Source organism: Brevefilum fermentans, assembly GCF_900184705.1.
GTDB lineage: Bacteria > Chloroflexota > Anaerolineae > Anaerolineales > Anaerolineaceae > Brevifilum > Brevifilum fermentans.
Genome location: NZ_LT859958.1, coordinates 1614311 through 1671981 on the forward strand (window position 1 = coordinate 1614311; position 57671 = coordinate 1671981).

Here is a 57671-nt window from a genome sequence, read left to right on the forward strand (position 1 = left end):
TTTCAAAACCAGGCTTCACCAGGATTATCAACGCGTGACCTGGTATGGCCGCGGTCCTCACGAAAGCTATAGCGATCGGAAAGATTCTGCCTTTGTCGACCTTCACACTGCAAAAACGGTCGATTTGTTTCATCCGTACATCATGCCGCAGGAAAACGGCAATCGCACGGACACTCGCTGGTTGAAATTGTATGGAAATGATGTGCCCCCGGTCAGAGTCCTGGGTGGACCCAGTTTTGATTTCAGCATCCACCATTGCTCGTTAACGAACCTGACAAATGCAAGGCATATCGATGAGGTCACCTTCCAGGCAGACCCCTGGCTGTACATCGATTTAGCCCAAACCGGGCTGGGCAGTAACTCCTGCGGGCCGGACACGCTGCTTCAATATCGACTGGAACCCCGACCTTATCAGTTCAAAATTCGATTGTGCCCCTGCTCCTGAGGCACATGACGTTGGTTGTGGAAGGACTGCTCGTAAAATTAAATCAAGAATTGGAGGCATGAAATGAAAAAACTGGCTGCTCCTTTGATTCTCCTGCTGGCTATTCTTGCCTGTTCGATTCCAAGTCAAAATCCGATGGAAAACCAATCGGGTTTGGATGTATCCTCGCCAACCTAGGAGGCGTCACCACCCGAGTCGCAGCTGCTTCCGATAGCACAAATCAGTGGCGATGTAATCAATCCCGACGACTTTGAGTACCTTGGCGCGTTCCGCCTTCCAGGCGGCGATGACCGACCGCAGACCTTCGCCTACGGCGGCAACGCCATGACCTACAACCCTGACGGCAACTCGCTCTTCATCATGGGTCATAATCGTATGCCCTACGGCGACCTGCCAGACGGGAATCAAGTCGCGGAGATCAGCATCCCAGAACCGGTCATTTCCAAGAATATCGAAGACCTCAACACAGCAGAATTTATTCAAGACTTTAAAAACGTGTTGAAGAAGCAATTCAGCGAGTACGACGAAATTCCCAAAGCCGGAATGCAATACCTCAACCGCCCCGAAACGGGGGCGAAGATTCACGTTGCGTTTGGCGAGCACCTCCAGTCGGAGCAAATCCCGACGCATGGCTGGTTCAGCCCAACGCTGTCGAAGCCTGATTTTCAGGGAACATGGTTCATCGGGAACCAGGACCTGTACAGTGTGAACGACTACATGTTCGAAATCCCTGCCACGTGGGCAGATGCTTACGCCGATGGAAGGCCTCTCGGCACGGGTCGAATGCGTGACGGTGGTCAAGGCGGCATGGGACCCACACTCTTTGCTTATTGCCCGTGGAATGAGGATGGATCGCCGCATCCAGCTGGAACCCGTCTCGAAGAAATCACCTTGCTATTGTACGAGAATGCCTACAACACTGAGGAGTTTATCCGCAGTTTGGACGGCTACCAGCATCCCGACGAATGGGGTGGCGGTGCCTGGCTGACAACTTCCGGCGACAAAGCGGCAGTTTTGTTTGCCGGGACAAAAAGCAACGGCGAGAAATACTGGTATGGGTACATCCATCCGGATGGCCCAAACCTCGTTTGTGTGGATGCTGAAGCCACGGATTTTCCTACCTGTCGCATGGCGAATGGTTCGCTCTGCCCGCAGGATGATTTCTCCGGTTGTTGTGATGCCGCTGCGGGGGAATGTGTCTCAAGCCGTGGTTGGTGGACAACCCAGTTCGACGCTGAGTTCATCCTCTACGATCCTGCTGACCTGGCGATGGTCGCCACCGGTCAACTGGAAGCGTGGCAGCCACAGCCCTATGCCGTTGTCGACATCGACGAGCGCCTGTATCTGAACCCGCCCGAATGGGATTTGGTTGATGTCGGCTGGGGTGTTCAACGCCGAAACCGCATTGGAGATGTGGCATTTGATCGCCAAAACGGATTGCTCTACGTGCTTGAGTTATACGCAGATGGCGCAAAACCCGTTGTGCATGTTTGGAGAATTCGTTAAACCAGATGGCTTATTTTGCCCCACATTTCGCATAATGAAATAAATAATTGGCAACTGGTTTGAGCTTCGGGCATTAAGTTTTTTAATGTCCATTACATTCGCTTTCCAGATTACCTTTTTATCCATTTGCTTGGATTGGCTCGCGATTCTTCTTCAGGAGGTTGTGATCTTCCCCCCAAAATTCCGGAAGTGTAAAACCTTTCCACTGTCGCCGCTCGCCAAAAAGGTTTTTTAAAATTTCATATGGCCAAACCCGCCACCCATCGAGCCGTGACGTGTTTCACCAACAACCAGAAGCGCATGGATTATCAACGCTTGACCTGGTATGGGCGCGGTCCTCATGAAAGCTATAGCGCCCGGGAAGATACTGCTTTTTTTGACCTCCACACTGCCAAAAGGGTCGATTTGTTTCATCCGTACATCATGCCCCAGGAAAATGGCAATCGCACGGACACTCGCTGGTTGAAATTGTATGGGAATGGTGTGCCCCAGGTCAGAGTCCTGGGTCGACCCAGTTTTGATTTCAGCATCCACCATTGCTCGTTGATGAACCTGACAAATGCAAGGCATATCGATAAGGTCACCGTCCAGGCAGGTCCCTGGCTGTTCATCGATTTAGGCCAGACCGGGCTGGGCAGTAACTCCTGCGGATCCGACACGCTGCTTCAATATCGACTGGAATCCCAATCTTATCAGTTTAAAATTCGATTGCGCCCCTAAACCTGAGACGCATGACGGTCCCATCCTGTAGGCGTGGAAGTTAGTGCTGGGGTATCCCATCAGAGCACCCACATCATCGCTATAATTCCCTCGGTTTTTGAAAAATTTACCTTAAACATGACCTGCGTACCGTTTTCATCAGTACGCTTTTCCAATTTCAATAACACATATTCGCCAAATCGCTTAACAATCTGTTATGAATATCAAAGATAAACCTCATCAAAGCGGTTACGAGCAGTAATAGCTCTTCGCGCTCATAACTCGGAGGACCTTGCTATGAACGCGATGTGGAGCCTCGTAACAAAAAATTCCCATGTGCTTTTTTGATTCAAGTATTTAGTAAAACTCCTCTACAAAAAAGTCTTCTAACAACTGTAGATAATTATCTATGTTATAATTCACAAGGTTTTTTTATAATTTTCAAAGTATTTGACGACTTTGCCCATGAACCCATCACACTCAAGGAGAAAATAATGACCAAAACCATTCACACGGACGTGCTTATTGTTGGCGCAGGACCAATTGGAGCCTATTTAGGATGGAAACTGGCTGATGCCGGCTGCGATGTCCACCTTCTGGAAGCCCTGACTCTCGATAAAGTCGGTGCCCACATCGAAGTTATCCACATCGATGAAATCCGCTTTGATGAATTTGAGATTCCTCATCCAACCCCGCCTGAGTTGATCCACCTTCCACCCTTCTTTAAGGTTTGGTCTGTTGATTCAAGCCGGTATTTCGAAGTTCACTATCCCTTTTATGTCATTAACATGCCTTTATACGTGCAACGCCTGCATGGATATATTCGAAATTCGGGAGGGAAGCTTACTGAAAAAGCCCGCGTTGAAGATGTCATTGTCGAAGATGGATATATCAAAGGTGTAACCGGTAATATTGGCGGTGAGCCTTTTGAGGCTTATGCCCGCATAACTGTCGACGCATCTGGCATCGTAGGCGCTCTCCGAACTCGTCTACCTGATGATTTTGGTATCGAAAACACACCGCTCCCACCTGAGCAGACTTTCTACAGCGGTTTAGAGCTTCGTGAAGACATTCCTGAAGGCTACCCCACCGGCAGCAACAGCTTCTTGGGCACACCTGGATTTTGGAATATGTCCTACGGAGATGGGGCAATTCTGGGCATGGTTATACCTGGAAGTGCTGAGCTTGCCTGGGAAAAACACAAGCAATGGCGAGAAGAGCGCTATGGAGATCCAGGAAAACTGGTTGCCAGGAGGATCGGCTGTGGCCCTTATCGCCGTGCACCATTGTCTTACGTGGGTGATGGATTTGTCGCTGTAGGCGATTCAGTCTATCAAAACAAAGCCTTTTCCGGCGAAGGTATTGTCAGCGGCTATACTGCCTGCAAAATCGCAAAAGATGTGATTTTTGATGCCCTTGAAAAAGATGATTGCAGCAAAAAAGGTTTGTGGGCTTATAACACGCGCTATTTCCGCGGTCAGGGTGCGAAATTTGCGAGTGTGATGGGTTTCCTCCCCATCGTCAATGATTTTCCTCCAGAAGAACTGGACTTTCTCAACACAAACGAGATCATCTTTTGCAAAGATGATTACGAATACCTCAATTTGAATTACGAGCTCAATCTTCCCCCCGAGCGATGGGCGCGTATATGCCAAACTATAGAAGCAGGCGTTAAAGAAGGTCAGTTTAGCGAAAAAAGCTTCCAAACCATGAAAACCCTATACGATTTTTCAAACCAGCTTAAATCTCACTATCTAAAATACCCTGAAACCCCAGAAGGGATTGCTGCCTGGGGTGCCGTTCAAAAAGCAATGTGGGGTTATTAAAACAGCCATGAAAGCCTCATATTCAATCATCGTGCTAGATGTCAGCCACTTCCCTTTTGCTGACCAAATAACTGCTGCAACTTTACAAGGTCTGGTCAATCGCGAACAACCTGCACTGTTTTTGGATTATGGCATTTATGACGATCCAAACGCCAGGCGAACCAATGAAGACACTATGCCAGAAGACATCTGGCAGGCAAAATATCGCCAGTATCTTGGTAATCAGGACCGACACAACCTTGAAGGTTATAAACAGTTTTATACAATTGACACACAGGAATCCGATAGCCTGAATGAGGTGGTCAAGCATTTTCTGTCAATCGTCAAGGGTGTGGTTGTCTGGGATCCAACCATCGAAGACAGTATCAATATTGCAATCATGTACGCCAGCCTGGAGGACCTGCTGCCAATCTCTCCCGATCGGATCGATTGGGCAGCACAGTTAGATCTGTCTGTTGTCCATGATTTACGCGATCGATGGCAAGATCGGGTTTCCCTTTATCAATGGGCATTGGAGCACCTTCAACCACGCTGCTCATCAAAAAAGCTAGCCAGTATCGAACCAGGTTGGTGCCGACCCGAATTCCTGGATTATGCAGTCAAGGAAAAGATGTTCATTTACAGCCTTACTGCAAAAGGCAGTGGAAAAACCTTTGAACGCGGGTGGAATTTGCTGATGCTGATTTTGGGTGGCCCAGCCTGGTTGCGTAACTTTATTTACAATGCAGGTCTTTTCCACCGATTAAAGCGCATGGCTCAAAAATGGATGTCTTCCGACCCAGAAGTCAGCCTGGGCAATGCGATCCAAAAAAAATATGCATATCATCAAGACAGTACGATATTTGGGTGGCACACCTGCCGTGATGACGAATTTGCCTTTTTACAGCAGCTTAGCGCAAATGGTTTGCGGTTGGTACCTTCGTTCCTATCTTCAAATTTCTCTTTCCACAGTGGATTACCGGCGGTTGTGCCGCTTAAGCAAGAACATGTTCATGAAGCGGACGTCACATTGGAGAAGGACAAGGTTTACCTGACCTTTACTTACTCCGATGGCGATCAATTGATGCTGATGAACACCGCTCAGATTGGCGGCTGGCGCAGACCCGAGCGAGGAAAAGTGGCTTTCAATTGGGAAATGCAACCTTTACTCGTGACCTATGCCCCTGCATTGCTCGGTCTTTATTACAGTACTGTGACACCTGCAGATTGTTTAATCGCAGGGCCTTCTGGCGCAGGATATATTATTCCACCTCTACACGACAATTTGCCGAATTACCTGGAACAATCTGCAGAAATATGCCGTCAGGCTGACATCACAGTAATCACCTCCTACTATCCAGATCCTCCAAAAAAGGTCATTAAACAACATTTGCATGCCCCTGATAACATTCTGGGCTTCATTTCTGGATATTTTTATAATGTGGCCAAACCGATTGTTGCAGATAATAGAAGCATATTTATTTGCAATAAATGGCCACAATTATCCCAAATATTCCATTCTAGCGATGAAGTCATGGCTGGCGTGCAAGAAATAATCGATGCACCAGGACCCAAACCTCGCTTTGTTGGAGTTCACCTTTTTGCATATCGAACCACTGTGACCGATGTCTACAATTTTGTTCAAACTCTGGATGCGAACAAGGTCAAAGTCGTACGCGCAGACGAGTTTGTTATCGCTGCGAAGAAATACTTTGGTAAAAGCCAAAGTAACAATGCCACTCCGAAATAAATACCACATGTTAACATATTGAAGGAAAAAAATGACAAACAAAGTCCCCACACATATCAAAGTGCTTTATGGTGTTGCTGATGCCGGTATTGCAATGCTCACCGCGATCGTTCAGTTTTTCTTGCTTTTTTACTATACAGACATTGCCCTGCTCGACCCGGCTTTGGTGGGGTCAGCATTGATGTTGGGCAAACTGACCTGGGATGCTGTTAATGACCTCTTATTTGGTTACATTTCAGACCGGACCCGCTCACGTTGGGGACGCAGGAGACCTTACCTGCTTTTCTTGGCTATTCCGCTTGCCCTCACGACCTGGCTCATGTTCTCACTTCCGCCCGGGTTGACAGGCGTTGCAGCATTTCTAATCGTATTAACCACTTATTTGCTTTTCGATACTCTGCATTCCTTTATTGGCGTTGCCTACTCAGCACTTACGCCAGAACTGACCCAGGATTATGACGAGCGTACAGCCCTCACGACAGTTCGACAAATCTTTACAGTGGCTGGATATATCATCGGGGCAGCTCTGGCCACCGTTGTCGCAGATGTATATAAAAACAACTTTGGATTCAGCAATTCGGCCAGTTACAGTGCCATGGGGCTCACATTTGGAATTTTTGCTGCCATCGTAATTCTGATCACTGGTTTTTCTGTTAAAGAAAAACCGGCAGAGGAGATCGAAACATCAAAAATGCCGCCGATTAAATCGTTTGTTGAAACGCTGAAAAACAAACCATTCGTTCGCTTGATGCTCTCATTTTTGGTCTCAAACATCAGTTTCACCCTGCTCACAACACTTCTTCCCTACTACCTTAAATATGTGGTGAAGATGGAGGAGCAAATGCCCATTGTTATGATGACACTGCTGCTGACGATTGGACTCTGCCTCTACCCAATGAAGATGATTGCTGATCGCTTGGGCAAAGGCAAAGCCTACGCACTGGGACTCGGCATAACCTCCGTTGCGATATTGGCAGGGTTTTTCTACCCGGCGCACCCGACTCCCCTTGTTTACGTTACTGCGATTGTGGCCGGTATGGGCCTGTCTTCACAATGGGTGTGTCCCTGGAGCATGATGCCGGATGTCATTGAAATCGACCAGGCAGTCACCGGAGAACGTCGGGAAGGCGTTTACTATGGGATGTGGCAGTTTACATCAAAATTTGCTAACGCTTTCGCGATTGCTGCCGCCGGATGGATGTTATCGGGCTTTGGTTACGTACCTGATATACCACAAACGGAACTGGCAATTTTTGGAATTCGCTTCCTCTTTACTTTAATTCCGGTATTGATGTTCATCCTTACCATGCCCTTGTTAATCAAATACCCAATTACTCGCGAATCACACACACAATTGGTCGAAGAGTTACGCCAAAATCAGGAGTTGCTACATTAGTCTAATAGGCTTGATCTGTGTTTAAAACACTCAGATTTCATAATTTATCAAAAATGCGTCGGGCTGAGACAAAGAGACCATTCGGCTTAGCTCAGCGAGCTTAGAACGCTTATTTTTACATGGAGATAATATCGAACGATTGATCATCCACTTTCTATGAGCTTAACTAAACAATTCGAGGTTTTCAAATTTAGCACTAAGGTCTATATCACCGGGATGGTGTTGTGTCTTTAGCTGTTGGTTAAGCTGTTGACAGGCATGGGCTTGAAGACAAACTCTGCTTTTGTCTCAAAACTCAGGGTTGTTTGCCGATGAAAGTGATAAACAGTTCATGAGTCAGTAGAAACACGCCAAAAAGTACACGGTATTGACCTGGTTTTGCATTGCGTAAGCCTTTTTAATGCAAATTGTGGCTGGTTTGGTTCGATATTCTATTTATATTGGAATGGTGCAGCGACCTTATGGTTTGGTCTTTCAAGGGTTCAGGTAGAACCACTGGGAGATAGATCAGCGCCAGGTACGAAAAAATACGCCCTGTAAATGACATGATGCGCTTTTGATTTTTATATTCGAAAAACAGTTTTAATAAGAATATTTAATTAATTTTGTGATTTACAGACCACATTGGCAGGTTAAAATCCAGATATGGTATGTATCCCGCAAGTGCTGTTATTCCTTTTTCAAAGCTGGCAATCCGGATGCTAATTCAACAACCTCCTTCCCGACAGGAATTTCATCAACAGCAAATTCAGGACGTAAATCCCCTGCAAAGTAATACAGTTCGCGGGTTGAACCCGACTTAGACACAATGGTCTTACAATGCAAGTAGTAGGTTTTTCCTTTTGAATTCGTAAATGAATAAGCCATTTTGATTCCTTTCATCTTGTGGATTTGCAATTAAAGTATAGCAAATGATGGCTTTGCTTACAATAAAAAGATGTCAAAAATCTTAATCCTGTCAAAGCACAGGAATTCAATCATATTTCCAAACAAAATACCGGCTAAATATTAGCCGATATTTTGATTCTCTGAACAATTCAGAGGATGTTTTGCGTTATCGTCAGTTTCTAATCATAGAATATTGCACGCGGCAAAGTTTTTGCCTGCTCAATCCACCTTGTGACCATTGACAATGATGGCGGGCGGCGGACCAACCGTTTCTCGGCGTTGGTTTCGAGCATCTTCTTGTGCAAGTTCTCAGGATTCCGCGTTGCCAGCTCTACAACGGTATCCACGCCAGATGCTTCAAGAAGCTCAGAATACTGGCGCTCGACACCTTTGATCCGTTTCAAGTCGGCATGGTTAACCCAGGTTAAAATTCTTTTACGGCTGATGCCTGATTTATCAGCAATTTCTTGACGACCTTTAGGCGTACTACCCACTTCCAATAGCATACCAATGGTTTTAATGCCTGCTTCTCGCAGTTTACCAGCATAGACTTCCCCAATTCCTTCGATGTTCTCTAATTTAGCCATGGTTCTCCTTTAATAAAATCGTTTGCTTAATTGATTAGATGCTGTTAATCAAAAATTTTACCATAATTTGATGTATTCAGATTATAACATATTTTTTTTTATTTGGTCTTCGATTAGGAATTTTCATTGAAGACTTACAGCAATCAGCAAGAACCACAACACAATCGTAAAAAAGATAGACCACTCCACTGTGGGCATCAACCAGAATTTTGGTCGATCATCTGTTATCGGTTGTAGCGGACCACGAGTCTCTAAACGACTGGATCTGCCCATTAATAACAGAAATCCACCAAAAGATAGGATTGCGGGTAAACCCGCCAGGCTGTACATGCGTGGGATCACCAGGCGATTTGTAGGTTGAAAGGCGATTGCCAGCGAAAAGGATAACACCATTATTAAACCACCGCGAAAAAAAGTTACTGCAGCTTTTCCATGCGGCTTCAGTTTGTTCATGAGATTGAAACCCACCAGAGCCAATCCTACTGCAGCGATCACCCCGGAGAACATCCCGAGCTTTGATAAGAAACCAGGGAGGATCATACCAAGCGAAATACATGCCGGAATTAAAATAATTCCACACAAGATTAATCCTGTGTTGAATACCCAGGCCAAGTGCGAGACGCCTATCTCTCCCAGTTCCGAGATGAAATGGTTCAGGGGTGAGTAGGTCTCGCCTTGCTTGCCCCGATAAGCAAAGGCACTGATCAGCGTTCCAAGGATCACAAAAATTGATCCTGCGATTCCAGAGAAAATGAATATGGAAGGGTTATTCATGGGTCGATTGGTTTCCTGACTGTGGCAAAAAATCAACGGGTTGCATGAGGTAGTAATTTGTTATAAAACCAGGGCTGTTCAGGCAATGATCAAGCCAATGATATATATCAAGAGGGCAGCCATGAATATCAGTAAATAGGCAAGGCTCTTCTTCTTATAAGCAGGGTCTTTCCATGAGTGTTTCTTATTGAGCAAAATTATTAGCAAGTTAATGATGGAAAAGAGTGGAGCTGCAAGGCTGATCAAAATCAAGATGATGGCGTCCGGTGAGCCAATTTGAGCCAGGATGAAGTAAAAAACGACGCCCATCAACCAGAAAATCGCACCGATGAATCCAGTCTTGGATTTGATTCCCTTCATGCGTCCGATTCCAGCGCTAAAAACGCCCAACAGAACCAGTAAGATCAAATACCCTATCATGACCCAAAATGCACTGAACGCCGGACTGAACACAAGGAACTCCTTAACGACTTATCGGTGTGATTATAGCATAGATGGAATTAGGATTTTTTTATCCTCACGAATATTGTGATTTAAGCCAATTTCACTAAACGGTCAAAGAAACAGAACAATGAAGTTCTGGAAACCGAATTTTTGCTTGCACCTTTCCTTGCCATTTGGTAAAATATAGCCTGTCATTAAACGATGGGGGTTCGTCTAATGGTAGGACACCAGACTCTGAATCTGTTGATGGAGGTTCGAATCCTTCACCCCCAGTGTGAGAAGCTCAGATTAACTGAGCTTTTTTGCCTAAATTGGCATCAGTATTAGAAAAAAACGCTTTATCCAGTATATTAAAGCATTTTTACAAAGGGATCACACCGATTATGGAAAATTATCTGGAACCCCGCCTTATTATTGCTCTGAGAGGCTTAAAAAGGCTTGTCGATGACTCTCTGCAACATGCGCAGTCTTTCGAAGAAAAATGATATTGTTATTTTTGGGAAAACGCGCATGTGGGTCTTTTGCCAACTCAAAGATGATTTGAACCGATGCTCACTTATAGATTATAATCTCTGAGTTGTTGACGAATCTTGGGAGATGTTTTTGAAAAAGTATTTCTTGTACATCACCGTTTTTTTCTCAGGAATGACTGCGCTAGCTGTGGAATTATCTGCTTCGCGCCTGTTAGGAAACGTGTTCGGAACCAGCAACCTGGTTTGGGCAAGTATTATTGGTTTGATCTTAATTTACCTCACGCTTGGTTATTGGCTGGGTGGAAAAGTTGCCGATAATCATCCGCACTTCAACATTTTTTACGACATTTTATTGTGGGCAAGTTTGGCTGTAGGTTTGGTGCCCATGGTTTCTCGCCCGATTTTAAAGGTGACTGCAAATGCCTTTGACCAGTTTCAAATGCCAATCCTGGCGGGTGCTTTTTCTACGGTGATGATCTTATTCGTGTTACCGGTGACCCTGTTGGGGATGATCTCTCCTTTTGCATTGAAACTATTACTGAAAGACGCTCACGATGTCGGCAAAACAGCCGGCCGGCTTTCAGCAATATCAACACTGGGCTCTTTTGTTGGCACTTTCTTGCCCGTGATTGTTTTAGTGCCCTTAATAGGCACCTATCGCACTTTTTTGTTTTTCAGCTCTTGTTTAATGCTTATTGCTACAATTGGATACTGCGTTTATGTTGATTTCAGGTCCTGGCTGAAATACGCATGGATGCCTACAATTTTAATCCTGTTATGGGTGTTTGGCACTCGGGGTGCAGATAAAGCAACACAGAATTTGATTTTTGAAGGTGAATCCGCATATAACTATATTCAAGTGATCGAAGAGCAAGAGTACCGGTATCTTCGCCTTAATGATGGACAGGGGATGCATTCAATTTATCACCCCACCCAATTAAATTATTATGGGCCCTGGTCTCAAGTCTTGGTAAGCCCATTTTTCAACAAACCCCCTTATGGAATTGATGCAGTCCATAAAATGGCGATTGTGGGCTTGGCAGCGGGCACAACAGCAAGGCAAGCCCAGGAAGTCTACGGTGATATCGCTATCGATGGTTTTGAAATCGACCCCTTGATTGTTGACATCGGTCGCAATTTTTTTGATATGAATCAACCCTCATTAAACGTATTTGTGCAGGACGGTCGTTGGGGATTAGCACACAGTCAGGGCGATTATGACATCATCAGCGTTGATGCTTATCGACCGCCATATATTCCCTGGCATATGACCACCCTGGAATTTTTCCAACTTGTTCATGATAAGCTTTCTACTGAAGGTGTGATGGTGATCAATGTTGGGCGAAGCCCTGTAGACAGGTCATTAATCAACGATCTTGGAACCACAATAAAACAAATTTTTCCGACCGTTTTTGTCATGGATGTTCCCGACTCAATGAATACCATTCTGTTTGCGACGAAACAACCAGGCAGTTGGGAAAATTTTTATGAAAACTACAATTTATTGCTCGGATCAGACATTCAAGACCTTTTGTTGGAGGCAATGGCAGTGACGATAATGTTCCAGCAGCCAGAGCCTGAAGCAACCCGGGTTTTCACTGACGATTTGGCACCAATAGAATGGGTAACCAATAAAATCGTGATTGATTTTTTCCTGGAGGGCAATTGGGAAGATTTACGTTGAAACATAAAGAGAACTTAATCAAAGTATTGATGTGTATTAATTCCGTAGCGATCTTTTTCATGATATTAACGATTTCGATCCGAGTATTAATCACCCCAGCTTACGCGCGATTTGCTTATCGTTTACCAGCCTTCCCTGATGACTCCTATGGCTTTACTTTTGAGGACAGGTTGCATTGGTCAGAACCATCGATCAAGTACCTCGTTAACAATGAGGGCATTTCATATTTGGAAGATCTTAAATTTGAGGATGGCAACCCTATCTTTAACGAACGTGAATTGAGCCATATGAAAGACGTAAAATCAGTGGTTTCAGGGATGCGTTTAGCCATGGCAGTTTTAGCGATAGGGATCCTGGTGAGTCTCCAGGCAAGTATTCATAGTGGTAAAAAGCAATATTTTCTCAAAGCCATGCATTTTGGCGGCTGGTTAACCATTGGATTGATCCTGGCGATTTTGTTATTTATAGCTCTGAGCTTTGATACCATTTTTTCCTGGTTTCATCAGTTATTTTTTGAGAGCGGCACCTGGCAGTTTTATACATCAGATACACTGATTCGATTGTTCCCTTTGCGCTTCTGGCGTGATGCGTTTATTTTTGTGGCTCTACAGAGCTTGTTGTACGCAGGTATTTTGATATTTTTCACACGAAACAAGCCACAAACCCCAGGTCTTTAAAAAAGCAAAAAAGGCGGCTATTTTTTGGCCGCCTTTGGTCTACTTAGAATTTTGGAGATCTATCGAACTGCAACAGGGTTGTCTGGATTTGCCATGGAATCGAAAATGTGCATATTTTGCATATTAAATACGACCTTCAGATTATCTCCCATCTCGACGCGTGTGCGAGGGTCAACCCTGGCAACAAAATTATGCTCACCATTGACCAGGTAGAGGAAGATTTCATTGCCCATCAATTCGGTGACATCAACCTTTGCTTCAACCGGTTCTGCAATAATTGAAGGTGGTGCAAAATCGGGGTTGTGAATGTCTTCAGGGCGAATACCGAAGACGATTTCATGATCGACAATTGACTCATAAGGGGCACGTCGTTCATCAGGAATTCTGATTTTAAAACTATCCAGGTCAACGTACAGGGCATCGTCCTCACGAACGATTTTGCCCTTAAAGAAATTCATTGATGGTGAGCCAATGAAACCGGCTACAAACATATTATCGGGATAATCATACAGCTTTTGAGGTGAATCCAATTGCTGAAGAACACCGTGGTTCATCACTGCAATGCGATTGGCCATGGTCATAGCTTCCACCTGATCGTGGGTCACATAGATAAATGTTGTCTGCAATCTTTGATGCAGCTTGCTGATTTGGGCACGTGTTTGCACACGCAGTTTAGCATCAAGGTTTGAAAGTGGTTCGTCAAAGAGGAACACTTTTGGTTGGCGAACAATCGCCCGACCAACAGCAACACGTTGCCGTTGACCACCCGAGAGCTCCCTGGGCTTTCGGTTTAGAAGTCCCTCAATACCTAAAATCTCAGCGGCTTCTTCCACCAATTTTTTAATCTCTTGCTTTGGCACTTTCCTAAGTTTGAGCCCGAAGGCCATATTGTCAAATACGGTCATGTGGGGATAGAGGGCATAGCTCTGAAAGACCATGGCAATGTCACGGTCCTTTGGCGCCACATCATTTACCTTAGTTTCTCCAATAAATACACTGCCTTCGGTGATCTCTTCAAGCCCAGCCAAACAGCGCAATGCTGTTGTCTTCCCGCACCCTGAGGGCCCAACCAGGACAAGAAACTCTTTGTCTTCGATTTCTAAGTTCAGGTCTTGAAGAGCGACCACATCACCAAACTTCTTCCACACATTTTGATACGTTACACTTGCCATAATTTATGTTCCTCCAATCTGAAAAAATATAGTGAGTGGATTATACCATAACCCAATTAGTTTTGACGAAAATGAACCCTTTTAACCTTAAAATATCACTAAGAATCATATCTTATCGAAAAACCAAGATTATTTTTCTGGAATTGCCAATGAATACGAACACATACCACTGGCTGACCAATAGCACAGCGGATTATGTTTTTCTAAGCAGATGACGTTTGGGGATTAAAAACACACCAAAACAGCAACTTACGATATGAGTCTTGCCAAAGAAAGAAGGTTTTTCGAGAATCAACTCCTTTTTTTCTCAAGTATGGTGTCTCTCAAATTTTTCAATCGTTTCATAGCATTATTGTGCCCGTAGCCAAAATAATCATGCAATAAAGTGTATTCTGAATACAACCTGTTATAGGTTTTCTTGTCATTATTATTGGGTAGGTAGCTCTTATTTCTCAAGCGCGCCATTTTCTGGCTAGCTTCTTGAATTGATTTGTAGCCTCCCCGGCTTTCACCTGCTGCTACGGCTGCATACATGGCCGAACCCAGGGCTGACGGAAAGCGGGTTTCAGCAACTCGAATTTCGATATTGGTCACATTGGCAATAATGTTTAGCAACAGGTTATTGTTCACAAGATCACCACCGGTGACAACAACTTGATTAATCGGGACTCCACTGGCGATGAAGGATTCAAATATCTTTCTTGTACCAAAAGCCGTAGCTTCCAACAGCGCCCTGTAAACTTCTTCCGGTTTTGTCTTCAATGAGTAACCCAGGATCACTCCGGTTAATGCATTATCAGCAAGAATACTACAATTGCCATTCCACCAATCCAAAGCAATCAGTCCAGATTCAGCGGGTTCAAGGGCTGCAGCTTTTTCTTCTATCAACGAAAGAAGGCTTATCTTCTGTTTACGGGCTTCTTTTTCATAATTACCAGGGATTCCATTTTCCAGAAACCAGTTGAAATGGTCCCCGCTATTTGCCTGCCCGGCTTGATAGGCAATCAAATCTGGCACAATACCACCCTCTACCATCCCGCACATACCAGGAACTCGGTGTTCCTTTTTTGAAAGGACCATATGGGAAAAATGGTTGCCGAGGATTAATGCCGTTTTTCCTGGCTCAGCAACAGTGGCAGCAGGCACTGCGGCATGGTCGCTCAGGATTCCCGTCGCTACCGGTATGCCCGGATTGAGTTTTAACCATTTTGCGGCTGTCTCCGTCAGTTCTCCGACTTGCTCACCTAAAGGCGTGATTTCGTGTTTCATTTTTTCTTCAACGATGTCTCGCATGCTGGGATGCATCGCGCTGAAAAAAGTCTCTAAGGGGAATCCCTCGCTTTTTGACCAGAGCGCCTTGAAACCTGCTGCGCATATATTTCGTGTTTCTATCCCAGTCAATTGCCAGACCATCCAATCGGAGGCTTCAATCAATCGTTCAGCTGCAGAATAAACGGATGATGATTCATTGAAAATCTGCCAGACCTTTGGGAAAAACCATTCGGGGCTGATATTTCCACCGTAACGGTCAAGAAAGGTTTCAAATCGGTCGGTTGCGATTTTTATGAGTTGGATTGCCTCATCAGAGGCGGCAGCATGCGTCCAGTGTTTCGGCCAGGCATGCGGCTCATCTTTATACTCGTCGAGTAATGCAAGAGGCGTCCCGTCACTCGTAGTGGGAATAACGGTTGATCCTGGAAAACTAACCCCGATCCCGATGACTTGATCAGGCGAGATTTGGCTGTCTGCGATTAATTTCGGGATGTTTCGCTTAAGAGCATTAATATAGTCTTTTGGATCTTGAAGAGCCCAATCTGGATCCAGTACAACATGACTGTTGGGGAGTTGATCGGTGATCACACCATGTGGATATTTGTAGACAGATGAAGCAATGATTTTTCCATTGCTGACATCAACCAGTACAGCCTGTGCAGCTTGATTACCAAAATCAACACCAATGGTGAATTTTTTCTTCCCGCTCACGACCTGCCTCCTAATAAATAATTCCGAATTAAGTATTGAATAACAATTAATATTTAAGCAAACCTGCACTAACAGCCAATTCCTGCATTTGTTGGGTAATTTTCCGCTTTCTTTCAGCATTAATTACCCATATCAAATCTTCGATAATGTCTTCAGCATTTTCACTGGCTTCTTGCAAAAGGTGATACCTTGCAGAGTGCTCAGCAACAGCCGACCTGAGCAATAATTTGTAAAAGCTGGCGGCAATAAAGTGTTGAATAACTTGATTATAGATTCCCTTTGGATCAGTTTCAATAATTACAGGAGGCCAACGACGTGAATCGCCCGGGTTAATTTCTGAATTCCGCTCGAATTCAAAGGGCAGCAAATTGTGTGTTTCAAATTGATACAAGCTACCTGAAACCAAATGATTATTTAATACAATGAAGCGATCAAAGGCGTAGGCTTCAAACTGATCCAGCCAATCCTGTGTGATCATGTAAGCTTCATGATAGGTGAATAATCCGCTGGCGGGAAGTTCCTTACGCCAAGCAATCGTTATTTCCCTGCGCTCAAATTCGAGCCGCAGCCTTGATCCCATTACCCAAATCTGATAAGAAGAAAACTGGTTCTGATCAATGAATTTCAAGGTGTTTTCTACTAAACCAGCGTTGAATTTTCCACATAAACCGCGCTCTGACCCAATAATCAAAATGATTGTATCGGAATTGGCTTTCGGAATTTCCTGGACCGTTTGTGCCCTAACGGGCTTCTGAGCAAATTTAGGAAGTATCTCAATTAAAATTTGATCAAGATCATCCTCATAGTTGGACAAACTGGCAATTTTTCTGTTCGCCATCTGCCACACCCCCATCGACATGGTTCTGAGGGCACTTAATAAAGGCTCGATGGTCTTAATATTTTCTAACCTTGATTTTGCACTCTCAAAACTTTGTGTCATGGTACTTAGGAAAAGGATTCAAATTTCTCGATATCCCAAACAAAGGCAACTGCACCGCCAATTTCAGCAGTTAGTGCTTGTTTTTCGAGTGAAGTTTGATCCTTAGAGTGTTGGGTTTTCATTTCTACTTGGATGTGGCAGTTATCCTTGATAACGCCTATGACTTCCTCCAGTTGTTCATTTTGTACCACAATGAAAAGCGAATACTGACTTTGCCTCAACATCCCACCGCGTGTTTCAGTATATGTGGCTGTGTGGCCAGCATTCACCAACGCATCAAGCAATTTCTCCGAGGCATTCGCCGGGACGACAACCATCACCATTTTCATTTGTTTTCATCTCCTATTTCAAGCCAGTACTGGTTGAAAGCAGATAAGGCATGATCTAACTCATTTGTGATTGATTCACTGAGGTGCGTTTCTTTTCTGATGTCGATAAGCAATTTGTTTTCTCGATGGAGGAAGAAATCGATTAAAGAATTTTCGTAGTTTTCAACATCATTTATGGGGACCTGATCGAAATGCCCTGCATTGAGTGCGTACAAAACGACAATCGTCATTGAATACGAGTAGGGCTTATTGGGTTGTTGTTTGAGGATATTGAGGATACGCTGCCCTTTATTTATTTGTCGGCGTGTCGTTTCATCGACCTCGGTGCCAAATCGGGTAAAGTGTTCAACCTCTTTATATTGGGAAAGTTCCAATTTGAGGTTGCCTACAAGCCGTCGCATGGCCGGCTTTTGTGCTGCACCACCCACCCGCGAGACAGAACGTCCGATGTCAATTGCAGGTTTTTGTTCCTGATTAAACAAATCGGTATCTAACACCAATTGACCATCCGTGATCGATATCAGGTTTGTGGTGATGTAGGCTGAGATGTTGCCATTTTGAGTTGTTGCGATGGGCAATGCTGTGATAGAACCACCGCCGTTGCTCTGTTTCAATCTGCAGGCACGTTCGAGCAACCTTGAATGAATATAAAAAATATCCCCGGGATAGGCTTCGCGTCCTGGTGGCCGTCGAAGCAACAAACTCAACTCTCGGTAGGCATCGGCGTGTTTACTGAGATCATCAAATACGATTAATACATCCTGTCCCTGGTCTAAAAAGTATTCAGCCATGGTCATCCCTGCATAGGGCGCAAGGTACCTGAGAGCAGGCGGGTCGTCGGAGCTGCTCATGACCACAATTGTGTTTGACATCACATCTTTTTCTCGTAATGTTTCTATTACAGAAAGTGTTGATGATTTCTTTTGACCGATGGCAACATAAACGCAGCGTACACCGGTGTGTTTCTGGTTCAAAATGGCATCCACCGCCAAAGTGGTTTTTCCTGTCTGGCGATCCCCAAGGATTAATTCGCGTTGCCCGCGACCAATCGGAAAAAGCGTGTCAATCATTTTGGTGCCTGTGAATAAGGATTCGTTGACAGGCGTGCGTTCGACAACCCCAGGGGCAATTTTCGATAAATGCCTGTGCTCACTAGCTTCGATGATTTCGTCTCGATCGATCGGCTTACCTAATGGATTAACCACGCGACCCAAGAGCTGGCTGCCAACGGGGACCTGTAACCGTTTACCTGTAGCCTGCACCAGATCGCCCCCTCGAATTCCTTGATCGCTGCCCAGCATAATCAAATCAACGTGTTTGCGGTCAAGGTTTAATGCCATTCCTTCGACGCCCGTTGGAAAAGTGACGATTTCATCAATACTGACATCGGGTAAGCCTGAGACTGTGGCCACACCGTTGCCGATGCGATGAACCGAGCCTACTGTCGTAAAGCGAACCCGGGGCTGTATTTCACCGGATTTTTCAGCCAGGTTGCTGATTATATTTTGTATAATATTTTCGAACATATTCACATTTTCAGGTTCTGCCCGTTGTCTGATAGACTCTAAAAACGCCTCCTTTGAGGTGACTAATTTAGCGCTTTCAACGAGCTCTTTTGAAAGTGAACGTTGTTGTTCTTCTGAGAGTATCAATTCTTCCTCTTCAAGATCAATGCTGCAGGCTTTCATCAATCAATTTAGCAATATCGGTCTTTAAATTATTTAACTCTACCGCAAGGTTGTTGGTAACAATCAGGTCGCCAAGATGAACGCGTATTCCTGAAATTAAATCTGGGTCAACATCAATTTCCATATTCACATTGCGGTCTGCAAGGGCAGAAACCGGCCGAATGAGCGCCCTTTGTTGGTCAGGCGTTAATGCCTTTGCGGATGCGACGCGCACTGTGGGCGTCCGCTCAGTCAAAGAATCGCGCACTGTTCTCACCTGGTGCATGTCTTGTTTTCCCATATCCCAAATTTTCTCAATCAATTCATTGACTAAATTGTCATGAACTTCAGCGGGTGTTGTTTGAGTGAGAACTTGCTTGCTGATATTTAAAATGCCATTCACAAGCTTTTCGTGAAAATCCTCAATCCCTTGCTGTTGAAGCTTAACGACCTCTTTTTCTGCGTCAATAAGAATGCTCTCTGCTTCTGTTTTCGTCGCATCTAAAAGTGCTTCGCTTTCTGCTTGCATCAGAGATTTGGCATTTTCCAGATGGACTTCAATCTCTTTGTCAAGATTATCAAGCCGCCCTACGATTAATGCTAAATTATCCTCAGCTTGTTGGTTCATTTCTTCTGCCGTTGTGAGCAATTCTGCTCTTCTTTTTGCATTCTCATCCATGCGCTTTACAATGGGTTTAAAGAGAATGAAGTACAGGGCAACCGCAAGGACGAGAAAGTTAATGATTTCGGCCACTACGGTGAACAGATCAATATCCAGCATCTAATTATTCCTTATGCTTTTTTAAAAAACAAATAGCTCGAGCAATGGGTTGGCAAAAACAAGAATCAAAACAATCAATAGAACATAAATAGACCCTGATTCTAATAAAGCCATTGCGATTAACAGGGTGGTACGAATATCTCCTGCGGCTTCAGGTTGGCGCGCCATGGCTTCCAACGCTGTTTTTGTTGCTATCCCTTCCACAATACTTGGAGCAATACTACCCAGGACAATTCCTGCGACGGAGACAATAATGGTTAGAACAGTTATTAATGTAGGTGCATCTAATTGCCACATAGGATGGGATCCTTTCTTCTTTTATGATGAATGTTTAGATTTTTTTTTCAATTGTTTAAGGCGACGGCGCTCCTGCTCAAACTCCTGGACTTCCACAGCTGAAGCGATATACAATGATGCAAGAATAGTGAAGATGTAAGCTTGCAAGAGACCAGTGATGATGGACAATGTCGCCATAGGGAGTGGGAGAAATAGTGGTACCAGCGAAAAAATGATTGCAACGATCAAATCGGTGCTCAGAATGTTGCCAAAAAGGCGAATTGACAGCGATAATGTGCGGGAAATGTGGCTGATAATTTCCAATGGAAACATGAAAATGGGGTTGGCGAAATCTTTTATATAACCCCACAAGCCCTTTTCAGCTATGCCATAAACATGGACAGCAAAAAACACAATTAATGCCAGGGCAAAGGTTGTATTAATATTTGCAGTGGGGGAAACCATGCCTGGAACGAGGCCAAATAGATTGGAAAAAATTAAAAACACCGCTAATGTTCCCAGAATTGGCAAATATTTAATGGTCCCTGTTTCTTCAGGCATCACTGAACCAATGATCCCGTTGATTGATTCAATTATCACCTCACCAATACCGGGTTTAAACCTGCGAATCACCCAGGCTAAAAGAATTAAAATGACCATGATTACCCAGGTGGAAACAACGGTGTTTGTAATTTTTATTCCATATATTTCAAAGACAACTTGTGGTGTAATACTATCCATATGGTGTCCTTATTAATGGCGGATAAAAGGATTCTTAAAACGCAGCCAGCCCTGCCACATCAGCAAGAATACCAACCGTACCAACATAAAGGATAAAAAAACGCTCAACAATGCCAGATAAGAATGCGAGACCGAAATCGAAAAAACAATGCCGACCAATAGCCAACGCAAAATGGTTCCTACCATGATTAAACTGATACTGCGGTGTCTTTTTTGGGTGTCCAATTGGTTGACCGACCACTGCTGAGATAAAAAATAAAGATAGCCAGTAATGGCTCCGATTAATGTCCAAAATATGAAGTTGAAGGCAATCATTTTTTTAGTTCTTCCTTGTCTTCACCTTTTTCCCTATCCTTGAGGTTTTTTCGCCAGATTTCGATCTGGATACGCTTATAAATATTGTAGTAGGCGATGAAAATGCCCAATCCTAAAAAAGATAGGGTTAACATATAAGTGTTTTTTGTCAACCGGTCCAGATAGTGACCAATGAGAACGCCGCCAAATATCGGCAGGGCAATTTCCCAGCCCAGTGTGGTCAGGCCTATTCCTTTGAGTGAAAATTTCTTGCTTTTTTTTTCTTCAGTCATGCTAACTTTGTAATGAGATTGATTCTTCTTCAGACTGAATTTTGCTGATCAACGTTTGCATCAATCGTTCAAAATTCATTGGTTCAGCTTCCGACACCATACTTGTTTGTTGTGAGACTTTCCCAGCACTCAAAATAATGACCGTATTATCTCTAATATCCAAAATGCCAGGGAGAACTTCAATACTGTCCTGTTCAAGTTCTGAGCGATAGCGGATTGCTCCGCGCACCGTTTCTGCGATCAAAGTCGCATGGCCAGGTTTAATCCCTATCGATCCGCCATCAGCAAGGGGAACGACAACTTCTTTAAGGCCTTTTTTTTCAAAATTGATCCCGTCTGGCGAAAGAATTTTTAAGGTTAGCAGGGGGAAAGAACTCACCGTTCCTCCTCCAGTGAAAGTTTTCTCGCCTTTTCCATGGCATCATCGATGGTTCCAACCATATAAAAAGCTTGTTCGGGGATCAGATCATAGCGACCTTCCAGGATTTCCTTGAATCCCCTGATCGTCTCGTTTAGCTCGACAAATACCCCAGCATCACCGGTAAATTCTTCTGCTGAGAAAAATGGTTGAGACAGAAACCTTTGAATGCGCCGTGCCCTGCGCACGGTTTTTTGATCTGCTTCGCTCAGTTCATCCATGCCAAGAATGGCGATGACGTCTTGCAGATCTTCATACCGAGCAAGCGTTGATTTGACCTGCATAGCCACACGGTAATGCTCCTGACCGACAATGTGCGGCGCCATCAATGTCGATGATGAACTTAATGGGTCGATCGCCGGGTATATGCCGAGGTCAACTTGACGCCTTGATAGCACGGTGGATGCATCAAGATGGGCAAAGGTAGCAACCACAGCCGGGTCGGTCATGTCATCAGCAGGCACATAAATAGCTTGAATTGAGGTCACACTGCCAGCAGACGTGGTTGTAATGCGCTCTTGAAGCGCCCCCATTTCGGATTCTAGGGTGGGCTGGTAGCCAACCTCGCTGGGGAGGCGGCCCAGCAAAGCCGAAACCTCTGACCCAGCCTGGATATAGCGGAATATATTATCAATGAACACCAAAACCGGGCGACGTTCGTAATCTCGAAAGTACTCAGCCATGGTTAACGCGGTCAGTGGCGTTCGCAGTCGGGCGCCCGGAGGTTCATTCATTTGACCAAAGACCAGAACGCTTGACTTCATGGCATCGGTATTGCTTAACTCCAGATAGAGATCATTCCCCTCCCTGCTGCGTTCTCCAACACCGGCAAACAACACAATTCCAGAGTGCTTCTGAATTGAATTGCGCATCAATTCGATAATGAGTACAGTCTTACCAACACCAGCACCACCAAATAGTCCAATTTTCCCACCGTTAGGATAGGGGGTTAACAAATCAATTGCTTTAATACCGGTGATAAAAGGGGAAGTGACCACTTCCTGTGAACTTAAGGATGGTGATTCTGAATGAATGGGGTGCCGAGAGGTTTCGTCTGAGACGGGCGGCTTATCATCGATGGGTTCACCCAGAATATTGAACATTCGCCCAAGGGTTTCTCTACCCACAGGGACCAAAATGGGATTCCCGGTGTCCTCGACAATCAGCCCCCGTTTCAAGCCTTCAGTTGAGCCCAACGCCACTGTCCGAACCGTGTGAGCATCCACATGCTCATGGACTTCTAAAATCAGAGGCGGTTTTCCAATTTGAGATACTTTGAGTGCATTATGGATGCTGGGTAGATTTCCGGTTTCAAATTCAACATCAACAACAACGCCAATTGCTCGAATAATGATTCCAATGTTGTTGTTTTCAGTAAGAGTTGTGCTCAAGTAATTTTCCTTAAATTTCTACAGGCAACAATTGCAAAAAGCGCGATAATAATATAGCCATGCCCAAAAAACCGTCCCTAATTATCCATTAAAATGACTGGTTTGTCAAATTTCGTTAGGAGGTGTGAAAAACACATTCATAAAACATGCCAGGAAAGGCGGAAATAATTTTGATGTTAAATTATTCTTCTTTCGATTATTCACCGAACCGCATGCTTGACAATCTTTAAATAATGTCATAGAATGTATTCCTCGATGCGGGGTAGAGCAGTGGTAGCTCGTCGGGCTCATAACCCGGAGGTCCTTGGTTCGAATCCAAGCCCCGCTATCAAAAAAGACCACTTTCACGGGTGGTCTTTTTTTGGTTCGAACGCTGCGCAGAGCCCCGCTATCATAAAAGACCACTTTTACAGGTGGTCTTTTTTTGGTTCGAACGCTGCGCAGAGCCCCGCTATCAAAGATGGCCACTTTCACGGGTGGTCTTTTTTTGGTTCGAACGCTACGCAGAGCCCCGCTATCAAAAAAGACCACTTTCACAGGTGGTCTTTTTTTGGTTCAAACGTTACACAGAGTCCCACTATCAATAAAGACCACTTTCACGGGTATTCTTTTTTGATTCGAACGCTACGCAGAGCCCCGCTATCTAAAAAGACCACTTTCACGGGTATTCTTCTTTGCTTGATCAGTGAATATTGAACATTCTGAAAGTAACCGCATTTATTATCAAAAAAATTTTATTTTGCTCATTGAGGGGTAAAATCGTCAATACAGGAAAGAACAATCATCAGAGGAGTTCACAAATGTCCAATATCAATGAATTGAAACCCGGTCAATTATATCGACATTGCGACCTGCAAACGCTCAAGTTTAACACCACAGACGAGGTTGAAGATGAAATCACGTTTGTTGGGCAGGAAAGGGTTTCAGATGCAATCAATTTTGGAATGAACATCTCGCACCCAGGTTACAACATTTATGTGATTGGTCCTGCGGGCATGGGAAAAAGAAAAGCCGTGCAGGAATTTTTCGAAGAAAAGGCGAAATCCGACCCCACCCCGGCAGATTATATCTATGTCCATAACTTTGACCACCCTGACCAACCCTATGCCATCGCGCTGCCTCCATCATTTGGAACTGAATACCAAGCTGATATAGACAACCTGATTGGAGAAATGCAAACAGCGCTTTCCGCTGCCTTTGAAAGCGAAGAATACCAGAACAGGCGCCAAGCTGTATTTGAATCGTTTAAAGATAAGCAAGCTGAGCTTTTCAATGAATTGCAGAACAAGGCTAACCAGCGTAAATTGGCAATGATCAAAACCCCATCTGGAATTGCCTTTGCCCCACGCGATGATGAAGGTGTGCTTTCTCCAGAGGATGTTAATAAATTAACTGATCAGGAACGAGAGGATATAAAAAACGCTATTGAAGAACTTCAATCGAGCCTGCAAAAAATCCTGCAACAGGTACCTCCCAGGCAACGCGAGGCACAGCAAGAAATTAAAGAACTAAACAAAGAAATGGCGAATTTTGCCATTGGCGGTTTAATTAATGAATTGATCAATAAATATCAGCCCTATGAGAGAGTCGTTGAGCATATTAAAGAAATTCAGGAACAAATTATCGAAAATGCAGACGATTTTCTTCCCACTGATAACCAAGAAGCTTCCAGTTTTTTTGAGGCCTTGTCGCAGCAAAAGGGTCGCTCGGCAGCACTGTTGGATCGCTTCAAAGTCAACGTCATTGTCAACAATAAAGAAAACCAGGGAGCGCCGGTTATCTTTGAAAACAACCCGACCTACAACAATTTAATCGGTCGCTTCGATCATTATGCCCAAATGGGAACCTTAATGACCGATTACCGTATGATCAAACCAGGCGCTTTGCATAAAGCAAATGGGGGTTATTTGATTATTGATGTTCGAAAATTACTTAACCAGCCCTTTGCCTGGGAAGGACTCAAACGTGCCCTGCAATCAAAACACATTGAAATCGAATCCATCGGGCAATCTCTCAGCCTGATCAGCACGGTCTCTCTAAAACCTGAGCCCATCCCTTTGTCCGTGAAAATCGCCCTAGTTGGAGACCGAGTTTTGTTTTACTTGCTGGTGCAATATGACCCCGAATTTTCTGAGTTGTTTAAGGTTGAAGCCGATTTTACAACCGAAATCGAATGGACTGAGAACAACCAGGGCTTATATGCGAGGCTGATTGCCAGCATTATCAAACGCGAAGGCGCCCTGCCTTTTAACAAAAATGCCGTAGCCAGGTTGATTGAAGAAAGCGCCAGACAAGCCAATGATTCTGAACGATTGAATACCCGTTTGCAGGACTTGAGCGAATTGATCATTGAATCCGATTACTGGGCAAAGGAATCCCGGCATGAGATTGTTACCGTTGATGATGTCCAGCGTGCCATTGATGAAAAAACCAGAAGGGGGGATCGAATAAAAGAAAAAATGCAGGAGTCCATCTTGCGAGACATCAATGTTATCAGTACGGATGGTGCGAAAGTCGGTCAAATCAACGGGCTTTCTGTGTACGAGCTTGGGTCGCTAATGTTCGGTAAACCAACACGGATCACTGCTCAAATCAGCCTGGGTAAAGGGCAGGTGATCGATATTGAACGAGAAGTCGCCATGGGTGGTCCAATACATTCAAAAGGTGTATTGATCCTTTCAGGGTTTCTAAGAGGGCGTTTTGCTCAAGATGTTCCGTTAAGCTTTTCAGCCAGCCTGGTGTTTGAACAATCCTATGGCGGGGTCGATGGTGATAGCGCTTCATCAACAGAGCTTTACGTTCTGCTGAGCGCTATTGCAGGAATGCCTCTCAGACAAGATTTGGCTGTAACCGGATCAATCAATCAACATGGTGAGGTTCAAGCAATTGGCGGCGTCAATCAAAAAATTGAAGGTTTCTTCGACATTTGCAAAGAACGTGGTTTAACCGGCAATCAAGGCGTTCTAATTCCCTCTGCCAACATAAAACACCTCATGTTACGCAAGGATGTGATTGAGGCTGTAGAGGCTGATCAATTTCATATTTATCCGGTTTCCCATATCGACCAAGGTATTGAAATCCTCACAGGAATTAAGGCAGGGGAAAAAGATGAAAATGGCGCTTTTCCCCTTGATTCAATCAATGGCATGGTCAAACAAAAACTAGAAACAATGGCAAAAACACTAGCCCATTTTGGGAAAGATGAGAAAGATCAGGGTGAGTGAAATGCTCGGACCAATAATCGTTAACCAAATACTGGTGTCGCTCGATAACTCAACACACAGTGTTGCTGCTTTAGGGGCTGCGGTTGAACTGGCACAACAATACCGCGCAGCTTTAAAAGGCATTTTTATTGAAGATATCAATCTGCTCAATCTGGCAGAGATGCCTTTTTGCCAGGAGGTCGGAGAACATACAGCCAGGGTGAGAGAAATTACTACGGATGGTTTGTCGCGCGGTATTTTTGTTCAATCTCGTTCAGTGATTAGAACTTTTCGAAAAAAAACGTCATCAATCGACATCAAGGCTGTTTTTGTGGTGTTACGGGGAAATATCCACAGGACAATAGAAAAAGAAGGCCAATCTTCTGACCTGATTGTGATCGGCAAGGCAGGCACACATCCGGTGCGTGGAAGGAGGCTTGGCTCAACCGCACAAGCGCTGATAAAAAACCACACAAAACCCCTGTTGTTGATTGAAGAAAATGCCCGGCTTGGTCAGCCAATCATCGTTGTTTACCACCAGAGCCCTTTAGGAACACGTTGCCTTGAAACCGGTAGAGACCTCGTCAATCCTGGAGAAACCCTGGTAATTCTGGTATGTCAGGATGACCCGGACACATTTGCAGAGGTGACAGCAAATTTAAACCAATGGGCGACTTCCAATAACAGCAAAATATCGATCCAGGGTTATAAAACCGAAACCATCCACCGATTATTCAGCATGCTCAATGCATTAGAAAAAGGATTGTTGATCCTGCCCCATGGAGGGAATGTTTCGGAACTGAAAGTTATACACCTGTTTATCAACGAAGTCAGCCAGCCCATGCTGTTAATACGAAATAATTCGTAATCTCCAGGTTGGACCCCTTAATTTTGCTGAAAAAATCATCATTTGCGCTTCGGTGAGCGCATTGCCACACTCTCAACCATCCCAATCCCCAAAAACAACGTCAATAAAGAGCTACCCCCATAGCTGATAAAGGGTAACGTCAACCCTGTAACAGGAATAATATTCAGATTAACCCCAATATTTACAGCGGTTTGAAAAAAGATCAACACACCAAAACCGTAAGCAATTAACGATCCAAAAGAATCTGCCGCGTTTTGAGAGATGTAAAAACAGCGAATGATCACCAGGACAAGCAAGGCAATCACAATCAGAGTGCCAATCAACCCAAACTCCGCGGCAAGCACAGAAAAGATAAAATCTGTATGTCGCACCTTCAAAAATCGCAACTGAACTTGAGAAGACTGATTATATCCCTGCCCAAACCAACCACCTGTACCGATCGTGATCAAAGCTTGATCCACATTATAGGTGTCTCCATAACGAGCATCTGGGTCCGGAAAAAGAAAATTAGATATGCGATCTCGCTGGTAGTCTTCCAAAAATGAGAACCCGGTAAAAGCGCCAATTAAAATCACAACCATGATGATGGCAACAAAAATCAAAGTAAACCTGATTTTTATACCCCCTATCCATAGATAGGCAGCCCACAGCACCAGGATTACGATGGTCATACTCAAATTTGGCTGAAGAAAAATCAAAGTCAGCAAGCCACCTACCACAAGCGCACTTCTGAGAATCGTATTGACTTTAAGATTGTTCGATTTGACGTTGGCGAATGTATTTGATAAGGCTAAGATAATCACAATTTTTGCAAATTCAGAGGGTTGAATCAGGATTTGACCCACTTCCAACCATCTAACCGCGCCAAACCTTGCTTCAGCAGTTAATACAACGCCCAAAAAAGCCATGATCACCAGATACATAGGCGCGATTAATGTGATCCAGTACTTATAGTCAATGGCAGCAACAACAAACAAAACAACCAGGCTGATAATTAGAAACGTCGTTTGCCTGTTAGGATGGTCCGCCAGCGCAATATTTCCCGCGATGGAGCTGCGGATTAATGCGATGCCCAATATAGATAGAATCAGCCCAGCTCCGAACAATAAAAAATCGAAGTTCTGCCAGATATTACGAGTGTTATTCATCAACACATGATCCTTTGCGCTTGCCTGTCACGCCTTTCTATAACTTTTCCAACAACGCACTTTTCCGGAATCGCATTAACAACAACTTTCCTTTCATTAATTTCCTGATCATCAAGGGTTTTGCCACGGTTCAGCAATGATTTGACCATTTAGAATGCGGGCAACCTCAGGTATGGGTTCTGCTTGATCTACTGGTGTTATGGCAATTATTTCAGCAATCCGCAACCGGTTGGGCGCAAGATCAAGCGCACACACCACTGCGGTTTGATCGCCATCTGCACCAGCATGCACATTTCCATACAGTCTCCCCCATACAATTACGCTACCGTTAGCGATGATTTCTGTTCCTTGACTGACATCCCCAAGAACAATCACATGGCCTTGGTATTTGGTCGTCAATCCCGGTGGTATTGTCTGTGGGATTAATACGGCTGCTTCACCCTTTAAAACAGCCTCAATTGGCCACAATTTATGGTCAGTTTTTTTTGCTGGTTTTTGAAGTTTTGTGATCAATCCCATCCTACGAGCTGCTTCTTGTGTCACCATAGATTTGCTCAACAGTCCATACAATGAGACGTTGTAACGATTTAATGTTTCGCGTAACTCCTCCAGGGCATTGGTTCCTAAAACAAGCGGACCGACATCCAGAACAAGCTGGGCACCTTGAAAAAAAGCCCCTTTTTCTGCAATTATTTGAATCAGGGATTCTTTTACAACCTGCCACTCCTGACCTTGAAAAGAGATCAGAATTCCTTCTTTAATGCCCTTAATTTCCATTTCTTACCAGCTCACGGTACAGATTTATAACCGTAAAACAAAATTTTTCTTCCGCATTATACTTTTTCGCATACATGAGACGCTTTGCCCTTAGGGATTGTTCTCTGCGTCAATTGCTTTCAGTTCGAAATAAGCATCAATCACACGACGAACGATCGGCGCTGAAAGCGTCGCTCCTTCAGAGCCGTTATAAACAAAAGCAACCACAGCAATTTCAGCATCATCCCAGGGTGCATAGCCCACATACCAGGCATGAGATGGCCACGCCCCAAAGATGCATTTTCCCTGTTCGTTGGCGATATCATCGCAATACTCAGCAGTCCCGGTTTTTCCAGCCGATTGGCTTGAATCGTTTCTGAACAACTCAACGTGCCGTTCAATTTCGTAACGATGCGCTGTTCCGTCTGTGACCACCAGACGCATCGCCTGGTTTGCTAATTCGATTACCCAGGGCTCAACGGTTTTCGTTTCACCAGTGGGATTATTGCCTTCATAAACATTGATGACCGGATCAACAGTGATGTCCCAACGATAACTGGGCGTCAATTCTTGCAGAATAGTCCCGTCTTCAGCAACAATTTTGCTAATCAATGTGATATCCATCAACTTGCCACCATTTGCAATCGTCGAAATAGAGTTGAGGACTTGCAGAGGTGTTGCCAGCACAAAACCCTGACCCACAGCTGCTGTATAAGTATCACCTGTTGCCCAGTTTTCACCCAGATTGATCCGTTTCCAGGTGGGATTGGGAATCAATCCATCTTGTTCTCCGGGCAATTCTATGCCTGTTAAGGTTCCATAGCCTAAAGCTTTAGCGTATTCGCTGATTCCCCAAATGCCTAAACCATCGCCCGGGACCTCGTCTTGATAGCCACCTCCAACTTTATACCAATAGACATTACAGGAATATGCTACCCCCCACATAAAATTGACGTAGCCGTGTCCTGCACGATTCCAGCAAACAAATTGCCTGGGAACACCCGGGTCATTTTCATAGAATTTTTGCATAACAGTGATGACCCCTGGGTCAAAAATCTCATATTCCGGGGTCACCACGCCTTCATTCAACACCCCCAGGGCAGACGCCATCTTAAATACGGATCCAGGCGGATGCTCTGCTGAAATAGCATGATTGAAAAGCGGGCGTTGAGGGTCATTGCTCAATTGCTCGTAATAATAACCCGGTATTGCTCGCTCCATCCGGTTGTTCTGATAATTTGGGTACGAAACCAACGCCAGAATTTCCCCGGTTTTGGGATTCATCGCAATGACAACGCCATTATTCGACAGGACTTTTCCGGAGTAATAATTCCAGAATTCTATTTCGTCGATTAACGCCTCCCTGGCAATAGCCTGTAACCGGGTGTCTATGGTCAAATAAACGTCGTTACCAGGGATTGGGTCAATAGGTTCATCAAGATTCCGGATGATCTCGCCAGCAACATTCACTTCAACACGCCGAAGACCGTTCGTCCCTGCCAATATATCATTCATGGATTGCTCAACCCCAGCATAACCAACCTTGTCGCGTTCAGGGAGAAAACCACGATCGACATAATAATCCTGCAAAATAGCAGGAATTGGCCCTAAAAATCCGATGATTTCTGCAGTTAATTCGCCGGTGGGATATTGCCTCACCGCTGTGATCTCAATATCAATCCCCTGCCATTTTTCTCGATTTTCCATGACGACCATGGCAATGTCCTGGGAGACATTGCATTTCAACGCTGTGGCTTGAAACGGCCAATTTGTGGAAGCAATATACACAACTTCTTTAATACCCAACTCACTGACACAGGGTGTAAAAGCCCTGACCGTTTCTTCGTCTGTATCGCCCAGGCTCACTGGCATATTGATTAGTTCAGAAACCTCCCGGAAGATTGCCTGGGTATCACCCTCATCAGGAGGAAGATAGCCTGGGATAACCACCACATTATAGGACGGCACATTTTGCGCCAGAATATAGCCGTTGCGATCGTAAATGGTCCCACGAATTGATGGATCACGAATGATCCGCGTTCGGTTATCGTCTGCCTGTGCCTGGAAAGCTGCACCCTGTAAGATTTGGATGTCAAATAAACGGAGCAGGAAATATCCAAAAATCGCAACGATTAAGATATACAAAATCGAGTAACGCCATTGATTATCAGATTTAGTCCGTTGTGGAAAGTCGTTCACACTTCCACCTCCAGTGGTGTAATTCGTCCTACAAGGTCTTTTACAACGGCAAAGATTGGCAAGGAGAAAATCAAATTCAATAAAATGCTCGGTAAAATCACGCGATCCAAACTTTCTAACCATGAAATTGGAGCCCCGGTGATTTTTAGAATGATCACATATACAGCATGTTGAAATAATGTGCCTAGTAAAACCACAATAAACAATGCCAACAGCGGTGTGCGCCAAACCCGCCGTTGTAGAGCTTGAGAAATTGCAACGACTCCCAGATAGCCCATTAATGGTGCAAAATAGGGCATCGCCGAGATTAAACTGACCAACATCCCGGTAATAACCGTCCATAACCAACTGTTTTTGACCCGCTCCTGCAAAGACCAGGCTGCCAATAAAATCAAGATGATATCTGCAGTCCCTGAAACCAATTTTGTCTGTGAAAAAATTGCGGTCTGCAGAACATAAAAAACAACCAGCAACAAGGCGTACAAAAGGTGATAAATCATTGTTCTGGCTCCGGTATAAGTGGATTGATATCCACAGATTCAAAATCAGAGACAACCAAAACAGCATTAATGCTTTCGAAATCAACGATAGGTTGTACAGATGCCGTTTGAAACAAAGCATTTTCGCGACGTTGGGTCGAAAGCACCTGACCTACGAAAATGTTGGGGGGAAAATTCCCCCCAAGTCCGGAAGTTAGCACAACATCTCCTGGATCCACAAACACATCCAGGGGGATCATATCTAAGGATACATCCCCGGTCAATGACCCGACCAATTGTGCTTCAATCCCGGCAGACTTCAGGCGGATATTCACAACAGAAGTTGAATCTGTGATCAGTTTAACGCGAGCAGCTCCGGCAATCACCGCATCAACGCGCCCAACCAGTCCTTGCTGAGTGACTACTGGCATGCCGTATAACACACCATGATTGGTGCCGCGATCAATGATGATGTATTGCAAGAAGGGGCTTATTTCTCTGCCGATCACAGTGGCAGCAATGTAATTATATTGAGGATTTGTCCGACCAAAATCAAGCAGGGCAAAACACACCTGCGCCTCACCGAGCCGCTCTTCCATGACAATCAACTGGGTTTGGAGTTGTGTGAGTTGAGATTCGAGCAGGGCATTCTGCTCCTGCAATACCGTGATATCTCGAGGTGTGGTTAGAAAGTCTCGAGCTGAGAGGTAACGCACTGAAATCCAACTTTGCAGTGAGATCAAAGGATTGACCGACAAATTAAAAACTGGTGTCAAATACCCACTCAGAGCAAGGAATAAAAGCCCGCCGACTGCAATAAAAATGATGAGTGTTTGTATGTTTTTCGAATTAAGGAATTTCATATGGCGCCGATCCCATAATCATGATTGGATCGAATTGTCGAACAATCAGTAAAGAAAAACCAGGAATCAGGGATTATGTTAATATCATCCGAGTTGTTGGCTCCCGTTCTATACCAACCAGAAAACTTAAATACTCATCTTTATTCTGTAAAACGATACCGCACCCCCGTACAACACATGTTAAGGGATCTTCCGCTACCCAAACTCGAACGCGTAAGTCGGCTGATAATCGGTCTGCCAGATTTTTTAACTGCGAGCAACCACCAGCCAGGCAGATTCCGCTATCAATCAGATCAGCAAGTATTTCAGGTGGTGCCTCATCAAGAGCGTCACGGATTGTCTTAACGATCACCCCAATCGATTGTGAAATCGCCTCGCGAATCTCAACCGATGACACCTCGATGGATTCTGGTAAGCCTGTTACTAAATTCCTGCCACGCACCTCCATGGTGAGTTCCTCACTCAGCGGGAATGCAGATCCAATGGCGATTTTCACCTTTTCTGCCATTCTTTCACCAATGAATAAATTATATTTATTTCGAATATAGTTAATAATGTCCTGGTCAAGTTCATCGCCTGCAACACGTAAGGATCTGGAGACAACCACTCCCCCCATCGCAACGGCTGCCACTTCCGTTGTCCCGCCACCGATATCGACAATCATTGTTCCCTGCACATCCATAACCGGTAAACCAGCGCCAATCGCGGCTGCAGAAGGTTCGTGAATTAACATCACCTCCCTGGCGCCGGCAGCTTTCGCTGCATCAAAAACCGCTCTTTTTTCTACCTCTGTAGCACCTGAAGGGATGCCCACAACAACTCTCGGTTTCGGAAGGGGAACAATGCTCTGTTGATGGGCTTTTCCAATGAAGTATTCCAATAGCGCCTGGGTAATGTCATATTCAGAGATCACACCATCCCTTAAAGGACGCAGAGAAACGACATTTACTGGCGTCCTGCCAACCATCGCTTTGGCTTGTGCTCCAATTGCAATCGGGTCCCGTGTGCGTTTCTCGATTGCCACCCAGGAGGGTTCATTAATCACCACACCTTTACCGCGTATATAAATCAGTGTATTTGCAGTCCCTAAGTCGATACCGATGTCGAGGGAAAACAATCCCCAAAACCAGTTAAAGGGGGAAAATGCCAATTTATTTCTCCTTAAATTCACAAGTTTGTTAATGAAACATCACCAACAAGCCGTGCCAATTATACCATAGGGATATAAGTCAAACCTTTTAACAATATTCGACTTAAGTTTACCCTTCTGCTGAAAACCTGCCAACCTCAACGCCATGCTCATCACAAAAAAGTATCATAGTAGAGTTCCGTAATAGAACATCCCCTACCGATTTTCGACCCCAACTCGAAGAAAACCATGCCTGGTCATGATCGTTTGAGGGGTTTCCAAGATTTCTTTGATATCATCGCCCTCATTGATGACAAAGGTAAACACACCCATGGCGAAAAGTTTCTGCGACAATTCTTTGGACCCCTGCGACCCTCCGAAACCAGAGGGGTCGATAAGCACAATAACGGGAACCAGGCCTCTGTGCATCAAATCCATAGCAATGGTCAAAAGACGTGCATCCGTTTCAGGTGAGATAATTACCACTGTGGTGCCTCGGGCTAAACGGTTAACGTGCGTGCTTACCAAAGCCCAAATCGGGAGTTTGCCTTCAGCTTCGACTACAGCCAGGGTTTCAAGAATTTTACCCAATTGACGTTCGCCGCGCTCGGCAGGCAGGATTGAATAATTTTGACCAGAAGAGACCAAACATACCTCTCGTTTGTGGTTAATGTAATATTTAGCGAGCGAGGCAGCAATTGATATCGAGTATTCTGCTGTGTCCGGTGGCAACCTGTAAGCTTTTTTATAGCGACCCCACCATATTTGATGCAAATCCGAAGATCCGTATTCATCACTTCGAATATGGACATTTTTACGCGCATCAAGAAATATCCACACTTCTGCTAATGGGTCTTTTTCGAATTCTTTAACGATCAACATTTGCTTGCGTTCTGAAGACGGCCAATGGATCCTCCTGAGGGGATCTCCTGGAACATATTCGCGAACGCCTGCTGCATAAGGCGTAACCTCAAGTGTTTTTTCTCTTAATGCGCGACCACCGGGCAAGATGCCAAAGGGAGCCAAGAAAAATTGTATGTCAAATATGTATGGGATGACCAGTAATCGCTGACTTGACTCAACCTGTTTACGACGCAAGAACAACCCAAAGATATCCCCCGATTCAAGCTGTGTCGGGCCAAGCTCGTACCAACCCCTTTTTTGCAGCAAAGTCATCCCAATATGAGTCCTGGTTTTTTTGCCCCCTATGCCAGTGACCACCTTCGAGCCTGTCCCACCCAAAAGTTGAGATTGATCGGTGATTTTTAACCAAATTTTGGGCAGCGAAAAACGATTGACAATTTCATATTCCTCTGTGTGGACCTCACCGACCTGTTTTCGGGTTTCTCTTGAGGTCCGATTGAGCTGAACTCCCGATAAAGAGAAAATTGTCCACAAAGCGCTTACCGCGATGATCACAAGTAGTGTCACGGTAAGGCGCAGGTAAATTGGGTTTGGAGAAAGCCAGGGCAGGCGCGTGAGCAGGAAGCTTACTCCGGTCAAAAAGAGCATCCACCAGAAGGACCGGCCTAGCCTGATCACATTACACCACCATCCAGATCTCCCGCAGGAACGGGCAAGGTCTCCAATATTTCTCTCACGATCCGTGACGCGCTGACATCGGTTAAACGAGCAGATGGGCTTACCATCACACGATGCGACAATACATAAGGGGCAAGCATTTTGATATCATCAGGCAAAACAAAATCCCTGCCATCCAGGGCTGCCAGAGCCTGGCCGGCTTTAAAAAGACCCAGGCTTCCCCGCGGGCTGGCGCCGAGAAATACATCCGGGTGTTTGCGAGTCTCTCGTACCATCTGGACAATATACTGTTTTACGTGCTCTGATACATGAATGTTTTTGATCGTATTTTGGGCATTGATGATCTCATCAACGGACACAACAGGCATGAGTTCCATGATCGGATGGACCAGTTGCTGTTCCTCCAGAATCCTGATTTCGTTTCCCAGGGAGGTGTAGCCGATATCGATGCGTATTAAGAAACGATCCAACTGTGCTTCAGGCAACGGAAAAGTGCCTTCGTATTCGATGGGATTCTGGGTAGCTAAAACCATAAAAGGTACGGGCAGCGTATGGGTGATGCCATCCACGGTCATCTGCCGTTCTTCCATTGCCTCCAGCAGCGCCGATTGCGTTTTGGGCGTGGCCCGATTGATCTCATCAGCAAGCACAATTTGTGCCATTAACGGTCCTGGTCTGAATTCGAACTCACGTGTATTCTGGTTGTAAATCGAAACCCCTGTCACATCACTTGGAAGCATGTCCGGTGTAAATTGAATCCGTTTAAACGAACATCCCAGTGAGGCTGCCAGGCTGCGCGCCAGCATCGTCTTTCCAACGCCCGGCACATCTTCAATAAGGACATGACCCTGGCATAAGAAAGCAACGATCGTCAATGCGATTGATGTGTCCTTTCCGATAATTACTTTACTCAAATTTGTTTTGAGTTTATTTGCCAGATTCTGTACCGGGATTATGTCAACAGCCATAATAAAATCTCCTGTGTCACGCTTTTGTGAAGCAATTTGGTTCCCTGATTCTAGAGCTTTATTCTATCCCATTTCGAAGACAGCTACCTCAATTTCAAGTCAAGCATAAAAATTCAAAAATCTTCAAAGTGCTAGGTTTAAAAAGGTGATAAAATAAAATAGCACTGTGTCAAACAAGGATGAACATTGAAAAACCTTAACCCCGTGAAAACGAAAGGCCAATGCTCATGAGTGAATCGTTAACCCTTTTCCGCCTGCAAAAACTTGATACCGAAATCGATCAATCCAGATCGCGCCTTGAAGAAATAGAACGATTGCTCAGCGATGATCGCCGGCTAATGATCGCCACCAAAAACCATGAAAAAGCACAACAAAATCTGAAGGACGCCCGCATCAAACTGAAGTTGATCGAAGACAAGGTAGAAGCGCTAAGGATAAAACGTAAAAACAGTCAAAATGCACTTTTTAGTGGCAATATTAAGAATCCAAAGGAATTACAAGACCTTCAAATGGAAACAGAAGCGCTCCAACGCTACATTGCCCAATTAGAAGATGAACAATTGGAAACAATGATCAATCACGAAACCGCAGAAGAGGAATACCAGCTTGCTGAAAACGAACTCAAGCAAGTCAAAGCTTTATTAATCCAAGAAAATGCTGTTTTGGTGGGCGAACAATCAAAACTGAATGACACGCTCAGCCGATTGCTCCGAGAAAAAGAGGCGGTTCTTCAAGCCACCTCTCAAAAAAATCAGAGTCTGTACAATCAACTCCGAGAGCGAAAGCGAGGGGTTGCCGTTGTATCAATTGTCGATGGCAGTTGTGGCATCTGCGGCCAGGCGATAACGCCTGCAGACCTGCAAGCAGTACGATCCTCCAGTGTCCTGGTTTTTTGCTCCTCCTGCGGGAGAATACTATACGAAGGTTGACTTTTTTTATCCAAACCTTCTCAATACAGAGACAAGCACCATCCCCAAGATTTGAAGGCCAACCATCAGAATCAGGGGGCTCAAATCCAATCCACCGATTGGTGGGACATGTTTTTTAATCGGGGCTAAAAGAGGCTCAACAATCCTCCCCAGGGTCGTGATTATCGGGTGATTGGGGTCCAAAAAATACCGCAGCAGTACATAAATAAAAACTGCAAGAATTAAAATTCTGATTGATGCGTTGACAACAATGATGATTAAACCCATTTCTCCTCAATCGATTCAATGAGTATTATTAAGGCCTGGCCCCAAAAATCGTCGTTCCAAGTCGAATGATTGTAGCACCTTCTTCAATCGCTACTTCATAATCAAAGCTTGTCCCAATCGAAAGCTCGTCCCAGGAAATTTCAGGTAATTGATCTTTTAAAAATTGCTGTAAACGTCCCAGTCGTTGATAAAAGGGGCGTGTCTTTTCAGGGTCGTCAAAGAAAGGCGGCATGCTCATCAACCCATGAATTTTTATGTGCGGAAAAAGTGAGATTTCCTTGAATTGTGCCACCAGATCGGGCCAAGAGTTTTCATCCCAAGCGTTCCAACCGTGTTTGCTTTCTTCACCGCTCACGTTCACTTCGATCAAAATGGGCATGATTCGGTTGATTTCCGCACAGTAGCGGTCCAGGTACCGGGCAATTTTCAATCGATCAACAGCATGGACCCAATCAAAATAGCTGCAAACAGTACGTGTCTTTCGGCTTTGAATGTGGCCGATCATGTGCCAGGTAAGCTTTTCATCTCCAGCCAATGCACGAATTTTCTCATAAGCTTGTTCCGGGTAGTTTTCTCCAAAGTCGCGTAAACCTGCAGCAATACCAGCTTTAATCGTCTCTAAAGGCAACAGCTTTGTCACTGCGACCAGTTTAATATCCTTAGCCTCACGCCCGCCCTTCTCGGCAGATTTCACCATCCGTGTCTTGATCGTTGCCAGGTTTTCTTCTATTAGGGCAACTTTTTCTGAGAAGCTCAATTCAATCATTGTGTACACTCCCGTTCGCTCTTAATGATCTTTGATGCCCATGATCACTGCAAATCGTCCAGTTTTCCCCTTCTCTCCACGATGGGAATACCAATCTTCAACATTGCATGCGGTACAGACTCTCGAGACTTCAACTTGCTGCACCCCAGCTTGATAGAGGATCTCCTGGTTAGCCTTCCATAGATCCAGGTGAAGCCCTCCGTCCTGCTGCTGAAAATACCGTTTTCCATCAGCACCTAAATGTGCCTGAAATAAGCGCAATACATCGGAGCCAACCTCATAGCAGCTCTGGCAAATCGAAGGTCCAATTCCTGCCAACAATGATTCGGGGCGGGAACCAAAACCGGCGGACATTTTCTCAACCGCTCTTTGGGCTACGCGTCGGTAAGTACCCTGCCATCCCGCGTGGACGATGCCGACGGCTCGTGCCTGAGGGTCAACCAGCAGGATTGGCACGCAGTCAGCAAAGCGCATAAATAGAGTGATATTGGTGTTCGCGGTCAGGATGCCATCCGCCCTTTGGTAGGGAGCATCCAGGTTTCTTGGTGAGTCTGCACAAACAACCTGGTCACCATGCACCTGCCAAACATCAAATCGGGAAGAAAGATCACGACCGAAGGCAGTAAATATCTTTTTAAGGTTACTCGAAACTGCTTGCGGATCGTCTCCCACCGTTCCGCCAGTGTTTAAACTATCAAAGGGCGGCTGACTGATGCCACCTCTTCGTGTCAAAATTGCGTGGAATACCGGAAGGCTTTTAAAACTTTCAAACTGGTAATAACGCAGACCGTCTTTCTCATAAAAACCCATTAAGAATGACGCTCCATCTGTTCTTCAATCTGCATGACCACCGCCTGTTTTAATTGCATCTCATTTCGGTTTTCCTTGATCGATTCTTCCAGGTATGGATAACCAAACCAGGCTGAAGCCAAACCAAACAAAGCACCCGTCACCACGCGGAACAGCGGCGTGCTTTCTCGAAGCGGAATCCACTCAAAGATTGCCCATCCTGTCTGGCTGAGCAACTGCGAGAACCCGTCCAGACCAATCGGTCCCAGGCCAAACAGGACCCATACATACCATGGTATTGGTTTTATCTTCTTACCGGTCAGTGAGAACACGAAACCAAACACAAGGATCACACTGTAAATTGCCATATCGCGCTGACATAATGCGGTTTTATACCCCATAAACTCATTGCCTAAAAAGCGACGAGAAGCATTAATTTCGTTCTCATTTATTCCAGAAGCTTGCTCGAAAGTGATGAAGCCCTCCATATCCGCCAGGTTGCTGGGATAGAAGAGCTGCTCGCCAAATAGGAAAAATGAGCGATAACCCAACTGGTGACATAAGGGACTGTACACAGTGTAAATACTTTTAGCTGAAGTTTCCAAACCCAATTTCATTAGCCCTGGCGCAAGTAAAGCAAGGAAGACATACAAAAACACAAAGAAATTCAGAATCAACATGAAATTTTTGGAAAACCAGTAGGAAAAGCGATCCGATTTTTCCATCTGCAAAGGTTGTGAAATCCGTTTTACTAATACCAGGTTACCCTTTGACCGTGCTTCATCCAGCCTTGCTTCAGCTTTTTCGAAGGCAAGAGTAATTTCATCGATTCCAAAGGTCTTGACCAAACGATAAACGCCAATGTCTAAAACAGGTGCTTTGCTCCCGAATTCAGATTCCAGGATGGGTTCGCGATCGATATCGATGATGGTTAAGGCATGGGGATGCTCATTTTGAATCTGTTTCAGCAGGTGGACAATCTCTTCAAGTCGTCGATCCTTTTTTGAAATAAACAATGTTACCTGTATCATTCGTTCAACCCCAATAATAATAAATACCGCTCAATCAAATCAGCATTTAATTCACCAATGTGGGTTTTTACCAATTCGCCTGACTCATTAAAAAACAACGTTGTTGGAAAACCAAAAACCTTGTTTTGATGGACAACCGCACTGGTTGGATCCAATAGGAAGGTTAATTCAAACCCATGTTGATCAACAAAATTGCGCACTACCGATTCATCTTCACCTGCGTTGATAGCCAGAACGACCAATCGATCATCATAGCGCTCTGCATAACTTTGAAATAAGGGCATTTCTGCAAGACAGGGCGGACACCAGGTTGCCCAAAAATTTACCAGCATGGGTGTGCCCTGGTAATCTTCCAATGCAACCGGTTTTCCATCCAGCGTAAATAAATCAGAGCTTTGTTCCTCGGGGCTGAGTTCTTCTGTGATGGTTTCAGGATTCGGGTTGGTACCCTCGGGCACCGTGATTTCCGATACCGTTTCATTTGAAGGCGGGTTAACCTGCTGCCGTTTCAACAGAATAGACTGGCGTAGCTCAAGCACCACCAATATGCCTAGCCCGATAATCAGGAAAATTAATCCAACGTCAATCAGCCAGTGTTTGTTTTTCAGATTCTTCACAATCCCTATCCAGATCAGATCCCAAAATCAATTAGACGATCAAACGTTGCTAATTGCTGATAGATGCCTAAGAATAGCATCACGCCAACCAGAATTAAAAGAATGCCCATCACAATTTGAATGCGATGCATCACTTTACCGTATTTTCTTAATACATCCGTCACCCATCCTACCCCCAGAGCCGCTATTAAGAAAGGCAAAGCCATTCCAAGAGAATATATACTGAGTAGACTGACACCCTGCCCGATATTGGCTCGTTCGATTGCCAGGGTCAGGATTAATCCCAATGTCGGTCCCACGCAGGGTGACCATCCAGCAGAAAAAACCACACCCATCAAAAATGACGCAAAAAAGCCACTTCCCTGGCTCAGTTTAGATTGAGGTCTGAAATCATAATTCAAAAAAGGAATATTGATCAGCCCTGTCATTTGCATGCCGAACAGGATGATAATCACACCTCCAGCCTTAGCCAGTATATCGCGGATTTGATAGAAAAACAGACTGAATACAGAAAAAGCCAATCCCAGCGAAATAAACACAAAACTGAACCCCAGCACAAAAGCCAGACCATGTAAAAAAGTCCTGAGTTTGTTAACGCCTGCTTCCTGAGCAGAGATCGACCGCCCACTTAAATAACCCACGTAAGCTGGCACAAGCGAGAAAACGCAGGGGGAAAAGAAGGAAGCCAGACCTGCCAAAAAAGCCAGCCCAATCGAAACTTTGATGGTATCCATATCGTCAGCCTTAGATCGCCTTAAGATACGACCTCAACGGTGACTGGCGTCGATTTTCCAAATCCAGTCCAGATGAGATCCCCTTCCTGATAAGGGACTTCGGGCTCAACCCAGCGCCAGATCCACTTGGCGTCTTCAAGCCGGCAATTGATGCACCCGTTCGATTTCATGATACCGAAGGCATTGTGCCAGTATGTTGAATGGATGTAAACGCCATTGGGTTCAATGCCAAAATTCCATCCCACGCCAGGTAAATCAAAACCCGGCATAAAACGACCGTCCTGGCTGTAATGCATGGCGATGTTTTTACGCCAGGGTGTATGCTTACCGAGGGGTGTAATCCATTCTCCGGTTTCAAAATTCCGCCCCCCGGTTGTCACAGTGGTAAAAAATACCTCCTGGTTACCTTCGAAACAGGTCAGGGTTTGATTTCCCACGCCACGCATTTGGATTAAGATATGTTTATCGCCGACCCCCGGATTTATGGGGGCAATATCTTCAGGCATGATCGGCTTACACACATGGGCATCTACCCAATAGGTATCGGGGTAGGCACCCACTTTTTGCATCAATAAATATTGCGGTCGACCGGTTGTAGGGTTCCGGCGAATATCAGATGCCCAATAAACCTGGGAATACCGTACTCTGGGGTAGATCACATGTGGATCTTTTACCCAGAACTGGTAAGTTTCCTTGGGTTTCGTCAGGTCAATGTCAATATAAGGGGTGGTAATCTCTACCCACATTCCGCGCGAACCATCAGGCATTTCCGGAAGTTCTGCCAGCGGTTCCTGGGGGATATGTCGTACTCTTTGCATGTCATCAGCATAAATATAACCTTCTGGCGTTTCAACCCACCTCTGATTAATCCGCAGTCGATCCAAGTGCTTGGCGATGACCTCTTGTTTCCAGACAAAAACATCATCAAACCAGGCAGAACCAACTGTTGGGGCATCAATGTAAGGCTCGCTTCTGATCGGAATACGCGTGCCTGGTTCACCGACACATATGCGACCTAATTGCTGGTTTACGGGGAAATCTGGCAGTGTGGATTCAGGTTGTAGTAATTGGCTGCCCTCACTCAAAATTTTTCCCAGCCCACTGCCTCTGATTGCCAGCCCACCCAATGCCAGAGCTGAAAGCTTTAGAAATTCACGTCGAGAAATTTGATCTTTTCGCATCATAATATGATAAAAATAGTCCAATGAGTCATCATTGTCAATAAATGCCTATATTTCTAGCTCCCTGTTCAAAACCAGGGCACGCATTTGTTCAATTTCGGGAGCCCACCAGGCGTCTCCAGGCAGATAAGGGATAATTTCTCGAATTTTCTTGAAAATCTTTCCTGTTCCTGCGCCTAATACCGCCGATGGGTGCTGTTTGAGCCGTAAAACCAACGCGCGTGCCGCGACATAACACTCAATCGCTATTACATGTGCTGTGTTGGAAACAATTTGCGCCGCGTGGCGGGCAGCCGTCATTGCATTGGCGTTGTGGTCCTCTTGCTGAGCAGATACTGGCAGTGACCCAATTGAATCCGGGCTGGAAAGCGTCCGGTTTTCTAACACCAGGGAAGCGGCTGTATAATGGGGCATCATCATCCCTGAATTCAAACCCGCGTCCTCATTTTTGTCGACCAGCATCGGTGGAAGTCCACCATTAGCAGTGGCGTCAACCAGCCGGCTCGTTCGCCGTTCTGAAATTGCTGCCAGCTCAGTCAATGCGATTCCCAGGTAATCCATCACCATGCCGATGGGCTCGCCATGGAAATTACCCCCAGAAAGGGCAACACCCGGGTCAAACAACAGGGGGTTATCCGTTGCAGCATTAATTTCAATCTCAATAATTCTCTGAACAAAATCCAGCGTATCCCTGCATGCTCCCTGGACTTGGGGCGCACAGCGTAATGAATAGGCGTCCTGCACACGCCGTGCCCGGTCAACCAGGTTGCTTCCACTGATCAACGCTCGAACATTTTCTGCCACCTTGGCTTGACCCGTAAATCCTCGGGCACGATGAAGGCGCTCATCGAATGCTGCAGAACAGCCCATCAAGGCTTCAAGGGAAAGCGCCAACGAGATCTCTCCTGCCTTTAACAATGTCGCCGCGTCAAAGACAGCCAGAGCGCCAATCGCCGCGGAAAAAGAGGCGCCATTCGAAAGAGCCAGTCCTTCCTTCGCCTGTAAAATGATGCGTTCGATCCCGGCACGAGCCATGGCCATTTTTCCACTCAAGGTATCACCCTGATAGCGTGCCGACCCCGATTCAGCATCAATATCCATCAAATCAGTGGTGATAACCAGCGCAAGGTGCGAAAGCGGCGCCAGATCGCCCGAAGATCCCAACGAACCTTGCGAAGGAACAACAGGGGTTAATTGTTTGTTAAGCAATGCTAGGAGGGTTTCAACAAGTTCCAGACGAACACCTGAATGTCCTTTTGCCAGTGTGTTTGCCCGAACCAAGATCGCCGCTCTGACGATTTCATCTGGCAAGCGATCTCCCGTGCCAACCGCGTGGCTGAGAATCAAGTTTCTGCTCAATTGAGCTGAATCTTCAGCAGATATTTGAATATCAGAAAAAACTCCAAATCCAGTGTTGATCCCGTACACTGGCTTGCCGGATTGGATAATTTCTTCAACCCAACTTCGAGATTGATTGATCGCCACCTTTGCTTCTGGAGCAAGTTCAACATATGCACCGTTTCGAGCAACTGCAATGATCTCTTCTATCGTTAAATGATTGCCATCAATCTTGACTGATTCCATAGTAACTCCATTTTCAGAAGATGAATAATCCTAATAAGCTAGAAACCAGGGGAACGGTGATGTTATCAACATCACTGTAAGGCAGAGACTCGGTTATCGTTGTCGCAACCGCAATCACAGCAATCGGAAGCAGGTATTGTGACATTGGGTGGGGAAAAAAATTTTGCCAAACAAACACCCATACCACCAACACCGAGAAAACAAAACCCCCAAGGAGCATGGTCAAAGAACCTGCCAGACTCTTTTTCAGCGACCAGGGAAGTTTTATACCACCAACCTTTTTCCCAACAATATCTGCGAGACCATCTCCCCCACACAGCATCATCATCGCAACAATCCCGATTGGAGACCGCCGCCAAAAGACAATTGTCAGCACAACAAAAGCAATCCCATAAAATAAGGGGCCTCGCAGGATCTCACGTCGATCCCCGGTGCGCGACATCGCGGTCACTGCAGATGGGTCTTTAATTACACCTGCGCCCACCAGGGCAAATTGAATTGTTATTGCTAGGGGAATCAACGCGGCTAAATATGGCGCTGAAGGTGTTTCATTAAACAGCAGCCAGCAGAGAACAAAAATTGGGCCGGTCCCGATGTGGATGATTTTACGGCTGATGACGCTCGAAACCCATCCCCGATGAGCAATAAAATCGTTCAACCTCAGCCAAACAATCGCAATCAAAACGGTCAAAACAAGCGCCAACAGGTTATTATTGAGCATAATTCCCTTTCTGAGTTCCAGCAAATACGCTAATCACCTTTGCGACCTCGCCGACTTTCAAGCGTGCGCTCAATATCTCGTTCCATATCCCGCTTCTTTAGGGTTTGCCGCTTGTCGTAAATTCGTTTTCCTCTTGCTAAGGCAATTTCTACTTTGGCAAGACCGTTGCGTAAATAGAGTACGGTCGGGACGATTGTTACACCCTTCAAGCGCACACCATCCCACAAGGCTTTGATCTCACGTTTATGCAATAGAAGGCGCCGATCACGTTCTGGTTCATGGTTAAATGCGCTGGCATGTTCATAAGGTGCAATGTGGGCTCCCACCAACCAGGCTTGCTTACCGTTGGTTCGAACATACGCTTCAGAAAGCGACACCTGTCCCGCCCGGATCGATTTGATCTCAGATCCTTTCAACTCAATGCCGGCTTCAAAGGTTTCCAGGAGCTCATATTCAAATTTCGCTTTTCTATTTCTTGAAATGATCTTTTTTCCATTCATGACCTTTAATTTTAACACAGACTTGGTGCTGAAAGAACCACAAAATAACAATTAACCATCCCTGTTTGATAAACGGACACCTTGCATTGGTGCAAACCATGAGCGTTCAGGCGAATATCAGTGGGTTATAATAGAAGCGTTGTTCAATGGAGATTACCTTCGGGAAGTGAGACCATGGATATTGCATTAGCATTAGGCGGGGGTGGCGTCAGGGGCGTTGCCCATATTGGCGTATTACGCACCTTGGAAGAACACCGATTCAAGATCAAAGCTATTGCCGGAACAAGCGCCGGTGGACTGGTGGGAGCTGTTTACGCTGCCGGGTTCAGTACCCAGAAAATCGAGGATGCCATTAACGATTTTTCTCCTTTACGGTCATTTTCCCGTCAAGCCCAGGACAGCCCATCCCTGTTGGGCCTGGGCGGAATTTCCGAAATACTCGAAGGGCTTCTTTCCGATATCACCTTCGACGAACTAAAAATTCCCTTTGCAGCCACAGCGGTCAGTCTGTATACTGGCAAAGAAATTATTCTCAACAAGGGCAAAGTGCTCGATGCCATTCTGGCGACTGCAGCCGTTCCTGGCGTTTTTCCTAGCCAAAAAATTGGCGGACGGGTGCTGGTCGACGGGGGAATTCTTGATCCAGTACCTGTGCAGGTTGTGCGCTGGTTGCGTCCAGACCTGCCTGTCATCGCAGTAACGCTGCATAAACGGCCTTCGGATTTCCCTGAAGAGGAAGTGCCGCTGCCCATCTACATCCCAGGACCGACGCCAATTGTTGAACATCTTACCAACCTCAAATCTGTTCAGGCATTTAAAATTTTTGCTCAATCAATGGAAATAGCCAGCCAGCATTTAACTGAACTTTCCATGCTGGTATATAAACCAGAAGTGATCATCTCACCACCGGTCGGGCATATTGGCTTGCTGCAAAAAATTGAGGTTAGCGAAATGATTGACGCCGGCATGATCGCTACTGAAGAAGTGCTGGACGAGATTGAAGCAGAAGCCAATTGGATGAAAAAACTGCAGCGCAAAGTTAAACATCGCGTCAATCCTGATCCCCTGCCCGATTATTGGGGGAACATCAAAAGATAAGCTGAATGATTGAAGGAAGTTCTCTTAACCGATGTGAGGTCCAGTTGTTTTCCCTGCATTTGTCGCCGGCGTTAGGATTGGCCCGGCACGATTGAAGCTCGGTGATCTCCCCCTTCTGGGAATACCTATCGGGATCAAAAAACGCTCATTAAATCAATGGTTTCTCACTCCTATACCATGAAAAGGTTCACAGACAATGACCGATCATCAGCCAGAGAAAATTGAATTCGAAGGGTGGCATTTCCGCGTCCAATATCCCCGCCAGCACGCACAAAAAACGCGTGTCATGTTGTTATTCCATGGCTACGAGGGCAATGAAAACGTCATGTGGGTTCTCACTCGCCCGCTACCTGATAACTACCTGCTCATTGCGTTACGTGCTCCCATTCAGCACAGTGAAAACCAGTATGTTTGGCACGAGATTGCTTCTCAATGGCCGAATATCGATGTTTATCGCCAGTTTTCTGATCAATTGCTTATAACCATCGACCATTGGTTGCAAAAGCAGGACATCCATTCAGATAAATATGATCTGATGGGTTTCAGCCAGGGGGCAGTCGTCGCCTATGCCCTGGCTTTTCTTAAACCGGACAGGATTAATCGTGTTGCAGCACTGGCAGGATTCATTCCTTACGTCTGGCAGGCACAAATCGATGGGAGCGTGGTCAAAAATAAACACTTTTTTATCGCTCATGGGACAAAGGATGAGATTATTCCCCTGATAAAAGCACAGCAGGCTGCAGCGTTTCTGAAGAAGAACAACGCCCAAATCACCTTCTGCGAAGCAGAAATTGGTCATAAATTAAGTTCAAATTGCTTTCCTGGATTAGGTGCTTTTTTTACTTAACGCCCGCTGATTAATGCAATTACACCCAGAAAGACGCCCAGGGCACCAAGTCCGATAATAATTAATCCCATAGGCAGACTGCCCGCCCTGAAGGAATCTCCCGGTGACTCAAATGTCGGGATCTCAAGCGGCGCCGGCTCGGTAAATGTGGGCAACCGCGTGGCATCTGGGGTAATTAAAAATTGTGCTGCCAGGGTTGGATCAATAGTCCGGGTCACATTAGGCGTTGAGGTGGGTGGTGGCTCAACCAATGGAAGGTCACCCCCATAAAGTGTAACCAAGTTAGCATAAACCCAAGCAACACCGCCTCGAGCGCCCGGGTATTCTATTTGGATCCAATCTCCATAACGGCCAATCGCGTTGGCTTCTTGATTAATCAGCAAAATGCCGACCTTTTCTGTAAGTGCGTTAGGACCTGCGCGAACATTGATTTGTGTGTCTGTCGCTGTAAGCGGATTGACAACAACGTATGACCCACGAGGTGTACTGGTCACGGTTGACAATACCCCGGTAGGCTGTTGTGCTAAGGGTTCACCCGTCACCGGGTTGTAAAAGCTGAGCAAGACCAACAATATTGCCGAAAAAACCAACAAGACAGCCCAATTGCTGCGAATTTGCTTTGGATCTCTCATGTTTCTCCTTAACATTCAGACAAACGGATTATAATCTATGGCGGTGCATTAAGAAAGTTGGTCATTATTATCTGATAACGCTAGCCAGGAAGGTCAAATCATGCCCATTACTCGCATCTATCATGGTGATATCAATCCAAGCGATATTGCCCGGGATCTGATCGCATATTATCATCGCGGGGCTTACCAGGTCCAGCAAATTGGACGCGACCCGCAAATCGCCTTGCAAATCGCCACTCGCCAATTTCAGCGTTCAGGCGGCAAAACAGCGTTAACGATCACGATACACAGGGTTGATGATGGAATATCGGTTCAGGTTGGCAAACAAGCCTGGATGGGTGTGGCAGCCAGCCTGGGTGAAACCGCTTTACGAGCAATCCGCAACCCGTTTTCACTCATCGGGCGTCTTGATGATATTGCCCAGGACATTGAATCACTCCAGTTGAGCGAAGAGGTTTGGGAGGTCATCGAACGAACCCTTCAGCAACATGGGCTTGGAAAGGACCTTTCCGATAGACTCAAACGGTATGTTTGTCCATATTGCAATACGGCCAACCCGCCAGGAGAAAGCCGTTGTATCGCGTGCGGAGCACCTTTGGGGGATATCCAACCAATCGCCTGTTTGAATTGCGGATTTATTGTCAGCTCTTTAGATCGAATCTGCCCTAACTGTCAGAATCCGTTGCCATCGGGAAGTTAGGATCTAAGATTGATTATTCAAGCGCGGTAAAGGATCAAATCTTTTAGCAGAAATTTATTTGATCTTCCGCCAGCGACGATTATGACGCATAATAAAATCGTCTGCACCATGTGGCCCCTGGGTGCCAGCTTCGTAAACGGGCAAATTTTCTAAACCCTGCGACTCCCATGCATCAATAATTCCCTGCGTTAACCGCCAGGCTTCCATCACCTCATCGCTACGATTGAAAAGCGTCGCGTCTCCCTGCAAACAGTCAAGCAACAACCGCTCATATGCATCGGGGTGTGAATCACCAAAGGTTTCTGCGTAACTGAAGCGCATTTCAACAGGCTCAATGTGCATAGCCCCACCAGGCACTTTGGCGCCTAAAAATAATGTGATCCCCTCATCGGGCTGAATGTGTAATACCAGCACATTCGGTGCGTCTCCAGCCAAATTGGGTTGATCAAACAAGGTCAGTGGGATTTGAGTGAATTGAATCGCAATCTCTGTCACTCGTTTTGGTAAGCGTTTTCCTGAACGTAAATAAAAAGGAACTCCAGCCCAACGCCAGTTGTTGACAAACAAGCGGGCCGCCATGAAAGTCTCAGTTATCGAGCCCGGATCAACATTTGCTTCATCACGATAACTGGGCACGCGTTCTCCATTAATCGTTCCGGATACATACTGAGCACGAAAGGTATTTTTTATTGCCGATTTGCCTTTAATATCACTGATGGAATTCAGTACTTTGACCTTTTCATCTCTAACCGCTTTGGCGCTGAATACTGCTGGCGCTTCCATGGCTGTGAGAGATAATAGCTGTAGTAGGTGATTCTGGAACACATCTCTGACCACACCTGCACGGTCGTAATATCCTGCCCGGGTTCCCACGCCTTCCGATTCTGCCATAGTGATTTGGATGTGATCAATATTGTTACGATTCCAGAGGGGTTCAAAAATCCCGTTGCCAAACCTGAAAGCGAGAATATTTTGAACGGTTTCTTTGCCCAGATAATGATCCATTCGGTATATTTGGTTCTCATGAAAAACAGCATGAAGTGATTCATCGAGCAATTGTGCTGACTTCAGATCGTGCCCGAAAGGTTTTTCAACCACGATGCGCCGCCATCCACCAGGACAAAACTCTAAATCTGATTGACCGATTTTTTCAACGATATCCGCGTACTCACTCGGTGGAGTTGCCAGGTAGAATAGTGTATTTTTTATACCCAAATCACTTAAAAGCTTGCTTAACTGTGTATAACCCGCTCGATCCTGAAATGCCGACTCAATATAATGAGTTCGTTCAACGAGTTGGTTGAGCACTTTTTCGTCAACGGGTTGAGTGCGGGCAAAATCCCTTATCGCCTGACTTAATACTTCCCTCATTTTTTGATCATCCCAAGGGCGTCTGGCGAAACCGATGATATAAAACGGCTGAGGCAGATGATTAGATTTTGCGTTTTCATATAGCGCAGGTATCAGTTTTCTATGCGAAAGGTCGCCCGTGATACCAAAAATCACAATTGCAACGCTTTCGGTACATGGAAGATTTTTCACTTTAATAGCATCCATTGTGAACTCCAAAGAAGTTGATCTAAAAAACAATTCCTTTTATTAGGAGACAATTCTACCTGAATCCCTAAAAGGTATTGCATTTTCCCCGGGGTCAATTTGAAAATGGATGTGGATACCAATATTCGAGAAATTTGGATTGAACTTGGAGATCAATCCCTGGCTTTTTCCCTTCCAATGATATTTTCATTGTTATACATAGCAAGTCTCGATTTTTCACATGAGCATCGATTATAATAAGAGTGCCAATAAATATTTTTAAATACGGCAGCATAAGAAAGGAAAAAATGACCAGAAACACGTTAAGGATCTTCTCGGGAAATGCCCACCCAGAACTGGCAAAGGAAATTGCTGAAATACTGAAAGTCCCCATGGGTCGGTCAACCACAACGATCTTTCCCGATAGCGAGACCTATATCACCATCGATGAGGTCGTGCGTGATCAGGATATTTTTATCGTCCAACCATGCAGTGCTCCCGTAAACGAACATCTTATGGAATTAATGCTGTATCTTGACGCCTTCCGACGCGCCAGCGCAAATTCGGTGAGTGTACTCATTCCTTATTTTCCTTATGCACGCCAGGATCGAATGGCAAAGGGCAGGGAAGCAATCAGTGCCCGGGTCGTCGCGAACATGCTCGAGACCATGGGAGCAGACCGGGTGATCTACATGGATATTCACAACACAGCCATCCAGGGATTCTTCAACATCCCGGTAGATCCACCTTCGGCTATCCCGGTATTGTCGTCTTACTTCAAAAAGGAGCGCTTTAAAAATTATGTCATCGTCAGTCCGGATGTCGGTCGGGCTGACGTTGCAGGCAAGTATGCTGAACAGACCGGCCTTCCCCTGGTGGTGATGCACAAACGTCGCGACTCGGCAACGGAAACACACACAACCCATGTTGTGGGTGACATTCGTGGAAAAAGCCCGATCATCATCGACGATCTCATGGCCAGCGGCAGCGTTATGCTTCAGTTAGATGCGCTTTACGATGCTGGTGCGGTTGGGAAAGCCTATTTCGCGGTTACCCATCCGGTCTTACTACCAACCGCCATTGAGTACCTCAACAATGACGACCGGATTGAGAAATTGGTCGTGACCAATACCATCCACATTCCTTTAGAAAAACGAGTTCCGAAACTCGAAATCCTCTCAATTGCGCCCTTATTAGCAAAAATTATTGATCGGATTTATCATGGCAAAAGCCTTTCCGATTTGTTGGTGTTGACATAAAACACAGCGCGATGAAATTGGTCTCTAAAGGTTTTGTTTCGGTTTATATCAGTTGTTTGAATGTGGTTAACGACTGATGCACATGCGCGTTTGATGCCCAGTCCATAAACGTTTTCAGAACGGCGCTGATTGCGCAGCAAATTTGTTTTACACGCCTATCACATGGAAAAAGGATGTACTAAACTGGTTTGTCCCCTGATGAATTTCGTGATGCCTATTCAAAACTTAAGACGGCCACAGCTCCGGATGCAACGATTTTATAGAAACAAAACCCTTTGTGCCAACCACCACATGGTCCAAAATCGGCAATTCTAGCATATTTCCTGCTTCGATCAACATTCGAGTCAGATGAATATCTTCAGGACTGGGCGAGGGATCACCACTCGGGTGGTTGTGGACAATAATCAGAGAGGCAGCATTGTGACGAATTCCGGATTTGAAAATTTCTGCAGGTCTTATCGTAGAAGCATTTAACGAGCCTCGGTAAAGTTGCTCTGTTCGGATATGATGATTCCGGGTGTCCAGCAGCAAGATCCACAATTCCTCTTGTTCAAAGTGCGCCATTTTATACTGAACCCGGTCCGCAACATCTTGAGGGCTGGTGATCAACCCCCGCTCTTCGGGTTGCTTTTTTGCTATGCGAATTCCCAGCTCGATTGCTGCTTTTATTTGAGCGGCTTTGGCTGGTCCGACACCATCAATTTGGCATAACTCAGAAAACGTTGCTCGCTGCAATCCTTCCAATCCTTCAAAATGATATAGCATTCGTTGCCCCATTTGCACCGCGCTCATTCCATGTGTCCCAACGCGTAATAAGATCGCCAGCAGCTCTGCATCATTGAGAACACTGGCTCCCTGTTTCTCCAAGCGCTCTCGTGGTCTTTGTGACTGTTCAATGTCTTTAATGCGGTACCCAACTTTATTGTCTGCCATGGTGTTCCTCTCTTTGAGCTGCACGGTCTGAATTCAAAATTAGCGACCAATTTCAAATTCGGATCTAAAAATTGTCCAAGCGTGCATCCCTTTTTTAAAACCCAGGATGCATCATGATATAATTCACCAATGATCAATCACATACCAAGATAAAACATGGAAATAATTGTTAGCCAACATCGCAACTGTGATCGGATTAAAATAACAGGCAGGATCGATAGTCTCACAACACCTCACTTTGAAACTGTGCTAAAATTCCGTTGAACGATGACCATTATAATATCATCGTGGACTTGCTGAATGTGAATTTCATCTCAAGTTCTGGCATGCTTAACATTGTGAAACACCAACACAAATTAATCAGGCAAAACAAAGGCGAAAGCGTCTTTTTACACGTACCAGAGCTTGTTAATCAAAGTTATGAAGTGGCTGGATTCAACACCATTTTTAAATTCTTTCAGGATTTTGATTCTGCAAAAATTGACTTCTCGAGATCTAATAAATGAAAACCAAAACATACCCCGCAAATTACAAAAGTCTGGCAACCATCAGCCAATTTATCATTGAACAAGCAGAGGATGCAGGGTTCTCACCCAAAGATGTTTATGCTATCCAAATTGCAGTGGATGAAGCTTGCTCGAATATTATAGACCATGCCTATGGTGGTGAAAATCTGGGGGAGATAACCATTAAATTCAACAATTTTAAAAACAAAATCCAAATCATCCTCATTGACAAAGGCAAACCCTTTATCCTGGAAGATGTACCCGAACCGGATTTAACTTCACCGCTTGAGACTCGGAAAGAACGCGGGTTAGGCGTTTTCTTCATGAAAAATTTCATGGATAGCGTTCTGTTCGAATTTTCCAAGTCGGAAGGCAATATCCTGACGATGGAGAAGAATAAAGGAGAATAACTTGGGTACTAAAAAACCCTCCGGGGTTCTCCATTTGCTCACTTTCGAAACGCTGATCAGTTTTTTTGAGCAATTGACGTCGTTTGGTGAGTGCGCCGGACAAATCGGGTTTTTAGAGGTTTTTTTTCAAGAGCATTTTTCAGCCTCGGTTTATGTCTGGTTGAAAACACCACATAAATCAAATACTTCAAGCATCAGGCACATCAATCTTCCCTTTGATCCAATTACATTTGCTGATAACCAGTCCTCAGAATTGGCAAAGGCTCATACCTTAGAAATAGAAGAGGCTTATTGGGCGATCTTTCCACTGTCCCAGGGAGATGAATACTTTGGGAAGCTGATCTTGTCAAGAAATATCCCCTTTACAGAACAGGAAGTAACCGTCTTGGAACAATACTCGGCTGTCGCTGGGCTAGCCATTTTCTCAACTTTGCAGGTTCAACTTCAACATTGGCAGCAGAAGCAATTGAAACTGGTTCGGTCGGTCACCATGCGAGTTTCACAGATCACAGACCTCACGCGTTTAACGCAGGAATTATCTAGACTGATTCAGGAAACCTTCAATTATTATTATGTAGCCGTCTTCCTGATCCAGGATGATACTGGAAGGCTGCATTTTAAAGCCAGTGCTGGATCTGATGAAAGTAAACGACCTGAATTTGAACTGGACGAACATCCCGGGTTTGCCCTTGGCGAACACATCATTGGCTATGTTGCCCAAACTGGTTTGGAATTGGTGGCAAATGATGTAACCAAAGAACCGCGATATCATTCCGTCGATTCTTTGGTTGCGACCCAGGCTGAAGTTGTCATTCCACTCAAAGTAGAAAATCGCATTTTTGGAGTTCTTGATATTCAATCCGATGTCAAGAACGCTTTTGATCACGAGGACTTGTTGGTTTTGCGTGCTCTGGCAGACAATATCTCTATCGCGATAGAAGGTGTGCGGCTTTACCAGTACGCCCAAAAAAGAGCTGAACAGCTTGCTATCGTTGCAGATGTGAGTCGAGCAGTGACTCATCTCCTAGATATTGACGAATTGCTTCAAAAAACCGTCACATCGATTCACGATCGATTTAAAATTCCATATGTGCATCTCTATACGATTGATCCTGTACATCAACAAATTTCTTTTAAGGCGGGTAGCGGGGGTCGAACAAAATTCTATCAAAAAGCTGAAATCTCATTCAATATCAATTCAGAAATGGGTGTCTTATCCTGGGTCGCACAGCATGGTCAAACCAGGCGTGTTGATGATGTTAATCAAGAGCCCCTCTTCCTCCCGGCGCCAATTCTCCCGTCAATTGAAGGTTCTGAGATGGTAGTTCCCCTGTCCTTTGGCGATCAATTATTAGGTCTTTTAGACCTTCAAAGCGATGAAACAAACGCTTTTTCTGATGAAGATCAACAATTGATGGAAACGCTGGGAGACAACCTTGCTGTTGCGATCCGAAATGCCCGCCTTTATCATTCTGAACAATGGCGTCGACAGGTTGCTGAAAGCTTAAAAGATGTTGCCGGGCTTTTATCAAACAATATTGCTTTAAGTGATGTTTTGATGGCAATTTTAGAAAATTTGCATAACAATCTTCCCTGTGATGTTTCTGGCATCTGGTTGTTCAAAGATAATCATGTCTCAGTAAATACCTTGGAGTCACAGGATTTATACCTTGCCGCTTACAAAACCTCCCCTACATTCTCTAATGATACCTTGGCACATTTATCCTTTAAACCAGGCGAATGGACAAAAGCAGTTTTAACCCAAAAAGAACCCGAAGTCCGCAAAATTGATGGTCCTATTGGACCAATTGCCGCACTTTTAAATTTGCCACGGGACCATTCAGCCATTACTGCGCCTCTAACCATCGGGGACGAGGTGATCGGCATGTTAACGATGATTCATCACACGGCTGGACGCTATGGTTCTGAATCTCAAAAAATCACTGCTGCGTTCGCCAGTTATGCCGCAATTGCCATTCAAAACAACCGCCTTTATGCCCGGTCGCAAGAACAAGCTAGGGTATCAATGATCTTATTGCAGGTTGCCAACGCCATTCAATCGTTAACAGATCTCGATGAATTAGCAGCGACCATTGTTCGGATCACACCCATGGTTGTGGGAGTCAAAGGTTGCGCACTCATTCTCAGATCTTCTGAAAGCAATATCTTCCAACTGTCTGCAATGTATGGTATTACGGACTCTGAGGGAGATCATCATGAAGAGCCACTGATTTTATTATCTCCTCCGATATTAGAGCGGCTCTTGGTTGATCAAGCCCCAATTCATGTCACCGACCCGCAAAAGGATCTTAACCTTCCTGAAAACATTGCCAATCAATTTGTAAGGAACACCCTGATTCTGTTTCCTCTGACAGCCAGACACGAAATTATCGGCACGTTTCTGCTTGCCACCGATCCAGTATTATCCCAACAAGAACAACCCTCTGATGTTTTTGGCGAAGAGCGCTACAAAATCATTCAGGGTATCATGCAGCAAACAGCAATTGCCATTGATAATATTCGCCTGTTTGAAGCCCGGCAGGAAGAAGCCTACATCTCAGCAGTCTTGCTTCAGACTGCCCAGGCAATTGTCAGCAGTGCCGACCTTCAGGACACACTCGACTCGATGGTCGATATCATGCCCATCCTAATCGGGATAGAATCCAGTTTGATCTATCTCTGGGAAGAAAAAGGAGGGTATTTTAGCACTGCCCACGCGACGACACCCAGCTCGGTTGACACACATGCGCTTTTAAAACTGACTTTTGAACCGGGCGATTTTCCTATGTTGGATACAGTTTTCCACAACAATCGAGCCATTGTGCATCCATTTATTGAAACAGTTCTCCCTCCAGAAGATTGGGATCTGGCGCTTCCGGATGAAGATCAAGTTGACCCCACTCCGATTCTACAAACGCACTATCCATTGTTGATGGGTTTTCCTCTTTCGATTAAGGACCAGGTTTTCGGTGTACTGCTCGCCCAGGATGACAGCTTTGCCACCAACCGGGAACGCAGGTTTGAATTATTAAGGGGAATCGCTCAACAGGCATCTCTGGCTATCCAGAATGACCGATTAAATAAAGAGATGCTGGATCGCCACCGTCTTGAGCGTGAATTTCAGCTTGCCAGAGAAATACAGCAAACGTTTCTCCCGAACCAGATCCCCGAACTGTCGGGATGGGAAATGGATGTCCGCTGGGAAACTGCCCGTCAGGTCGGTGGAGATTTTTACGACTTTTTCATCCTCCCTGATGGCCGTCTGGCATTTTTAATTGCGGATGTTTCGGACAAGGGTTTGGCAGCATCCTTATATATGGCAGTTACACGAACAATTTTACGAACTGTCGCCCTTGAATTTGATTCTCCTGCTACAATCCTGGAGCATGTTAACGACCTGCTCCTGGAAAACTCGCAAAACGGCCTTTTCGTAACCATTTTCTACGGTATCTTGGATTTGAATACAGGTTACCTTTCGTATACCAACGCTGGACACAATCCTCCGGTCGTCATCAGGCCTCAGTGCAATGATGTGATCACTTTGCGCAAAGGCGGCATTGCTCTGGGCGCTCTGCCAGATATTCACTTATCCCTATACGAAACCATCCTCAAAGATGGAGATTGCCTGGTACTGTACACAGATGGCGTCACAGAAGCTTTCAATCTTCAGGATCAGATGTATGGTGAAGAGCGTTTTGTTCAGGTTTTACAGGGATTAATGGGGACAAGCACTTCCAAGGTTCTGGAAACACTTGAGAAGGACCTGGATATTTTTCGAGACGGTGCTCCGCTGAGTGACGACACAACATTATTAGCCATTCGTAACACAAAGTTATTGAGCAACAAGAACGGGGACATGCGTTCCGCGTAGCACACCGTCCACCGTGCTGCCAAAAATGATCTCCAAAACTGGAGAGAAGCCATAGCCGCCCATGATGATCAGGTCGGCATTAATGTCTTCAGCGACCTGTAATATCACGATGTTTGTGGGCTTTGTAGGTTTGCGAAAAATTTGCCTTACGCCGTCCAAACCCAGGTATTCCACCGCATCTGATAACTTTTG

56 protein-coding genes and 2 tRNA genes (2 of these 58 running past the window's edge) are annotated in these 57671 nt (G+C 45.3%); 20 read left to right on the forward strand and 38 right to left on the reverse strand.

Translation table 11 applies throughout. The annotated features are described in order from the left end of the window. From CFX1CAM_RS07065 to CFX1CAM_RS07090, 6 genes are all read left to right on the forward strand, one after another. Positions 1 to 445 carry the final stretch of a glycoside hydrolase family 2 TIM barrel-domain containing protein gene (locus CFX1CAM_RS07065; protein WP_087862348.1) on the forward strand. 2558 nt of this gene lie to the left of the window's left edge, so the window shows 445 of its 3003 coding nt (coding positions 2559-3003); its start codon lies off the left edge, out of view; the stop codon is at positions 443 to 445. A gap of 324 nt (positions 446 to 769) precedes the next feature. Beyond that, the gene (locus tag CFX1CAM_RS07070) at positions 770 to 1951 is read left to right on the forward strand and encodes a hypothetical protein (RefSeq protein WP_087862349.1); all 1182 of its coding nucleotides are present in this window, start codon (positions 770 to 772) and stop codon (positions 1949 to 1951) included. A 243-nt stretch (positions 1952 to 2194) separates the two neighbouring features. Continuing rightward, complete coding sequence (locus tag CFX1CAM_RS07075) at positions 2195 to 2671, forward strand: beta-galactosidase small subunit-related protein (RefSeq protein WP_087862350.1); 477 nt, start codon at positions 2195 to 2197, stop codon at positions 2669 to 2671. Between the two features lie 473 nt (positions 2672 to 3144). Then, a complete protein-coding gene (locus tag CFX1CAM_RS07080) occupies positions 3145 to 4476 on the forward strand; it encodes an NAD(P)/FAD-dependent oxidoreductase (RefSeq protein ID WP_087862351.1) in 1332 nt (443 codons plus the stop codon). A 7-nt stretch (positions 4477 to 4483) separates the two neighbouring features. Then, on the forward strand, positions 4484 to 6205 hold the full coding sequence (locus tag CFX1CAM_RS07085; RefSeq protein WP_087862352.1) for a GxGYxYP domain-containing protein: 1722 nt from the start codon (positions 4484 to 4486) through the stop codon (positions 6203 to 6205). A gap of 31 nt (positions 6206 to 6236) precedes the next feature. Next, positions 6237 to 7601: an MFS transporter gene (locus CFX1CAM_RS07090; RefSeq protein WP_087862353.1), complete on the forward strand. Its 1365-nt coding sequence runs from the start codon at positions 6237 to 6239 to the stop codon at positions 7599 to 7601. 669 nt (positions 7602 to 8270) lie between these two features. Here CFX1CAM_RS07090 and CFX1CAM_RS07095 read toward each other — a convergent pair. The 4 genes from CFX1CAM_RS07095 to CFX1CAM_RS07110 form a co-directional block, all read right to left on the reverse strand. After that, positions 8271 to 8468, reverse strand: a complete 198-nt coding sequence (locus CFX1CAM_RS07095; protein ID WP_087862354.1) for a hypothetical protein — start codon at positions 8466 to 8468, stop codon at positions 8271 to 8273. Between the two features lie 200 nt (positions 8469 to 8668). After that, positions 8669 to 9076: a DUF4332 domain-containing protein gene (locus CFX1CAM_RS07100; RefSeq protein ID WP_087862355.1), complete on the reverse strand. Its 408-nt coding sequence runs from the start codon at positions 9074 to 9076 to the stop codon at positions 8669 to 8671. Between the two features lie 123 nt (positions 9077 to 9199). Next, positions 9200 to 9850, reverse strand: coding sequence for a DUF998 domain-containing protein (locus tag CFX1CAM_RS07105; protein ID WP_087862356.1), 651 nt, complete (start codon positions 9848 to 9850; stop codon positions 9200 to 9202). 78 nt (positions 9851 to 9928) lie between these two features. Next, entirely contained in the window at positions 9929 to 10303 is a 375-nt protein-coding gene (locus CFX1CAM_RS07110) for a hypothetical protein (protein WP_087862357.1), read from the reverse strand. 193 nt (positions 10304 to 10496) lie between these two features. Between CFX1CAM_RS07110 and CFX1CAM_RS07115 the strand changes: the two genes are divergently transcribed. From CFX1CAM_RS07115 to CFX1CAM_RS07130, 3 genes are all read left to right on the forward strand, one after another. Continuing rightward, positions 10497 to 10567 (forward strand) — tRNA-Gln (locus CFX1CAM_RS07115). 330 nt (positions 10568 to 10897) lie between these two features. Then, positions 10898 to 12451, forward strand: a complete 1554-nt coding sequence (locus CFX1CAM_RS07125; protein ID WP_157891776.1) for a spermidine synthase — start codon at positions 10898 to 10900, stop codon at positions 12449 to 12451. Continuing rightward, a complete protein-coding gene (locus CFX1CAM_RS07130) occupies positions 12448 to 13128 on the forward strand; it encodes a TIGR01906 family membrane protein (protein WP_087862360.1) in 681 nt (226 codons plus the stop codon). The genes CFX1CAM_RS07125 and CFX1CAM_RS07130 overlap by 4 nt, the downstream gene beginning before the upstream one ends. A gap of 59 nt (positions 13129 to 13187) precedes the next feature. On the opposite strand, the gene CFX1CAM_RS07135 is transcribed toward CFX1CAM_RS07130, so the two are convergent. From CFX1CAM_RS07135 to atpD, 12 genes are all read right to left on the reverse strand, one after another. Next, positions 13188 to 14300 carry an ABC transporter ATP-binding protein gene (locus CFX1CAM_RS07135; protein WP_087862361.1) on the reverse strand — a complete coding sequence of 371 codons (1113 nt, stop codon included), beginning with the start codon at positions 14298 to 14300 and terminating at the stop codon, positions 13188 to 13190. A gap of 291 nt (positions 14301 to 14591) precedes the next feature. After that, on the reverse strand, positions 14592 to 16283 hold the full coding sequence (locus CFX1CAM_RS07140) for a ribulokinase (protein WP_231940971.1): 1692 nt from the start codon (positions 16281 to 16283) through the stop codon (positions 14592 to 14594). Between the two features lie 46 nt (positions 16284 to 16329). Continuing rightward, a complete protein-coding gene (locus CFX1CAM_RS07145; RefSeq protein WP_087862363.1) occupies positions 16330 to 17223 on the reverse strand; it encodes a F0F1 ATP synthase subunit gamma in 894 nt (297 codons plus the stop codon). 5 nt (positions 17224 to 17228) lie between these two features. Beyond that, positions 17229 to 17552, reverse strand: a complete 324-nt coding sequence (locus tag CFX1CAM_RS07150; protein WP_087862364.1) for a cyclic-di-AMP receptor — start codon at positions 17550 to 17552, stop codon at positions 17229 to 17231. Then, positions 17549 to 19240, reverse strand: a complete 1692-nt coding sequence (locus tag CFX1CAM_RS07155; RefSeq protein WP_197687108.1) for a F0F1 ATP synthase subunit alpha — start codon at positions 19238 to 19240, stop codon at positions 17549 to 17551. The genes CFX1CAM_RS07150 and CFX1CAM_RS07155 overlap by 4 nt, the downstream gene beginning before the upstream one ends. Next, positions 19221 to 20000, reverse strand: a complete 780-nt coding sequence (locus CFX1CAM_RS07160) for a F0F1 ATP synthase subunit delta (protein ID WP_087862365.1) — start codon at positions 19998 to 20000, stop codon at positions 19221 to 19223. Before CFX1CAM_RS07160 ends, CFX1CAM_RS07155 begins: the two co-directional genes overlap by 20 nt. A gap of 21 nt (positions 20001 to 20021) precedes the next feature. Then, positions 20022 to 20297: an ATP synthase F0 subunit C gene (atpE, locus tag CFX1CAM_RS07165; RefSeq protein ID WP_087862366.1), complete on the reverse strand. Its 276-nt coding sequence runs from the start codon at positions 20295 to 20297 to the stop codon at positions 20022 to 20024. A gap of 21 nt (positions 20298 to 20318) precedes the next feature. Further along, on the reverse strand, positions 20319 to 21017 hold the full coding sequence (gene atpB / locus CFX1CAM_RS07170) for a F0F1 ATP synthase subunit A (RefSeq protein ID WP_087862367.1): 699 nt from the start codon (positions 21015 to 21017) through the stop codon (positions 20319 to 20321). 12 nt (positions 21018 to 21029) lie between these two features. Further along, positions 21030 to 21332 carry an ATP synthase subunit I gene (locus CFX1CAM_RS07175; RefSeq protein WP_087862368.1) on the reverse strand — a complete coding sequence of 101 codons (303 nt, stop codon included), beginning with the start codon at positions 21330 to 21332 and terminating at the stop codon, positions 21030 to 21032. After that, positions 21329 to 21604, reverse strand: coding sequence for an AtpZ/AtpI family protein (locus CFX1CAM_RS07180; protein ID WP_087862369.1), 276 nt, complete (start codon positions 21602 to 21604; stop codon positions 21329 to 21331). Before CFX1CAM_RS07180 ends, CFX1CAM_RS07175 begins: the two co-directional genes overlap by 4 nt. 1 nt (position 21605) lies before the next feature. Further along, a complete protein-coding gene (locus CFX1CAM_RS07185) occupies positions 21606 to 21983 on the reverse strand; it encodes a F0F1 ATP synthase subunit epsilon (protein ID WP_087862370.1) in 378 nt (125 codons plus the stop codon). Next, entirely contained in the window at positions 21980 to 23413 is a 1434-nt protein-coding gene (gene atpD, locus CFX1CAM_RS07190) for a F0F1 ATP synthase subunit beta (RefSeq protein ID WP_087862371.1), read from the reverse strand. Before atpD ends, CFX1CAM_RS07185 begins: the two co-directional genes overlap by 4 nt. Positions 23414 to 23669: 256 nt before the next feature. On the opposite strand from atpD, the gene CFX1CAM_RS07195 reads away from it, so the two are divergent. The 3 genes from CFX1CAM_RS07195 (at position 23670) to CFX1CAM_RS07205 (ending at position 27484) form a co-directional block, all read left to right on the forward strand. Further along, positions 23670 to 23741: transfer RNA gene (locus CFX1CAM_RS07195), tRNA-Met, on the forward strand. 472 nt (positions 23742 to 24213) lie between these two features. Beyond that, positions 24214 to 26637, forward strand: coding sequence for a Lon protease family protein (locus CFX1CAM_RS07200; protein WP_087862372.1), 2424 nt, complete (start codon positions 24214 to 24216; stop codon positions 26635 to 26637). Between the two features lies 1 nt (position 26638). Beyond that, positions 26639 to 27484, forward strand: a complete 846-nt coding sequence (locus tag CFX1CAM_RS07205) for a universal stress protein (protein ID WP_157891777.1) — start codon at positions 26639 to 26641, stop codon at positions 27482 to 27484. 38 nt (positions 27485 to 27522) lie between these two features. On the opposite strand, the gene CFX1CAM_RS07210 is transcribed toward CFX1CAM_RS07205, so the two are convergent. The 8 genes from CFX1CAM_RS07210 to CFX1CAM_RS07240 form a co-directional block, all read right to left on the reverse strand. Beyond that, positions 27523 to 28632 (reverse strand): FtsW/RodA/SpoVE family cell cycle protein, encoded by a 1110-nt coding sequence (locus CFX1CAM_RS07210; RefSeq protein WP_087862374.1) that lies wholly within the window; start codon positions 28630 to 28632, stop codon positions 27523 to 27525. A 111-nt stretch (positions 28633 to 28743) separates the two neighbouring features. Continuing rightward, positions 28744 to 29409, reverse strand: coding sequence for a septum site-determining protein MinC (gene minC / locus CFX1CAM_RS07215; protein WP_087862375.1), 666 nt, complete (start codon positions 29407 to 29409; stop codon positions 28744 to 28746). A 90-nt stretch (positions 29410 to 29499) separates the two neighbouring features. Then, positions 29500 to 31587: a penicillin-binding protein 2 gene (gene mrdA / locus CFX1CAM_RS07220; RefSeq protein WP_157891778.1), complete on the reverse strand. Its 2088-nt coding sequence runs from the start codon at positions 31585 to 31587 to the stop codon at positions 29500 to 29502. Further along, positions 31584 to 32087 carry a hypothetical protein gene (locus tag CFX1CAM_RS11380; RefSeq protein ID WP_157891779.1) on the reverse strand — a complete coding sequence of 168 codons (504 nt, stop codon included), beginning with the start codon at positions 32085 to 32087 and terminating at the stop codon, positions 31584 to 31586. Before CFX1CAM_RS11380 ends, mrdA begins: the two co-directional genes overlap by 4 nt. Then, entirely contained in the window at positions 32084 to 32929 is an 846-nt protein-coding gene (gene mreC, locus CFX1CAM_RS07225) for a rod shape-determining protein MreC (RefSeq protein ID WP_087862377.1), read from the reverse strand. Before mreC ends, CFX1CAM_RS11380 begins: the two co-directional genes overlap by 4 nt. A 73-nt stretch (positions 32930 to 33002) precedes the next feature. Beyond that, the gene (gene mreB / locus CFX1CAM_RS07230; protein ID WP_087862378.1) at positions 33003 to 34079 is read right to left on the reverse strand and encodes a rod shape-determining protein; all 1077 of its coding nucleotides are present in this window, start codon (positions 34077 to 34079) and stop codon (positions 33003 to 33005) included. Between the two features lie 195 nt (positions 34080 to 34274). Next, a complete protein-coding gene (locus tag CFX1CAM_RS07235) occupies positions 34275 to 35561 on the reverse strand; it encodes a DUF58 domain-containing protein (RefSeq protein ID WP_157891780.1) in 1287 nt (428 codons plus the stop codon). Positions 35562 to 35596: 35 nt separating this feature from the next. Then, positions 35597 to 36568 (reverse strand): AAA family ATPase, encoded by a 972-nt coding sequence (locus CFX1CAM_RS07240; RefSeq protein ID WP_197687109.1) that lies wholly within the window; start codon positions 36566 to 36568, stop codon positions 35597 to 35599. A 227-nt stretch (positions 36569 to 36795) separates the two neighbouring features. Here CFX1CAM_RS07240 and CFX1CAM_RS07245 point away from each other — a divergent pair, with 227 nt between their 5' ends. Further along, positions 36796 to 37497: a zinc ribbon domain-containing protein gene (locus tag CFX1CAM_RS07245; protein WP_157891781.1), complete on the forward strand. Its 702-nt coding sequence runs from the start codon at positions 36796 to 36798 to the stop codon at positions 37495 to 37497. Between the two features lie 6 nt (positions 37498 to 37503). Here the strand turns inward: CFX1CAM_RS07245 and CFX1CAM_RS11750 are convergent, their stop codons facing one another. The 10 genes from CFX1CAM_RS11750 to smpB are packed head-to-tail and all read right to left on the reverse strand — an operon-like array spanning position 37504 to position 45687. Continuing rightward, on the reverse strand, positions 37504 to 37764 hold the full coding sequence (locus CFX1CAM_RS11750; protein WP_087862381.1) for a YggT family protein: 261 nt from the start codon (positions 37762 to 37764) through the stop codon (positions 37504 to 37506). A 28-nt stretch (positions 37765 to 37792) separates the two neighbouring features. After that, positions 37793 to 38530 carry a YggS family pyridoxal phosphate-dependent enzyme gene (locus CFX1CAM_RS07255; RefSeq protein ID WP_087862382.1) on the reverse strand — a complete coding sequence of 246 codons (738 nt, stop codon included), beginning with the start codon at positions 38528 to 38530 and terminating at the stop codon, positions 37793 to 37795. Positions 38531 to 38551: 21 nt separating this feature from the next. Next, on the reverse strand, positions 38552 to 39340 hold the full coding sequence (gene pgeF, locus CFX1CAM_RS07260) for a peptidoglycan editing factor PgeF (RefSeq protein WP_087862383.1): 789 nt from the start codon (positions 39338 to 39340) through the stop codon (positions 38552 to 38554). After that, on the reverse strand, positions 39340 to 40350 hold the full coding sequence (locus CFX1CAM_RS07265; protein WP_087862384.1) for a DUF2085 domain-containing protein: 1011 nt from the start codon (positions 40348 to 40350) through the stop codon (positions 39340 to 39342). The genes pgeF and CFX1CAM_RS07265 overlap by 1 nt, the downstream gene beginning before the upstream one ends. After that, complete coding sequence (locus tag CFX1CAM_RS07270) at positions 40347 to 40967, reverse strand: TlpA family protein disulfide reductase (RefSeq protein WP_157891782.1); 621 nt, start codon at positions 40965 to 40967, stop codon at positions 40347 to 40349. The genes CFX1CAM_RS07265 and CFX1CAM_RS07270 overlap by 4 nt, the downstream gene beginning before the upstream one ends. A 14-nt stretch (positions 40968 to 40981) precedes the next feature. Continuing rightward, entirely contained in the window at positions 40982 to 41701 is a 720-nt protein-coding gene (locus CFX1CAM_RS07275; protein ID WP_087862386.1) for a cytochrome c biogenesis CcdA family protein, read from the reverse strand. 20 nt (positions 41702 to 41721) lie between these two features. Beyond that, positions 41722 to 42885: a L,D-transpeptidase gene (locus CFX1CAM_RS07280; protein ID WP_157891783.1), complete on the reverse strand. Its 1164-nt coding sequence runs from the start codon at positions 42883 to 42885 to the stop codon at positions 41722 to 41724. A 45-nt stretch (positions 42886 to 42930) separates the two neighbouring features. Beyond that, a complete protein-coding gene (hutH, locus tag CFX1CAM_RS07285) occupies positions 42931 to 44466 on the reverse strand; it encodes a histidine ammonia-lyase (protein WP_087862388.1) in 1536 nt (511 codons plus the stop codon). Between the two features lie 13 nt (positions 44467 to 44479). Next, positions 44480 to 45187, reverse strand: a complete 708-nt coding sequence (locus tag CFX1CAM_RS07290; protein ID WP_087862389.1) for a diacylglycerol/polyprenol kinase family protein — start codon at positions 45185 to 45187, stop codon at positions 44480 to 44482. A gap of 29 nt (positions 45188 to 45216) precedes the next feature. Next, positions 45217 to 45687 (reverse strand): SsrA-binding protein SmpB, encoded by a 471-nt coding sequence (gene smpB, locus CFX1CAM_RS07295; protein ID WP_087863250.1) that lies wholly within the window; start codon positions 45685 to 45687, stop codon positions 45217 to 45219. A gap of 174 nt (positions 45688 to 45861) precedes the next feature. Between smpB and CFX1CAM_RS07300 the strand changes: the two genes are divergently transcribed. Together CFX1CAM_RS07300 and CFX1CAM_RS07305 are read left to right on the forward strand one after the other, a co-directional pair. Beyond that, positions 45862 to 46785 (forward strand): patatin-like phospholipase family protein, encoded by a 924-nt coding sequence (locus tag CFX1CAM_RS07300; RefSeq protein ID WP_087862390.1) that lies wholly within the window; start codon positions 45862 to 45864, stop codon positions 46783 to 46785. 196 nt (positions 46786 to 46981) lie between these two features. Continuing rightward, positions 46982 to 47632 (forward strand): alpha/beta hydrolase, encoded by a 651-nt coding sequence (locus tag CFX1CAM_RS07305; protein ID WP_087862391.1) that lies wholly within the window; start codon positions 46982 to 46984, stop codon positions 47630 to 47632. Here CFX1CAM_RS07305 and CFX1CAM_RS07310 read toward each other — a convergent pair. Continuing rightward, complete coding sequence (locus CFX1CAM_RS07310) at positions 47629 to 48264, reverse strand: SH3 domain-containing protein (RefSeq protein ID WP_087862392.1); 636 nt, start codon at positions 48262 to 48264, stop codon at positions 47629 to 47631. The two genes, CFX1CAM_RS07305 and CFX1CAM_RS07310, sit on opposite strands and share 4 nt — an antisense overlap. A gap of 100 nt (positions 48265 to 48364) precedes the next feature. On the opposite strand from CFX1CAM_RS07310, the gene CFX1CAM_RS07315 reads away from it, so the two are divergent. After that, complete coding sequence (locus CFX1CAM_RS07315; RefSeq protein ID WP_087862393.1) at positions 48365 to 48964, forward strand: zinc ribbon domain-containing protein; 600 nt, start codon at positions 48365 to 48367, stop codon at positions 48962 to 48964. Between the two features lie 54 nt (positions 48965 to 49018). Here the strand turns inward: CFX1CAM_RS07315 and zwf are convergent, their stop codons facing one another. Then, a complete protein-coding gene (gene zwf / locus CFX1CAM_RS07320) occupies positions 49019 to 50521 on the reverse strand; it encodes a glucose-6-phosphate dehydrogenase (protein WP_087862394.1) in 1503 nt (500 codons plus the stop codon). A 287-nt stretch (positions 50522 to 50808) separates the two neighbouring features. On the opposite strand from zwf, the gene CFX1CAM_RS07325 reads away from it, so the two are divergent. Further along, complete coding sequence (locus CFX1CAM_RS07325; RefSeq protein WP_087862395.1) at positions 50809 to 51759, forward strand: ribose-phosphate diphosphokinase; 951 nt, start codon at positions 50809 to 50811, stop codon at positions 51757 to 51759. Positions 51760 to 51984: 225 nt separating this feature from the next. Here the strand turns inward: CFX1CAM_RS07325 and radC are convergent, their stop codons facing one another. Beyond that, complete coding sequence (gene radC, locus CFX1CAM_RS07330; RefSeq protein WP_087862396.1) at positions 51985 to 52692, reverse strand: RadC family protein; 708 nt, start codon at positions 52690 to 52692, stop codon at positions 51985 to 51987. Positions 52693 to 52979: 287 nt separating this feature from the next. Here radC and CFX1CAM_RS11755 point away from each other — a divergent pair, with 287 nt between their 5' ends. The 3 genes from CFX1CAM_RS11755 to CFX1CAM_RS07345 are packed head-to-tail and all read left to right on the forward strand — an operon-like array spanning position 52980 to position 57479. Further along, a complete protein-coding gene (locus CFX1CAM_RS11755; RefSeq protein WP_407923333.1) occupies positions 52980 to 53198 on the forward strand; it encodes an STAS domain-containing protein in 219 nt (72 codons plus the stop codon). Continuing rightward, entirely contained in the window at positions 53195 to 53608 is a 414-nt protein-coding gene (locus CFX1CAM_RS07340; protein ID WP_087862398.1) for an ATP-binding protein, read from the forward strand. The genes CFX1CAM_RS11755 and CFX1CAM_RS07340 overlap by 4 nt, the downstream gene beginning before the upstream one ends. 1 nt (position 53609) lies before the next feature. Further along, complete coding sequence (locus CFX1CAM_RS07345) at positions 53610 to 57479, forward strand: GAF domain-containing protein (RefSeq protein ID WP_087862399.1); 3870 nt, start codon at positions 53610 to 53612, stop codon at positions 57477 to 57479. On the opposite strand, the gene CFX1CAM_RS07350 is transcribed toward CFX1CAM_RS07345, so the two are convergent. Further along, positions 57441 to 57671 carry the final stretch of a universal stress protein gene (locus tag CFX1CAM_RS07350; RefSeq protein ID WP_087862400.1) on the reverse strand. The gene runs 1521 nt beyond the window's last position, so 231 of the gene's 1752 nt are visible here — the last part of the coding sequence; its start codon lies off the right edge, out of view; it ends in the stop codon at positions 57441 to 57443. The genes CFX1CAM_RS07345 and CFX1CAM_RS07350 overlap by 39 nt on opposite strands.

Excerpts from the sequence above, each read along its gene's own strand:
- CFX1CAM_RS07070 (WP_087862349.1), top strand. The coding sequence starts at position 770 with ATGACCTACAACCCTGACGGCAACTCGCTCTTCATCATGGGTCATAAT.
- CFX1CAM_RS07075 (WP_087862350.1), top strand. The coding sequence starts at position 2,195 with ATGGCCAAACCCGCCACCCATCGAGCCGTGACGTGTTTCACCAACAAC.
- CFX1CAM_RS07080 (WP_087862351.1), top strand. The coding sequence starts at position 3,145 with ATGACCAAAACCATTCACACGGACGTGCTTATTGTTGGCGCAGGACCA.
- CFX1CAM_RS07085 (WP_087862352.1), top strand. The coding sequence starts at position 4,484 with ATGAAAGCCTCATATTCAATCATCGTGCTAGATGTCAGCCACTTCCCT.
- CFX1CAM_RS07090 (WP_087862353.1), top strand. The coding sequence starts at position 6,237 with ATGACAAACAAAGTCCCCACACATATCAAAGTGCTTTATGGTGTTGCT.
- CFX1CAM_RS07095 (WP_087862354.1), bottom strand. The coding sequence starts at position 8,468 with ATGGCTTATTCATTTACGAATTCAAAAGGAAAAACCTACTACTTGCAT.
- CFX1CAM_RS07100 (WP_087862355.1), bottom strand. The coding sequence starts at position 9,076 with ATGGCTAAATTAGAGAACATCGAAGGAATTGGGGAAGTCTATGCTGGT.
- CFX1CAM_RS07105 (WP_087862356.1), bottom strand. The coding sequence starts at position 9,850 with ATGAATAACCCTTCCATATTCATTTTCTCTGGAATCGCAGGATCAATT.
- CFX1CAM_RS07135 (WP_087862361.1), bottom strand. The coding sequence starts at position 14,300 with ATGGCAAGTGTAACGTATCAAAATGTGTGGAAGAAGTTTGGTGATGTG.
- CFX1CAM_RS07145 (WP_087862363.1), bottom strand. The coding sequence starts at position 17,223 with ATGACACAAAGTTTTGAGAGTGCAAAATCAAGGTTAGAAAATATTAAG.
- CFX1CAM_RS07150 (WP_087862364.1), bottom strand. The coding sequence starts at position 17,552 with ATGAAAATGGTGATGGTTGTCGTCCCGGCGAATGCCTCGGAGAAATTG.
- CFX1CAM_RS07155 (WP_197687108.1), bottom strand. The coding sequence starts at position 19,240 with ATGAAAGCCTGCAGCATTGATCTTGAAGAGGAAGAATTGATACTCTCA.
- CFX1CAM_RS07160 (WP_087862365.1), bottom strand. The coding sequence starts at position 20,000 with ATGCTGGATATTGATCTGTTCACCGTAGTGGCCGAAATCATTAACTTT.
- atpE (WP_087862366.1), bottom strand. The coding sequence starts at position 20,297 with ATGTGGCAATTAGATGCACCTACATTAATAACTGTTCTAACCATTATT.
- atpB (WP_087862367.1), bottom strand. The coding sequence starts at position 21,017 with ATGGATAGTATTACACCACAAGTTGTCTTTGAAATATATGGAATAAAA.
- CFX1CAM_RS07175 (WP_087862368.1), bottom strand. The coding sequence starts at position 21,332 with ATGATTGCCTTCAACTTCATATTTTGGACATTAATCGGAGCCATTACT.
- CFX1CAM_RS07180 (WP_087862369.1), bottom strand. The coding sequence starts at position 21,604 with ATGACTGAAGAAAAAAAAAGCAAGAAATTTTCACTCAAAGGAATAGGC.
- CFX1CAM_RS07200 (WP_087862372.1), top strand. The coding sequence starts at position 24,214 with ATGTCCAATATCAATGAATTGAAACCCGGTCAATTATATCGACATTGC.
- CFX1CAM_RS07205 (WP_157891777.1), top strand. The coding sequence starts at position 26,639 with ATGCTCGGACCAATAATCGTTAACCAAATACTGGTGTCGCTCGATAAC.
- CFX1CAM_RS07210 (WP_087862374.1), bottom strand. The coding sequence starts at position 28,632 with ATGAATAACACTCGTAATATCTGGCAGAACTTCGATTTTTTATTGTTC.
- minC (WP_087862375.1), bottom strand. The coding sequence starts at position 29,409 with ATGGAAATTAAGGGCATTAAAGAAGGAATTCTGATCTCTTTTCAAGGT.
- CFX1CAM_RS11380 (WP_157891779.1), bottom strand. The coding sequence starts at position 32,087 with ATGATTTATCACCTTTTGTACGCCTTGTTGCTGGTTGTTTTTTATGTT.
- mreC (WP_087862377.1), bottom strand. The coding sequence starts at position 32,929 with ATGAAATTCCTTAATTCGAAAAACATACAAACACTCATCATTTTTATT.
- CFX1CAM_RS07240 (WP_197687109.1), bottom strand. The coding sequence starts at position 36,568 with ATGGCTGTTGACATAATCCCGGTACAGAATCTGGCAAATAAACTCAAA.
- CFX1CAM_RS07245 (WP_157891781.1), top strand. The coding sequence starts at position 36,796 with ATGAGTGAATCGTTAACCCTTTTCCGCCTGCAAAAACTTGATACCGAA.
- CFX1CAM_RS11750 (WP_087862381.1), bottom strand. The coding sequence starts at position 37,764 with ATGGGTTTAATCATCATTGTTGTCAACGCATCAATCAGAATTTTAATT.
- CFX1CAM_RS07255 (WP_087862382.1), bottom strand. The coding sequence starts at position 38,530 with ATGATTGAATTGAGCTTCTCAGAAAAAGTTGCCCTAATAGAAGAAAAC.
- pgeF (WP_087862383.1), bottom strand. The coding sequence starts at position 39,340 with ATGGGTTTTTATGAGAAAGACGGTCTGCGTTATTACCAGTTTGAAAGT.
- CFX1CAM_RS07265 (WP_087862384.1), bottom strand. The coding sequence starts at position 40,350 with ATGATACAGGTAACATTGTTTATTTCAAAAAAGGATCGACGACTTGAA.
- CFX1CAM_RS07275 (WP_087862386.1), bottom strand. The coding sequence starts at position 41,701 with ATGGATACCATCAAAGTTTCGATTGGGCTGGCTTTTTTGGCAGGTCTG.
- CFX1CAM_RS07280 (WP_157891783.1), bottom strand. The coding sequence starts at position 42,885 with ATGATGCGAAAAGATCAAATTTCTCGACGTGAATTTCTAAAGCTTTCA.
- hutH (WP_087862388.1), bottom strand. The coding sequence starts at position 44,466 with ATGGAATCAGTCAAGATTGATGGCAATCATTTAACGATAGAAGAGATC.
- CFX1CAM_RS07290 (WP_087862389.1), bottom strand. The coding sequence starts at position 45,187 with ATGCTCAATAATAACCTGTTGGCGCTTGTTTTGACCGTTTTGATTGCG.
- smpB (WP_087863250.1), bottom strand. The coding sequence starts at position 45,687 with ATGAATGGAAAAAAGATCATTTCAAGAAATAGAAAAGCGAAATTTGAA.
- CFX1CAM_RS07300 (WP_087862390.1), top strand. The coding sequence starts at position 45,862 with ATGGATATTGCATTAGCATTAGGCGGGGGTGGCGTCAGGGGCGTTGCC.
- CFX1CAM_RS07305 (WP_087862391.1), top strand. The coding sequence starts at position 46,982 with ATGACCGATCATCAGCCAGAGAAAATTGAATTCGAAGGGTGGCATTTC.
- CFX1CAM_RS07310 (WP_087862392.1), bottom strand. The coding sequence starts at position 48,264 with ATGAGAGATCCAAAGCAAATTCGCAGCAATTGGGCTGTCTTGTTGGTT.
- CFX1CAM_RS07315 (WP_087862393.1), top strand. The coding sequence starts at position 48,365 with ATGCCCATTACTCGCATCTATCATGGTGATATCAATCCAAGCGATATT.
- zwf (WP_087862394.1), bottom strand. The coding sequence starts at position 50,521 with ATGGATGCTATTAAAGTGAAAAATCTTCCATGTACCGAAAGCGTTGCA.
- CFX1CAM_RS07325 (WP_087862395.1), top strand. The coding sequence starts at position 50,809 with ATGACCAGAAACACGTTAAGGATCTTCTCGGGAAATGCCCACCCAGAA.
- radC (WP_087862396.1), bottom strand. The coding sequence starts at position 52,692 with ATGGCAGACAATAAAGTTGGGTACCGCATTAAAGACATTGAACAGTCA.
- CFX1CAM_RS07340 (WP_087862398.1), top strand. The coding sequence starts at position 53,195 with ATGAAAACCAAAACATACCCCGCAAATTACAAAAGTCTGGCAACCATC.